This window comes from Streptomyces sp. NPDC005070, from assembly GCF_053600395.1.
Window position 1 is genome coordinate 1 of record NZ_JBSFZS010000031.1, and the last position, 57,671, is coordinate 57,671.

At 72.2% G+C, this 57,671-nt stretch carries 21 protein-coding genes (1 of these 21 running past the window's edge); 16 read left to right on the forward strand and 5 right to left on the reverse strand.

The window, feature by feature from the left end; genetic code table 11:
* From ACWEBX_RS13345 to ACWEBX_RS13370, 6 genes are all read left to right on the forward strand, one after another.
* On the forward strand, positions 1-10,485 hold a 10,485-nt coding region (locus tag ACWEBX_RS13345; protein ID WP_451884985.1), incomplete at its 5' end, for a type I polyketide synthase.
* Between the two features lie 46 nt (positions 10,486-10,531).
* Complete coding sequence (locus ACWEBX_RS13350) at positions 10,532-20,629, forward strand: type I polyketide synthase (RefSeq protein WP_451884986.1); 10,098 nt, start codon at positions 10,532-10,534, stop codon at positions 20,627-20,629.
* 60 nt (positions 20,630-20,689) lie between these two features.
* Entirely contained in the window at positions 20,690-21,946 is a 1,257-nt protein-coding gene (ccrA, locus tag ACWEBX_RS13355) for a crotonyl-CoA carboxylase/reductase (RefSeq protein ID WP_451884987.1), read from the forward strand.
* Positions 21,947-21,991: 45 nt separating this feature from the next.
* Positions 21,992-23,191 carry a cytochrome P450 gene (locus tag ACWEBX_RS13360; protein ID WP_451884988.1) on the forward strand — a complete coding sequence of 400 codons (1,200 nt, stop codon included), beginning with the start codon at positions 21,992-21,994 and terminating at the stop codon, positions 23,189-23,191.
* A 628-nt stretch (positions 23,192-23,819) separates the two neighbouring features.
* Complete coding sequence (locus ACWEBX_RS13365) at positions 23,820-25,034, forward strand: cytochrome P450 (RefSeq protein ID WP_451884989.1); 1,215 nt, start codon at positions 23,820-23,822, stop codon at positions 25,032-25,034.
* A gap of 44 nt (positions 25,035-25,078) precedes the next feature.
* Complete coding sequence (locus ACWEBX_RS13370) at positions 25,079-25,273, forward strand: ferredoxin (RefSeq protein WP_451884990.1); 195 nt, start codon at positions 25,079-25,081, stop codon at positions 25,271-25,273.
* 161 nt (positions 25,274-25,434) lie between these two features.
* On the opposite strand, the gene ACWEBX_RS13375 is transcribed toward ACWEBX_RS13370, so the two are convergent.
* Positions 25,435-28,959 carry a BTAD domain-containing putative transcriptional regulator gene (locus tag ACWEBX_RS13375; protein ID WP_451884991.1) on the reverse strand — a complete coding sequence of 1,175 codons (3,525 nt, stop codon included), beginning with the start codon at positions 28,957-28,959 and terminating at the stop codon, positions 25,435-25,437.
* A gap of 499 nt (positions 28,960-29,458) precedes the next feature.
* On the opposite strand from ACWEBX_RS13375, the gene ACWEBX_RS13380 reads away from it, so the two are divergent.
* From ACWEBX_RS13380 to ACWEBX_RS13395, 4 genes are all read left to right on the forward strand, one after another.
* Complete coding sequence (locus ACWEBX_RS13380; RefSeq protein ID WP_451884992.1) at positions 29,459-30,016, forward strand: LuxR C-terminal-related transcriptional regulator; 558 nt, start codon at positions 29,459-29,461, stop codon at positions 30,014-30,016.
* A 500-nt stretch (positions 30,017-30,516) separates the two neighbouring features.
* Positions 30,517-32,124, forward strand: coding sequence for a GMC oxidoreductase (locus tag ACWEBX_RS13385; protein ID WP_451885013.1), 1,608 nt, complete (start codon positions 30,517-30,519; stop codon positions 32,122-32,124).
* 94 nt (positions 32,125-32,218) lie between these two features.
* Positions 32,219-32,986 carry a thioesterase II family protein gene (locus tag ACWEBX_RS13390; RefSeq protein ID WP_451884993.1) on the forward strand — a complete coding sequence of 256 codons (768 nt, stop codon included), beginning with the start codon at positions 32,219-32,221 and terminating at the stop codon, positions 32,984-32,986.
* A 651-nt stretch (positions 32,987-33,637) separates the two neighbouring features.
* On the forward strand, positions 33,638-34,822 hold the full coding sequence (locus tag ACWEBX_RS13395; protein WP_451884994.1) for a type III polyketide synthase: 1,185 nt from the start codon (positions 33,638-33,640) through the stop codon (positions 34,820-34,822).
* Between the two features lie 165 nt (positions 34,823-34,987).
* On the opposite strand, the gene ACWEBX_RS13400 is transcribed toward ACWEBX_RS13395, so the two are convergent.
* Positions 34,988-37,153 (reverse strand): SpoIIE family protein phosphatase, encoded by a 2,166-nt coding sequence (locus ACWEBX_RS13400; RefSeq protein ID WP_451884995.1) that lies wholly within the window; start codon positions 37,151-37,153, stop codon positions 34,988-34,990.
* 253 nt (positions 37,154-37,406) lie between these two features.
* Between ACWEBX_RS13400 and ACWEBX_RS13405 the strand changes: the two genes are divergently transcribed.
* Both ACWEBX_RS13405 and ACWEBX_RS13410 read left to right on the forward strand, forming a co-directional pair.
* The gene (locus tag ACWEBX_RS13405; protein ID WP_451884996.1) at positions 37,407-37,883 is read left to right on the forward strand and encodes a hypothetical protein; all 477 of its coding nucleotides are present in this window, start codon (positions 37,407-37,409) and stop codon (positions 37,881-37,883) included.
* A gap of 335 nt (positions 37,884-38,218) precedes the next feature.
* Positions 38,219-40,582 carry an FUSC family protein gene (locus ACWEBX_RS13410; protein ID WP_451884997.1) on the forward strand — a complete coding sequence of 788 codons (2,364 nt, stop codon included), beginning with the start codon at positions 38,219-38,221 and terminating at the stop codon, positions 40,580-40,582.
* On the opposite strand, the gene ACWEBX_RS13415 is transcribed toward ACWEBX_RS13410, so the two are convergent.
* Genes ACWEBX_RS13415 through ACWEBX_RS13425 form a run of 3 tightly spaced genes read right to left on the reverse strand, consistent with a single transcriptional unit; the run spans position 40,579 to position 42,114 of the window.
* Complete coding sequence (locus ACWEBX_RS13415; RefSeq protein ID WP_451884998.1) at positions 40,579-41,388, reverse strand: hypothetical protein; 810 nt, start codon at positions 41,386-41,388, stop codon at positions 40,579-40,581. The two genes, ACWEBX_RS13410 and ACWEBX_RS13415, sit on opposite strands and share 4 nt — an antisense overlap.
* On the reverse strand, positions 41,385-41,753 hold the full coding sequence (locus tag ACWEBX_RS13420; RefSeq protein ID WP_451884999.1) for a TraR/DksA family transcriptional regulator: 369 nt from the start codon (positions 41,751-41,753) through the stop codon (positions 41,385-41,387). Before ACWEBX_RS13420 ends, ACWEBX_RS13415 begins: the two co-directional genes overlap by 4 nt.
* A 34-nt stretch (positions 41,754-41,787) precedes the next feature.
* Positions 41,788-42,114, reverse strand: coding sequence for a TraR/DksA family transcriptional regulator (locus tag ACWEBX_RS13425; protein WP_451885000.1), 327 nt, complete (start codon positions 42,112-42,114; stop codon positions 41,788-41,790).
* A gap of 372 nt (positions 42,115-42,486) precedes the next feature.
* Between ACWEBX_RS13425 and ACWEBX_RS13430 the strand changes: the two genes are divergently transcribed.
* The 4 genes from ACWEBX_RS13430 to ACWEBX_RS13445 all read left to right on the forward strand — a co-directional run.
* Positions 42,487-43,440, forward strand: a complete 954-nt coding sequence (locus ACWEBX_RS13430) for a HAMP domain-containing sensor histidine kinase (RefSeq protein ID WP_451885001.1) — start codon at positions 42,487-42,489, stop codon at positions 43,438-43,440.
* Entirely contained in the window at positions 43,437-44,102 is a 666-nt protein-coding gene (locus ACWEBX_RS13435; RefSeq protein WP_451885002.1) for a response regulator, read from the forward strand. Before ACWEBX_RS13430 ends, ACWEBX_RS13435 begins: the two co-directional genes overlap by 4 nt.
* A 614-nt stretch (positions 44,103-44,716) precedes the next feature.
* Positions 44,717-46,987: a protein translocase subunit SecD gene (secD, locus tag ACWEBX_RS13440; RefSeq protein ID WP_451885003.1), complete on the forward strand. Its 2,271-nt coding sequence runs from the start codon at positions 44,717-44,719 to the stop codon at positions 46,985-46,987.
* Positions 46,988-47,324: 337 nt separating this feature from the next.
* Positions 47,325-57,671: the 5' portion of an amino acid adenylation domain-containing protein gene (locus ACWEBX_RS13445; RefSeq protein WP_451885004.1), read on the forward strand. It continues 1,005 nt past the right edge of the window; the window shows 10,347 of its 11,352 coding nt (coding positions 1-10,347); the start codon lies at positions 47,325-47,327; its stop codon lies beyond the right edge, outside the window.

Here is a 57,671-nt window from a genome sequence, read left to right on the forward strand (position 1 = left end):
TTCGTCAGGGCCGCCCGCGCCACCGGCCCCGCCCAGGGGTGGTCGCCGCGTGGCACCGTCCTGATCACCGGTGGTACGGGTGCGCTGGGCGGGCATGTCGCCCGCTGGCTCGCCGGTGCCGGTGCCGAACACCTGGTGCTCACCAGCCGCCGCGGCCCCGCGGCGCCCGGCGCCGCGGAACTGGTCGCGGAGCTGGCGGAGCTCGGCGCGGCCACGACCGTCGTGGCCTGTGACGCGGCCGACCGTGAGGCCCTGCGGGCGCTGCTGGCCGAACACCCCGTCAACGCCGTCGTCCACGCCGCGGGCGTCGGCGACCACGTCATGATCGAGGACTCCGACCCGGCCGGGTTAGCCGGCACGGTGGCGGCCAAGGCCGCAGGTGCCACGCACCTGGACGAACTGCTGGCCGGTCAGGAGCTCGACGCGTTCGTCATGTTCTCCTCGGGCGCCGGCATCTGGGGCGGCGCCGGTCAGGGCGCCTACGCGGCGGCCAACGCCTACCTGGACGCCCTCGCCGAGCACCGGCGGGCACACGGGCGCACCGCGCTCGCCGTGTCCTGGGGCGGCTGGGCCGAGGGCGGCATGGCCGGCATCGACGACGGAGAGGAAATGCTGCGCCGCCGTGGCCTGCCGCCCATGCGGCCCGCCCTCGCGGTCTCCGCGCTCCAGCAGGCGCTGGCCGACGGCGAGACCGCCCGCACCGTCGCGGACTTCGAATGGGAACGGTTCATCGGCCCGTTCACCGTCGTCCGCCCCAGCGCCCTGTTCTCCGATGTGCCCGAGGCGCGCCGCGCCCTGGAGGCGCCGGCCCCCGGCGGCGCCGAAGCCGGCAACGCGCTCGCCGCGAAGCTGACCGGGCTGTCGGCGGGCGAGCAGGACCGCACGCTGGTGGACCTCGTCCGCACGCACGCGGCCGCCGTGCTCGGCCACGACGGCGCCGCGGCGGTGGAGCCCGGCCGGGCGTTCAGCGACCTCGGCTTCGACTCGCTCACCGCCGTCGAACTGCGCAACAAGCTCATGGCCGCCACCGGCCTGAAACTGCCCACCACGCTGGTCTTCGACCACCCCGACACCACGGCCCTGGCCCGGTTCCTGCACGCCGAACTGCTCGGTTCGCAGGTCGCCGTGCCGCAGGAGCGGCGCACGGCCGCCGTCGGCGACGAACCCATCGCGATCGTGGCCATGAGCTGCCGCCTTCCCGGCGGCGTCGGCTCGCCCGAGGACCTGTGGCAGCTCGTGACGTCCGGCGGCGACGCGATCTCCGGCTTCCCCGAGGACCGTGGCTGGGACGTCGAGGACCTCTACGACCCCGACCCGGGCACCCCGGGCAAGACGTACGCGCGCGACGGCGGGTTCCTCTACGACGCGGGCCACTTCGACGCCGCGCTGTTCGGGATCTCGCCGCGCGAGGCGCTCGCGATGGACCCCCAGCAGCGACTGCTGCTGGAGGCCTCGTGGGAGGCGTTCGAGCGGGCCGGCATCGACCCGGCCTCCCTGAAGGGCAGCCGCACCGGCGTGTTCGTCGGCATGTCCTACCAGGGCTACGGCGCGGGCCTTCAGCAGGTCCCGGAAGGCGTCGAAGGCCACCTGCTCACCGGCAGCGCCGCGAGCGTCGTCTCCGGGCGCGTGGCCTACTCGTTCGGACTGGAGGGCCCGGCGGTCACCGTCGACACGGCGTGCTCGTCGTCGCTGGTCGCCCTGCACCTGGCCATCCAGTCGCTGCGGGGCGGCGAGAGCACGATGGCCGTCGCGGGCGGGGTGAACGTCATGGCCGTACCGGCCGCGTTCGTGGAGTTCAGCCGCCAGCGCGGTCTGTCGCCCGACGGCCGTTGCAGGGCGTTCGGTGCGGGTGCCGACGGCACCGGCTGGGCGGAGGGCGTGGGCGTGGTGCTCGTGGAGCGTCTCTCCGACGCCGTGCGCAACGGCCACGAGGTCCTGGCGGTGGTACGGGGCAGCGCCGTGAACCAGGACGGGGCGTCCAACGGGCTGACCGCGCCGAACGGCCCCGCGCAGCAGCGGGTGATCCGGCAGGCCCTGGCCTCCGCCGGGCTCACCGAGGCCGACGTCGACGCGGTGGAGGCGCACGGTACGGGGACGCGGCTGGGTGACCCGATCGAGGCGCAGGCGCTGCTCGCCACGTACGGCCAGGGGCGGGACGGCGAACGGCCCTTGTGGCTGGGCTCGTTGAAGTCCAACATCGGTCACGCCCAGGCGGCGTCCGGCGTGGCCGGTGTGATCAAGATGGTCATGGCGATGCGCCACGGCATGCTGCCGCGGACCCTGCACGCTGATGAGCCGACGCCGCACGTGGACTGGTCGGCCGGTGATGTCCGGCTGCTGACCGAGGCCGTGGACTGGCCTGAGTCGGACCGTCCGCGCCGGGCCGCGATCTCGTCCTTCGGCGTCAGCGGCACCAACGCCCACACCATCATCGAGCAGGCCCCGCCGGCCGAACCGGTCGCCGTCGTACCGGTCGAGGTCTCCTCGGCGACCGTACCGTGGGTCCTGTCCGGCAAGTCCGAGGCCGCGCTGCGCGCCCAGGCCGAGAGCCTGCTGTCCCTCACCGCCGACGGCGCCGAACCGTCCCTCACCGACGTCGGCTTCTCCCTGGCCACCACCCGGACCGCCCTGGAGCACCGCGCCGCCGTGGTCGGTGCCGACCGCGGCCGGATTGCCGAGGGCCTACGGGCCCTGGCCGCGGGGGCGCCCGCTCCCGGCGTCGCCCTCGGCCGCGCCGACGCCGGCCAGGTCGGGTTCCTGTTCTCCGGGCAGGGCTCGCAGCGTATCGGCATGGGGCGGGAACTGTACGAGGCGTTCCCGGTCTTCGCGGAGGCGTACGACGAGGTGTGCGCCCACCTCGACCGGCACCTCGACCGGCCGCTGCGGGACGTGGCCTTCGGCGAGAACGGTCACGAGGACGGCGAGGAGCTGAACCGCACCGTCTTCACCCAGCCCGCGCTGTTCGCGCACGAGGTCGCCGTGCACCGACTGCTCGAATCGTGGGGTGTGCGGCCGGACTTCCTGGCCGGGCACTCCGTGGGCGAGATCGCGGCCGCGCACGTGGCCGGTGCCCTGTCGCTGGAGGACGCGGCCGCACTGGTGACGGCTCGTGCCGCGTTGATGCAGGCCCTGCCCGCCGGCGGGGCGATGATCGCCGTCCAGGCCACCGAGGACGAGGTGCTGCCGCATCTCACCGACGACGTCGGCATCGCGGCGATCAACGGCCCGCGGTCCGTCGTGGTCGCCGGAGCAGAGGACGCCGTAGCCGCCGTCGCGGACCACTTCGCCCGGGACGGCCGCAAGACCTCACGGCTCACCGTGAGCCACGCGTTCCACTCGCCGCTGATGGACCCCGTGCTGGCTGACTTCGCCCGCGTCGTCGGCGAATTGCGTTTCGAGACACCCCGGACACCGGTCGTCTCGAACCTCACCGGTGAGCTCGTCGACGCGTACACGCCCGACTACTGGGTCCGGCACGTCCGCGAGGCCGTGCGCTTCGCCGACGGCATCCGGACCCTGGCCGAGCTGGGTGTGACCACGTTCGTGGAGACCGGCCCCGGTGCGGTGCTGAGCGCCATGGCCCAGGGCTGCCTGGACGGCGCGGTCACCGTTCCCTCCGCACGGTCCGGCAGCCCCGAGCCCGAGGCGATCACCGGCGCCCTCGCGCAACTCCATGTGCACGGCGTCCCCGTCGACTGGCAGGCGTTCTTCGCCGGCCGCGGTGCCCGGCGCGCCGACCTGCCCACCTACGCCTTCCAGCACCAGCGGTACTGGCTGGAGACCACCGCGCCCCCGGCCGCCGCCGTCGCGGGGACCGACGTCGTGGAGGCCGGGTTCTGGGCGACGGTGGAGCGCGAGGACAGCCAGTCTCTCGCCGCCACCCTCGACCTGCCCGCCGAGCAACTGGACGCGGTGCTGCCCCGGCTGTCCGCGTGGCACCGACAGCAGCGTCAGGAGTCCGCGGTGGAAGGCTGGTCCTACCGCACGGGCTGGAAACCGCTCAGCGGCCTCCGGGCGCACGAACTGCCGGGCGACTGGCTGTTCCTGGTCACCGAGGACACCGAGGCTGTCGAGTGGACCGACGCCGTCGCCGACGGGCTCGCCGCCCGCGGGGCCCGGCTGCTCCGGGTGGCGGTCGACCCGGCCGCCGACCGCGGCGCACTGCTGCGGCAGCTCGGCGACGCGGTCCGGGAGACCTCGGTCGACGGAGTGATCTCCCTGCTCGGCACCGACGAGCGGCCCCACACCGGACACACGGCTCTCTCCGTCGGCACCGCGCTGTCCCTCGCGCTCGTCCAGGCCCTGGGCGACGCGGGCATCGACGCCCCGCTGTGGGCGCTGACGAGGTCCGCCATGTCCACCGGTCGCGCGGACACGGTGCCGAGCGCCACGCAGAACGCCGTCTGGGGTCTGGGCCGGGTGGCGGCGCTGGAGCACGCGCGGCGCTGGGGTGGTCTGATCGACCTCCCGGACACGGTCGACGACCGGGTCGCCGACCGCCTCGCAGCGGTGCTCGGCCGGTCGGCAGAGGAACAGTCGGCGGGGGACCAGTCGGCCGAGGACCAGATCGCGATCCGCGCCCGCGGCGTGTTCGGCCGCCGGCTGTCCCACACCGCAGCCCGCGGGAACACCCGGGCCGGGCAGCGGTGGTCGCCGCGCGGCACGGTGCTGATCACCGGTGGTACGGGTGCGCTGGGCGGCCACGTCGCCCGCTGGCTCGCCGGCGCCGGTGCCGAACACCTGGTGCTCGCCGGCCGCCGCGGCCTCGACGCGCCGGGCGCGGCCGGTCTCCTCGCGGAGCTGGAGGCGACCGGTGTCCGTGTCACCGTCGCCGCGTGCGACGTCGCCGACCGTGAGGCGCTCGCCGTGCTGCTCGCCGAGCACCCGGTGGACGCCGTCGTCCACACGGCGGGCGTGGACCGCCTGGAGCCACTGGAGGCCATGACACCGGGCTCCTTCGCCGACGTGCTGTCCGCCAAGACAGCCGGCGCCCTGCACCTCGACGCGCTCCTCGCCGACCGGGAACTCGACGCCTTCGTCCTCTTCTCGTCCATCGCCGGCGTGTGGGGCAGCGGCCACCAAGCCGCCTACGCGGCGGCCAACGCCCTGCTCGACGGACTCGCCGAACGCCGCCGGGCCCAAGGCCTGCCGGCGACCTCCGTGGCCTGGGGCCCGTGGGCCGGCGGCGGCATGGCCGAGGCCGACGGCGCGGACGAACGACTGCGCCGCCGCGGCCTGATTCCGATGCCCGCCACGCTCGCCGTGGCAGGCCTCCGGCAGGCGCTGGACTCCGGCGAGGCGACCGCCACAGTGGCCGACGTCGACTGGGAGCGGTTCCTGCCCCCGTTCACCATGGCCCGCCCGAGTGCCCTGCTCGGCGACCTCCCGGAGGCCGAGCGGATCCTCACCGCGGGCAGCACCGCCGGCGAGCCCGGCCCGGCCGCCGCCTCCCCCCTGGCCGACCGCCTCACCGGGCTGCCCGAGACCGAGCAGCACGCGCTGCTGGTCGACCTCGTCCGCGCACACGCGGCGGCCGTCCTCGGGCACAACAACGCCGGCGAGGTCGAGGCCGACCGGGCCTTCAAGGACCTCGGCTTCGACTCCCTGACCGCCGTCGAACTGCGCAACAAGATCAATGCCGAGAGCGGGCTCGCACTGCCGCCCACGCTGGTCTTCGACCACCCCAACGCCCGGGCACTCGCCCGGCAGTTGCGCACCGAGCTCACCGGCCTCACCATCGCGGCCGCACCAGAACCGGCCGCCGCGGCCGCCGAGGACGACGATCCCATCGCGATCGTCGGTATGGCGTGCCGGTATCCGGGCGGGGTCCGTTCGCCCGAGGACCTGTGGCAGTTGGTGGTCTCCGGTGGTGACGCCGTCGGCGAGTTCCCGGCGGACCGGGGCTGGGACGTGGAGGGCATCTACGACCCGGACCCGGACGTGTCCGGCAAGACGTACACGCGCCGCGGTGGATTCCTGTACGAGGCTGGGGAGTTCGATCCGGGGTTCTTCGGGATCAGCCCGCGTGAGGCCGTGGCGATGGATCCGCAGCAGCGGCTGTTGCTGGAGACCACGTGGGAGACGTTCGAGCGGGCGGGCATCGACGCGGAGTCGGTGCGCGGCAGCCGTACCGGGGTCTTCGTCGGCTCCGGCTACCAGGACTACGCCGCCCAGGCCTTCAACGCGATCGACGATTCCGAGGGCTTCTTCGGCACGGGCAACTCGGCGAGCATCATGTCCGGCCGTATCGCCTACACCCTCGGCCTGGAGGGTCCGGCGGTCACCGTCGACACGGCGTGCTCATCGTCGCTCGTGGCGCTGCACTGGGCGGTCCAGGCGCTGCGCAACGGCGAGTGCTCCATGGCGCTGGCCGGCGGCGTGATGGTCATGTCCACCCCGCGTGCCTTTGTGGAGTTCAGTCGGCAGCGCGGGTTGTCGCCCGACGGACGGTGCAAGGCGTTCGGTGCCGGTGCCGACGGCACGGGCTGGGGCGAGGGCGTCGGCATGCTGCTGGTGGAGCGGCTGACCGACGCGGAGCGCAACGGCCACGAGGTCCTGGCGGTGGTACGGGGCAGCGCCGTGAACCAGGACGGCGCGTCCAACGGTCTGACCGCGCCCAACGGCCCCGCGCAGCAGCGGGTGATCCGGCAGGCACTCACCTCCGCGGGCCTCATCACCGCTGACGTGGACGCGGTGGAGGCGCACGGTACGGGCACGACGCTGGGTGACCCGATCGAGGCGCAGGCGCTCCTTGCGACCTATGGGCAGGAGCGTGAACGGCCGCTCCTGCTGGGCTCGTTGAAGTCCAACATCGGTCACACGCAGGCCGCGGCGGGTGTCGCCGGTGTGATCAAGATGGTCATGGCGATGCGGCACGGAGTGCTCCCGCGGACCCTGCACGTCGACGAACCCACGCCGCATGTGGACTGGTCGGCCGGTGATGTCCGGCTGCTGACCGAGGCCGTCGACTGGCCGGAGACGGACCGCCCGCGCCGGGCCGCGATCTCGTCCTTCGGCGTCAGCGGCACCAACGCCCACACCATCATCGAACAGGCCCCCGCCACGGCGGAGTTGCCTCCCACCCCCGACTCCGGCGCACTCCTGCCGTGGCTGCTCTCCGCCAAGACCCGCGATGCTCTGCGCGACCAGGCACGACGGCTGCTGGACTTCGTGGAGGACGGCACGTCACCGGCCGATGTCGGCTTCTCGCTGGCCACCACCCGGAGCACTCTGCGCCACAGGGCGGCCGTCATCGGTGAGAGCTGTGACGACTTCCGCCGCGGACTGGAACGACTGGCAGCCGGAACGCCGTCGCCCGGAGTCGTCCGGGGGCGGCCGGGAGGCAAGGTCGGCTTTCTGTTCTCGGGTCAGGGTTCGCAACGCCTGGGCATGGGGCGTGAGTTGTACGAGGCTTTCCCTGTCTTCGCCGATGCGTACGACGCGGTGTGCGCGCGTCTGGATGTGCCGGTCGATGTCGAGGCCGAGGCTTTGCATCAGACGGGGTGCGCTCAGCCCGCGCTTTTCGCGGTGGAGGTGGCGCTGTTCCGGCTCCTCGAATCGTGGGGTGTGCGGCCGGATTATGTGGCTGGTCATTCGGTGGGTGAGATCGCGGCGGCGCATGTGGCCGGGGTGCTGTCGTTGGACGATGCCGTGAGGTTGGTGTCGGCGCGGGCCGCGTTGATGCAGGCGCTGCCTGCCGGTGGTGCGATGGTTGCGGTGCAGGCGGCCGAGGACGAGGTGCTGCCGCATTTGAGCGACGGCGTTGGTATCGCGGCGGTCAACGGGCCGGAGTCCGTCGTGGTCTCCGGTGCCGAGTACGGCGTGCTGGAGATCGCCGAGTTTTTCGCCCGACAGGGCCGCAAAACCTCCCGGTTGAAGGTCAGTCACGCGTTCCACTCGCCGTTGATGGACCCGATGCTGGAGGAGTTCGCCGAGGTCGTCAGCGGTCTGACGTTCAGTGAGCCGCGGATCCCTGTGGTCTCGAACCTCACCGGGCGTCTGGCCGAGTCGTACACGCCCGAGTACTGGGTTCGGCACGTGCGCGAGGCGGTGCGTTTCGCTGACGGCATCGAGACCCTCGGCGACCTGGGCGTGACCACGTTCGTGGAGATCGGTCCGGGCGGTGTCCTGAGCGGCATGGCACAGGCCTGTGCGGACGAGATCGTCACGATCCCCGTACTCCGAGCGGACCGCCCCGAGCGGCAGGCCGTCGTCACCGCGCTCGCCGAACTGCACGTGCACGGCGTGTCCGTGGACTGGAGCTCGTTCTTCGCCGGTGCGCGGAAGACCGACCTGCCCACCTACGCCTTCCAGCACGAGCGGTACTGGGTCGACGCCCCGGAAACCACTGCCGCCGCCGCGATGGACCCGGTGGACGCGGAGTTCTGGGAGAGCGTCGAGCGCGAGGACCTGCAGTCCCTCGCCGAGACGCTCGACATCGGGGCAGGGGAGGCGTTCGGCGATGTGTTGCCGAGGCTGTCGTCGTGGCGGCGGCAGCGCAAGGAGCAGTCCATCGTGGACGGCTGGCGCTACGGCGTCACCTGGAAAGCGATACCCGACCCCCCCACGGAGGATTCTGCCCGAAACGGCATATGGCTGGTTCCGGTCAGCGCCGCGCAACTCGGCGACGACTGGGTCGCCGCCTGCCTCCGTGCGCTGGCCGAGCGGGGCCTGGCCCCGCTGCCGGTCCCGGTCGAGCCGGCCGGCGGCCGTGAGGACCTGACCGCGCAGCTCACCCGCGCGGCCGGTGACGAGACGGTGGCGGGCGTCCTGTCACTGCTCGCCGTCGACGGCGAGACCGCCCCGCAGGCCGCGGCGTTGCCCGTCGGCGTCACGCTGTCCGTCCTGCTCGTCCAGGCCCTGGGCGACACGGGCATCGGCGCCCCGCTGTGGTGCGCGACCCGGAACGCGGTGGGCGTGAGCCCCGCCGACGAGGTGGCGGACCCGTACCAGTCCCAGGTCTGGGGTCTGGGCCGGGTGGCGGCGCTGGAGCACGCGCGGCGCTGGGGCGGTCTGATCGACCTCCCGGACACGGTCGACGACCGGGTCGCCGACCGCCTCGCCGCGGTGCTCGGCCAGTCGGCCGAGGACCAGGTCGCGATCCGCGACCGCGGGGTGTTCGCGCGGCGCCTGTCGCGTCTGCCCGCAGCCCGGAGCGACCGTTCGTGGTCGCCGCGCGGCACGGTGCTGGTCACCGGTGGTACGGGTGCGCTGGGCGGGCACGTCGCCCGCTGGCTCGCCGGTGCAGGTGCCGAACACCTGGTGCTCGCCGGCCGCCGCGGCCTCGACGCCCCCGGCGCCGCCGGCCTCAAGGCCGAGCTGGAGGAGGCGGGAGCGCGCGTGACCGTCGCCGCCTGCGACGTCGCCGACCGCGAGGCGCTGGCCGTGCTGCTCGCCGAGCACCCGGTGGACGCCGTCGTCCACACGGCCGGCGCCGCCGAGCCGGGCATGCTCGCCGAGACGAACCTGGGCGACTTCGCGGCGACGGTCGCCGCGAAGGCTCTCGGGGCCGTGCACCTCCACGAACTGCTCGGCGATCAGGTACTGGACGCCTTCGTCCTCTTCTCCTCCATCTCCGGTGTGTGGGGAGGCGGCGGGCAGGCCGCGTACTCGGCCGCGAACGCCTTCCTCGACGGCCTGGCGCAGCACCGGCGGGCCAGGGGCCTCGCCGCGACCGCGATCGCCTGGGGTCCGTGGGGCGAGGGCGGCATGGTCGCCGACGCCGGGGACGAGGAGCGGCTGCGGCAGCGCGGTCTGACCGTGCTGCGGCCGGACCGGGCGATCTCCGCGCTGCACGGTGCGCTGAGCGGCGGAGACGGCATGGTCACGGTGGCCGACGTGGACTGGGAGCGGTTCGTCGTCCCGTTCACCGTCAGCAGGCCGAGCGCGCTGCTGAGCGACCTGCCCGAGGTCAGGGACGCCCTCGCGGAGGAGCATGCCGAGCAGGCCGCCGAGCCGTCCGCGCTCACCGCGAAGCTGTCCACGCTGTCCGAAGGCGAACAGCAACGCCTGCTCGTGGACACGGTGTGCGCGCACGCGGCGGCCGTACTCGGCCACAGCGGCTCCGCGGCGGTGGAACCGGACCTGGCGTTCCGGGACCTCGGCTTCGACTCCCTGACCGCGGTGGAGCTGCGCAACCTGCTCACTGCCGACACCGGCCTGACCCTGCCCGCGACGCTGGTCTTCGACCACCCGACGCCCGAGGCGATCGCCCGCCACCTGCGGAGCGAACTCGGCGGCAAGACGGGCCCCGAGAAGGTGTCGGTCTTCAGCGAGCTCGACCGGTTGGAGTCGGTGATCTCGACGGCCGCCTCGGCCGAGGACACGGTCCGGTCGGGGGTGCGGAGGCGACTGCAGGAACTGCTGTCCCTGGTGAATTCCGCCGGAGAGCAAGGCGCGGAATCAGCCGATGCGCAGCGACAGCTCCAGGACGCGACGATCGACGACATCTTCGATCTGATCGATCAAGATCTAGAAAATTCCTAGTTCTTGCCGCCCTACCTTTAACGACAGCCGAGGACGGATGAGGCGGATGAGCAGCAACGAAGACAGGCTTCTCGATTATCTCAAGCGCGTCACCGGAGACCTTCGTCAGGTCCGGGAGCGTCTTCGCGAGGTCGAGGAGAAGGACGCGGAACCCATCGCCATCGTCGGTATGGCGTGCCGGTATCCGGGCGGGGTGCGTTCGCCGGAGGACCTGTGGCAGTTGGTGGTCTCCGGTGGTGACGCGGTCGGCGAGTTCCCGGCGGATCGGGGCTGGGACGTGGAGGGCATCTACGACCCGGACCCGGAGGCGACGGGGAAGACGTACGCGCGCCGCGGTGGATTCCTGTACGGGGCGGGGGAGTTCGATCCGGGGTTCTTCGGGATCAGCCCGCGTGAGGCCGTGGCGATGGATCCGCAGCAGCGGCTGTTGCTGGAGACCACGTGGGAGACGTTCGAGCGGGCGGGCATCGACGCGGAGTCGGTGCGCGGCAGCCGTACCGGAGTCTTCGTCGGCTCCGGCTACCAGGACTATGTCAACCTTCTGGTCGGGGTGGGCGGCGAGTCCGACGGCCATCTGGGGACCGGCAACTCGGCCAGCGTGATGTCCGGCCGCATCGCCTACACCTTCGGCCTGGAGGGTCCGGCGGTCACGGTAGACACGGCGTGTTCGTCGTCGCTGGTGGCGCTGCACTGGGCGGTCCAGGCGCTGCGCGGCGGCGAGTGCTCCATGGCGCTGGCCGGCGGTGTGCAGGTGATGACCACCCCCACCGCGTTCGTGGAGTTCAGCCGGCAGCGCGGGCTGGCCCCCGACGGACGGTGCAAGGCGTTCGGTGCCGGGGCCGACGGCACCGGCTGGGCGGAGGGCGTCGGCATGCTCCTGGTGGAGCGGCTGTCCGACGCCGTGCGCAACGAGCACCGGGTGCTGGCGGTGGTGCGGGGCAGTGCCGTGAACCAGGACGGTGCGTCCAACGGCCTGACGGCGCCGAACGGTCCGGCGCAGCAGCGGGTGATCCGCCAGGCCCTGGTGTCGGCCGGCCTGTCTCCCGCTCAGATCGACGCGGTGGAGGCGCACGGTACGGGGACGCGGCTGGGTGACCCGATCGAGGCGCAGGCGCTGCTCGCCACGTACGGCCGGGAGCGGCCGGAGGGTCGGCCGCTGTGGCTGGGTTCGCTGAAGTCCAACATCGGTCACGCGCAGGCTGCGGCGGGCGTCGGCGGCATCATCAAGATGGTCATGGCGATGCGCCACGGCATCCTGCCGCGGACCCTGCACGCTGATGAGCCGACGCCGCACGTGGACTGGTCCGCCGGTGACGTCCGGCTGCTGACCGAGGCCGTGGAGTGGCCGGAGACCGATCACCCGCGCCGGGCCGCGATCTCGTCCTTCGGTGTCAGCGGCACCAACGCCCACACCATCATCGAACAGGCCCCGCCGGTCCGGGACGAGGAGCCCGCAGGAGCGCTCGCCGACGGCCCCCTGGCTTGGGTGCTCTCCGCCAGGAGCGATGCGGCGCTGCGGGACCAGGCGGCCCGGCTGCTGCCTTTCGTACGGGGCGAGGTCCGGCCGCGGGACGTCGGGCTGTCGCTGGCCACGACCCGCGCGGCCATGCGCCACCGGGCCGCGGTCGTGGGGGAGAACCGTGAGGAACTGCTTCTCGGGCTGGCGGACCTGGCGGCTGGGACCCCGTCGTCCCATGTGCTGCCGGGGCGCCCGGCCGGCGGCAAGACCGGCTTCCTCTTCTCCGGTCAGGGCTCGCAGCGTCTGGGCATGGGGCGTGAGCTGTACGCGGCGTTCCCCGCCTTCGCCGCGGCCTACGACGAGGTGTGCGCGCACCTGGACGCCCCGGTCGACGTCGATGCCGAGACGCTTCACCGGACCGGGTGCGCCCAGCCCGCCCTCTTCGCGGTCGAGGTGGCCCTGTTCCGGCTCCTTGAATCCTTGGGCGTCCGGCCCGACTTCGTCATGGGCCACTCCGTGGGCGAGATCGCCGCCGCGCACGTGGCCGGTGCGTTGTCCCTCGACGACGCGGCGAAGCTGGTGTCCGCGCGTGCCGCGCTGATGCAGGCCCTGCCCACCGGCGGCGCGATGGTGGCGGTCCAGGCCGGCGAGGAGGAGGTACTGCCGCACCTCACCGGCGGGGTGGGCATCGCCGCGGTCAACGGCCCCTCGTCGGTGGTGGTTTCCGGTGCCGAGGACGCCGTGCTGGAGATTGCCGAGGTGTTCGCCCGGCAGGGCCGCAAGACGTCCCGGTTGAAGGTCAGTCACGCGTTCCACTCGCCGCTGATGGACCCGATGCTGGAAGAGTTCGCGCGGGTCGTTCGTGGCCTGGCCTTCGAGAAGCCCCGACTTCCCGTCGTCTCCAACCTGACGGGCCGGCTCGTCGAGTCGTACAGCCCCGAGTACTGGGTCCGGCACGTCCGTGAGGCCGTCCGCTTCGCCGACGGCGTCGGGACCCTGCACGGCCTGGGGGTGACCACGTTCGTCGAGATCGGCCCCGGCGGAGTCCTCGGCGCCCTGACGCAGGCCTGCGTGGACGAGGCGGTCACCGTGCCCGTGCTGCGCGGTGACCGCTCCGAGCGGCAGGCGCTCGTGACGTCCCTGGCCCACCTGCACACGCACGGCGTGTCCGTGGACTGGAACGCGTTCTTCGCCGGTGCGCGCAGGACCGATCTGCCGACCTACGCCTTCCAGCACGAGCGGTACTGGGTCGACGCCCCGGACAAGGCCGCCTCCGTCGTGGACCCGGTGGACGCGGAGTTCTGGGAGAACGTGGAGCGCGGGGACCTGCCGGCGCTCGCCGAGTCCCTGGGCATCGGGGCGGGGGACGCGTTCGGTGACGTACTGCCGAGGCTGTCGTCCTGGCGGCGGCAGCGCAAGGAGCAGTCCGCCGTCGACGACCGGCGCTACCGCGAGTCGTGGAAGCGCCTGGGCGAGCCCGCTCCGGCCGGCACCGGCGGAACCTGGCTGTTCGCCGTGCCGGAGGAGGAGAACGAGCAGACCGCCGCGGTCCGCACCGCGCTCACCGCCCGCGGCGCCACCATGCAGACGCTGGTCGTCGGCGCGGAGAGCGACCGCGCCGCCCTGGCCGGGGAGCTGGCCGGGATCGGGCCGGTCGACGGCGTGCTGTCCCTGTTCGTCACCGGCGACCCCGTGCTGCCCACCCTGCTGCTCGTCCAGGCCCTGGGCGACGCGGGCGTCGACGCCCCGTTGTGGTGCCTCACCTCGGGAGCGGTGGCCGTGAGCGGCTCCGACGCGTTACGCGACGCCCGGCACGCCCAGGTCTGGGGCCTGGGCCGCACCGTCGCCCTGGAGCTGCCCCGGCGCTGGGGCGGCCTGATCGACCTGCCGGAGTCCGTCGACGACCAGGCCGCCGCACGCCTGGCCGACGTGCTGGGACAGGCGCTGACGGGCCGGTGGGCGGAGGACCAGCTCGCCGTCCGCGCCTCCGGCGTCTTCGCCCGGCGGCTCGCCCACGCACCGGCACGCGCCGCCACCCGTCGCTGGCAGCCCCACGGCACCGTCCTCATCACCGGCGGTACGGGCGCACTGGGCGGCCACGTCGCCCGCTGGCTGGCGCGCGACGGCGCCGAACACCTCGTCCTCGCCGGCCGCCGGGGGGCGAACGCCCCGGGCGCCGCCGCCCTGCGGGACGAGCTGGAAGCCCTCGGCACCCGCGTCACACTCGCCGCCTGCGACATGGCCGACCGCGACGCCGTGGCGGCCCTGCTCGCCGAGCACTCCTTCACCGCCGTCGTACACGCCGCCGGAGTCGCCGACGGCGGCACCGTGGACGCCACCACCCCGGCCGCCTTCGCCGCCGCGCTCGCCGCCAAGACCGGCGGCGCGGCGCACCTGGACGAGCTGCTGGGCGACCAGGAGCTCGACGCCTTCGTCCTCTTTTCCTCCGTCTCCGGCGTCTGGGGCAGCGGCGGCCAGGCCGCCTACGCCGCCGGCAACGCCTTCCTCGACGCTCTCGCCCGGCAGCGCCGTGACCGCGGCCGCACCGCGACCGCCGTCTCCTGGGGCCCCTGGGCCGACGGCGGCATGGTCGAGGACGGCGACGACGAGGAGCGGCTGCGCCGCCGCGGCCTCCGCGCGATGACCCCCGCATCGGCGATCACCGCCCTGCAAAGCGCGCTCGACCGCGACGAGACCCTGCTGACCGTGGCCGACGTGAACTGGCCGCAATTCATCGTGCCGTTCACCCTCGGCCGGCCCAGCCCGCTGCTCGGCGACCTCCCCGAGGTGCGCGCGACGCTCGCGGAGGACGCCCCCCGAGCGGGCCACGGCTCCGGGGCGCTCGCCGAGAGCATGGCCGGGCTGTCGCACGAAGACCGCGCACGCGCCCTCGTGGACCTCGTACGCACGCACGCCGCCGCCGTCCTCGGCCACCGCACAGTGGCCGCCGTCGAGGCCGACCGGCCCTTCCGGGACCTCGGCTTCGACTCCCTGACCGCGGTGGAACTCCGCAACCGCGTCAACGAGGTCACCGGCCTCGCCCTTCCCACGACGCTGGTCTTCGACCACCCCACGGCCGCGGACCTCGCCGCCCGCCTGCTCACCGAACTCACCGGCGGACACGACGTGGCGGCCACGGCCGCGCCGGTAACCGCGGTGCCGGCCGAGCCGATCGCCATCGTCGGGATGGCCTGCCGCTACCCCGGCGGCGTGCGTTCGCCCGAGGACCTGTGGGAGCTGGTCGCCTCCGGCCGCGACGCGATCTCCCGCTTCCCCGGCAACCGCGGCTGGGACGTCGAGGCGCTCTACCACCCGGACCCCGATCACCCAGGTACCACGTACACCACCCAGGGCGGATTCCTGCACGACGCGGACGAGTTCGACCCCGCCGTCTTCGGAATCAGCCCCCGTGAGGCCGTCGCCATGGACCCGCAGCAGCGCCTGTTGCTGGAGACCGCCTGGGAGGCCTTCGAGCGCGCCGGGATCGCCCCCCACACGATGCGCTCAACCGACACGGGTGTCTTCGTCGGCTCCGGCTACCAGGACTACACCGGTCGCCCGCTCAAGGTGCCCGACGGTGTGGAGGGCTACCTTTCCAGTGGCAACGCGGCCAGTGTGATCTCCGGCCGACTCTCCTACACCTTCGGCCTGCGGGGGCCGTCGGTCACCGTCGACACCGCGTGCTCGTCCTCACTGACCGCTCTCCATCTCGCCGTACAGGCGCTGCGGGGCGGCGAGTGCTCCATGGCGCTGGCCGGCGGCGTGATGGTGATGGCCGGACCGTCCGCGTTCACGATGTCGAGCCGGCAGCGCGCGCTGTCCGCCGACGGCCGCTGCAAGGCGTTCTCCTCGTCCGCCGACGGCACCGGCTTCGCCGAGGGCGTGGGCCTGGTCCTGGTCGAGCGGCTGTCCGACGCCCGCCGCAACGGACACGAGGTCCTCGCCGTCGTACGGGGCAGCGCGGTCAACCAGGACGGCGCCTCCAACGGCCTGACCGCGCCCAGCGGCAGGGCCCAGCAACAGGTCATCCGGCAGGCGCTGGCCAATGCCCGGCTCGCCCCGGACGGAGTGGACGTCGTGGAGGCCCACGGCACCGGAACCCGGCTCGGCGACCCGATCGAGGCGCGGGCGCTGCTCGCCACGTACGGCAACGGGCGCAGTGCCGACCGGCCGCTGTGGCTGGGCTCGCTGAAGTCCAACATCGGCCACACGCAGGCGGCCGCGGGCGTCGGCGGCGTCATCAAGATGGTGATGGCCATCCGTAGCGGCATCCTGCCGCGGACGCTGCACGTCGACGAGCCGACCCCGGACGTCGACTGGGCCGACGGGAACGTGCGCCTGCTCACCGAGCAGACCGCCTGGCCCGACCGGGACAGGCCACGGCGTGCGGCCGTCTCCTCGTTCGGGATGAGCGGCACCAACGTGCACACCGTCATCGAGCAGGCACCGACGGCCGATCCCGTCGCCGAGGGGGAGCCGGCCCCGCGGACCGTGCCCGCCACCGACGGTGAGCAGGCCTCCGCGGCGCAGGACGCGACCGCCGCCCGGCCCCTGGACGTGCTCCCGTGGGCGCTGTCCGCGAAGTCCGTCCGGTCCCTGCGCGAGCAGGCCCGCCGGCTCCTGACCCACCTCGACCGCGCCGAAGGGCTCTCGCTGCCCGACGTCGGCCGCGCCCTCGTCACCACGCGGACGCAGCTGGAGCAGCGGGCCGTGGTCGTCGGCCGTGACCGGCACGGGCTGCGGGCCGGACTCGCGGCGCTCGCCGACGGCGAACCCGCGGACACCGTGGTCCAGGGCACCGCCGCGGCCTCCGGCAAGGTCGCCTTCATCTTCCCCGGCCACGGCTCGCAGTGGACCGGGATGGCCCGCGAACTACTGGACACTTCCCCGGTCTTCGCCGAGCAGGCCAAGGCCTGCGCCGAGGCGTTCGCCCCCTACCTCGACTGGCCGCTGCTCGACGTCCTGCGCGCCGAGCCCGACGCACCGGACGTGGCCGAGGTGGAGGTCGCCCAGCCCGCGCTGTTCACCGTCATGGTGTCGCTGGCCGCCCTGTGGCGCTCCCACGGTGTGACGCCCGCCGCCGTCGTCGGCCACTCGCAGGGCGAGGTCGCCGCCGCGTACGTCGCGGGCGCGCTGACCCTGGACGACGCCGCCCGGATCGTGGCCCTGCGCAGCCGCTCGCTGACCAGGCTCATCGGCAAGGGCGCGATGCTCGCGGTCGCCATGCCCGCCGACCGGGTGCGCGCGAGGCTGGAGAAGTACGGGGACCGGCTGTCGGTCGCCGCCGTGAACGGGCCCGCCGCGCTGACCGTCTCCGGAGACCCCGACGCGGTCGACGAACTCCTGGCGGAACTCGAAGCCGAGGGCGTGCGCGTGCGCAAGGTCCGCGGCGCCACCGGCGCCGGGCACTCCGCCCAGGTCGAGAGCCTGCGCCCGGAACTGCTCGACCTGCTGGCCCCGGTCGCGCCGGGCGCGGCGGACATCCCCTTCTACTCCGCGGTGACCGGCACCGTGCTGGACACCACCGCCCTCGACGCCGAGTACTGGTACCGCAACGTCCGGCACACGGTGGAGTTCGAGCGGACCGTACGGACGCTGCTCGCCGACGGGCACGGGGTGTTCGTCGAGTGCAGCCCGCACCCGCTGCTGGCCGACGCGGTGCAGGAGATCGCGGAGGAGGCCGGTGCCGCCGCCGTGACCGGTGCCTCGCTGCGCAGGGGCCAGGGCGGCATGGACCGCTTCCTGCGCTCCGTGTCCGAACTGCACGTGAGCGGCGTGCACGTGGACCTGACGGTCCCCTTCGCCGGGCGTCCGCCACGGCACGTGGACCTGCCGACGTACGCGTTCCAACGGCAGCGGTACTGGCTGGAGAGCGCCGACCCGGTGCCCGAGGGCGCCGATCCGGTCGAGGCCGGGTTCTGGGAGCTGGTGGAGAACTCGGACCTGTCCGGGCTCGCCGAGGAACTCGGGGCGGACGACGCCGCCCTCGTCGGCCCGGCGCTGCCGGTCCTGTCCGCGTGGCGTCGGCGCAGCCGTGAGAAGTCCACGGTGGACGGCTGGCGCTACCGCGTCTCCTTCCGGCGGCTGACCGACCACCCGGCCCCCGGCCTGGACGGCCTGTGGCTCGCCGTCCTGCCCGCCGGGCTGGCGGACGAGCAGTGGGCGCCCTGTGTCGTCGGCGTGCTCGGTGCCCATGGCGCCAAGGTGCGGGTCGTCGAACTCCCCGTCGACTGCGACCGCGACCGGGCCGCGCAGCGGCTCGCCGAGGAACTCGGCGGCGAACAGCCCGCCGGTGTCGTCTCGATGCTCGGCCTCGCCCCCGGCCGCCACCCTGTCCACCCGACGTTGTCCGCGAGCCTCGCCGCGACCGTCACCCTGCTGCAGGCGCTGGGCGACGTGGACGTCCAGGCACCGCTGTGGTGCGCGACCCGCGGAGCCGTGTCCACCGGAGCCACCGACCCGCTGCGCGACGCCGACCAGGCACAGCTCTGGGGCCTGGGTGTCGTCGCCGCACTGGAACTGCCCCGGCGCTGGGGCGGTCTCGTCGACCTGCCCGAGAAGCTGGACGAGCACGCGCTGCGCCGCCTGGCCGGAGTGCTGGCCCGGCACGACGAGGACCAGCTCGCCGTACGGGGCGACGGCGTGTACGGCCGGCGCATGGTCCGGGCGCGGCCCGCCGACGCGGAGCCCGCGACACCGTGGCGGCCTCGCGGCACCGTCCTGGTCACCGGCGGAACCGGCGGCGTGGGCCGGCATCTGGCGCGTTGGCTGGCCGGAGCGGGCGCGCAGCACCTGGTGCTCACCAGCAGGAGCGGGCCCGACGCCCCCGGTGCGCAGGAGCTGCACGCGGAGCTGACCGCCCTGGGCGCCGACGTGACCGTCGCCGCCTGCGACATCGCCGACCGCGACGCGGTCGCGCGGCTGCTCGCCGGTATCGAGTCCCGGCACCCGCTCACCGCGGTGCTGCACGCCGCCGGCACGGCACGGTCGTCCATGCTGGTCGCCGCCGGTCTCGACGAGTTCGCCGAGACCGCGGCCGCCAAGGTCGCCGGCGCCGTCCACCTCGACGAGCTGCTCGACGGCCGTGAGCTGGACGCGTTCGTCCTCTTCTCCTCCGGTGCCGGCGTCTGGGGCAGCGGTGGGCAGGCCTCCTACGCCTGCGCCAACGCCTTCCTCGACGCCCTGGCACTGCGCAGGCGGGCCCGCGGACTGACCGCGACCTCGGTCGCCTGGGGCGGGTGGGCGGGCGGCGGCATGGTCGACGACGCGGTCCAGGAGCGAGGCGAGCGGCGGGGACTGGGCACCATGGCCCCCGAGCTCGCGATCTCCGCCCTGCGCCAGGCCGTCGACCACGACGAGGCGGCCCTCGTCGTCGCCCCGATCGACTGGGAGAAGTTCCTGCCCGCCTTCACCGTGGGACGGCCCAGCCCGCTGCTGGCCGACCTGCCCGACGTACAGCGACTCATGGAGACCGAGCGGTCCGCCGGCGAGGAGACCGGCGCCGGAGCGGAGCTGGCGACCGAGGTCGCCGGACTCGCCCCGGCCGAGCGGGAGGAACGACTGCTGGAGCACATCCGCGCCCAGAGCGCCGTGGTGCTCGGTCACGCGTCGGCCGAGGAGGTACCGCCCACCGCGCACTTCCTGGAGCTCGGCTTCGACTCGCTCACCGCGATCGACCTGCGCCGACGCCTGTCCGCAGCGACCGGTCTGCGGCTGCCCGCCGCACTGGCCTTCGACCATCCCACACCCGCCAGGCTCGCCCGGTACCTGGCGGCACGGTTCCGGGACGCCGGCAGCGGCGCGGCGGAGGAGGAGCGGCCCGCCGACATGCTGGTCCAGCTCTACCGGCACGCCAGCGAGAACGGGACGGCCGCCGAGGCCATGGGGATGCTGATGGAGGCGGCCCGCTTCCGGCCCTCGTTCGCGCGGCTCGAGGAACTGGACCGGCCGCCCGCCCCGGTGCGCCTGTCACAAGGCGACCGTCCCTACGCGCTGATGTGCCTCTCCCCGTACGTCGTACCGGCCGGGGCGCACCAGTACGCGCGGTTCGCCGCCCCCTTCCGCGACCGGCTGGACGTGTGGGCGCTGGTCAACCCCGGCTACGAGAAGGGTGAGCCGGTCCCGTCCGATCCGGACGTCGTGCTCCGCCTGCACGCGCAGACCGTACGGGAGTGCGCCGGCGGAAAGCCGGTCGTCCTGCTCGGCTACTCCTCGGGCGGCTGGATCGCCCACGGAGTGGCGGCACACCTGGAGGCCATGGGCGAACGGCCGGCGGCCGTGGTGATGGTCGACAGCTTCAGCCGGCAGGTCCCCTTCGACCACCAGGTGCTGGGCGCGATGGCCCAGGCACAGTCGCAGCGCCTTGACTTCATGAGGTCCGGCGGCGAACAGCTCACCGCGATGGGCCGCTACATGAGCCTGTTCGACGACTGGGCCGCGCCGCGGATCGCCGCGCCGACCCTGCTCGTACGGGCGAGCGAGCCCGTGCCGGCCGGCGCCGCCGACGGCGACGGGCGCGCGGCACCGCCCGAGCACGTGGACACGACCGTCGAAGTGACCGGAAACCACTACTCGATGCTGGAGGACCACGCCGGCACCACCGCGGCGGCGGTGGATTCCTGGCTGGCGGACGTCGTCACCGATGCTTCCGGCCCCGCCGCACCTCCGGACGCAACGACCGCATGACCGGCCCGCGACCACCGCGAGCACCCCGGACCCGGACAGAGCAGATGTGGGAGTGAGAACATGACGAAGACTCTCTACGAGATGGGCGAGACCCCGCCGCTCGGTGAGGTCCCGCGGCAGATGTACGCCTCGGTGATCCGCCAGAACCGCTTCGGAGAGCCGAAGCAGGCGTTCCGCACCGAGGTCGTCGACACCCCGGCGGTGGACCGGGGCCAGGTGCTGGTCTATGTGATGGCCGCCGGCATCAACTACAACAACGTGTGGTCCGCGCTGGGCAAGCCGGTCGACGTCATCGGGATGCGGCAGCGCCAGGGCCAGCCCGAGGACTTCCACATCGGAGGCTCGGAGGCCTCCGGCGTGGTGTGGGCCGTCGGCGAAGGCGTCCGCAGCGTCGAGGTGGGTGACCACGTGCTGCTCACCAGCGGCCAGTGGGACGAGGCCGCCGCGGACATCCGGATGGGCAGGGACCCGCTGGTCTCGGAGAGCATCAAGGCCTGGGGGTACGAGACCAACTACGGCTCCTTCGCACAGTTCTGCCGCGTCGACGAATACCAGTGCCACCCCAAGCCCGCCCGCCTGTCGTGGGAGGAGTCGGCGGCCTTCCTGCTCACCGGGCCCACCGCCTACCGGCAGCTCTTCGGCTGGCAGGGCAACACGGTCCGCCCCGGCGACCCCGTCCTGATCTGGGGCGGCGCGGGCGGACTCGGCTCGATGGCCATCCAGCTCGTGCGGCTGGCCGGCGGCATCCCGATCGCCGTGGTCTCCAGCGAGGACCGCTCCGCGTACTGCCGCCGCCTCGGCGCGGCGGGCACCGTCAACCGCCGCGACTTCGACCACTGGGGCCGGCTGCCCGATGCCGGGGACGCCGAGGCGTCGGCGCGGTTCCTGCGCGGCGCCCGCGGGGTCGGCAAGAAGGTCTGGGAGATCCTCGGCGAGCGCAGGTCCCCGCGGATCGTGCTGGAGCACAGCGGCCAGGACACCCTGCCGACCTCGATGTACCTGTGCGACAACGCCGGCATGGTGGTGATCTGCGGCGGCACCTCCGGCTACAACGGAGACGTCGACCTGCGCCACCTGTGGATGCGCTCCAAGCGCCTCCAGGGCTCGCACTACGCCGACACCCGCCAGTGCCGCGAGGTCATCGACCTCGTGGGCGCCGGCATGCTCGACCCCTGTCTGTCCGTCTGCGACGGCTTCCAGGACATCGGGCGCATGCACCAGATGATGCACGACAACGTGCACCCTTCCGGGAACATGGCCGTTCTCGTGAACGCGCCCCGGCGCGGCGGTACCACGCTCGAACTCGCCGCCGCCTGACCGTCCCGCCGTACGAACCCCCTTTCCCCAAGCGCAAGGAGAGTCATGCCCGAGCCCACCGCCGCCGCGCCCGCCGTCCCCAAGGCCCGGAGCTGCCCGTTCCTGCCGCCGGACGGCATCGACGGCATCCGGGCGGCCGCCCCGGTGACCCGGGCCACCTTCACCAGCGGCCAGGAGGCATGGCTGGTGACGGGTTACGAGGAGGTGCGCGCCCTGTTACGCGACCCCTCGTTCAGTGTCCGGGTGCCCCACGCACTGCACACCCGGGACGGCGTCGTCACCCAGAAGCCCGGCCGGGGCAGCCTGCTGTGGCAGGACGAACCGGAGCACACCTCGGACCGCAAGCTGCTCGTCAGGGAGTTCACCGTCCGGCGCATGCAGGCGCTCCGGCCGAACATCCAGCGCATCGTCGACGAGCACCTCGACGCCATCGAGGCGCGGGGCGGCCCGGTCGACCTGGTGAAGACCTTCGCCGATCCGGTGCCGTCCATGGTGATCTCCGACCTGTTCGGTGTCCCGGTCGAGCGCCGGGCGGAGTTCCAGGACATCGCCGAGGCGATGATGCGGGTCGACCAGGACGCCGCCGCCACCGAGGCCGCCGGCATGCGCCTGGGCGGGCTGCTCTACCAGCTCGTCCAGGAGCGCCGGGCCGCCCCCGGGGACGACCTGGTCTCGGCGCTGATCGCCACCGAGGATCCCGACGGCGTCGTCGACGACATGTTCCTCATGAACGCGGCCGGCACCCTGCTGATAGCGGCCCACGACACCACCGCCTGCATGATCGGCCTCGGCGCGGCGCTGCTCCTGGACCGCCCCGACCAGCTGGCCCTGCTGCGCGAGGACCCGTCGCTGGTCGGCAACGCGGTCGAGGAACTGCTGCGCTACCTCACCATCGGCCAGTTCGGCGGCGAGCGCGTCGCGACCCGGGACGTGGATCTCGGTGGTGTGCGTATCGCCGAGGGCGAGCAGGTCGTCGCGCACGTCCTCGCCGCCGACTTCGACCCCGCCTTCGTGGAGGAGCCGGAGCGTTTCGACATCACCCGCCGCCCCGCCCCGCATCTGGCCTTCGGCTTCGGCGCACACCAGTGCATAGGCCAGCAACTCGCCCGGATCGAGCTGCAGATCGTCTTCGAGACCCTGTTCCGCCGTTTCCCGACCCTGCGCCTGGCCAAGCCCGTCGAGGAGCTTCGCTTCCGCAGCGACATGGTCTTCTACGGCGTGCACGAGCTGCCCGTCACCTGGTGACCTGCGTACCCACGGTCCGCTCCAGAGGGAGATCGGCGCACGCGGACCGCGTGCGCCGATCACGCCACGCGTCGCCGCCTCGCGTCGCGGGCGACCGAGGCCGCCGGACACGGCGGCCGACCCGCTTCGGGGCGCGCTGCCGCCGGACGGCGGGACTTCGCACGCCGGTCCCCGTGCCGCCGTGACCTTCCTGCCCCCGCCACGGTCCTCGTGCTTGCCTGCCACGGTCCTCGTGCTTGCCTGCCACGGCCCTCGCGCCGACGGCCCCGAAGCCGCCTGCCGCACGGCACGGCCCGCCGCAACGGCGGCCGTGCCCCCGGGCGGCCCGGCGCGCGGTCCCGTTCACCGAGGCCGCCGTCACCGAGCGCGGCGACGGTTCGTCCTCCGTGTCCCGGCATGTGTCCGGCGTCCGGCCGGTCACCGAACACTCCGCCGACCGGCCGGCTGCGACGGTGTGGAGGAGCCCGCGGCAGCGACCCGCGGCCCACTCGCCGACGAAGGGGCCGGAGCCTGTCGGCCGGGTGCCTGCCGGACTGCGCACGGCCTCGCCGACGGACCGAAACCTGTGCCCCACAGCCCATCACGCACCGATGAACGACCGTACTGCCGATTGTTCGAAAGGCACGACATGACCGAGACAGAAATCCGCCGTACCGGTCCGCAGGCCCCGGCCTTCCCACAGGACCGGACCTGCCCGTACCAGCCGCCGACGGCCTACGCGCTGTGCCGGGACGGGAGCCCGCTGACGCGGGTCACGCTGTTCGACGGCCGGCCGGCGTGGCTGATCACCGGGCATGCCGAGGGACGGGCCCTGCTCGTCGATCCCCGGCTGTCCTCCGACTGGGGGCACCCGGAATTCCCCGTCGTCGTCCAGCGCACCGAGGGCCGCGGAGGGCTCGCGTTCCCGCTGATCGGCGTCGACGACCCCCTGCACGCCCGGCAGCGGCGCATGCTGATCCCCAGCTTCGGCGTCAAGCGCATGAACGCCATCCGTCCCAGGCTTCAGAGCCTGGTCGACCGGCTTCTGGACGACATGCTGGCGAAGGGGCCGGTCGCGGACCTGGTGTCGGCCTTCGCGCTCCCCGTGCCCTCGATGGCGATCTGCGAGCTCCTCGGCGTCCCGTACGGTGACCACGACCTCTTCGAGGAGTGCTCCCGCAATTTCGTGGGCGCCGCGACGCCGGCGGAGGCCGACGCGGCGTTCGGCGAGCTCTACACGTACCTGTACGGCCTGGTCGGGAAGAAGCAGGCCGAGCCCGAGGACGGTCTGCTGGACGAGCTGATCGCACGCCAGTTGGAGGAGGGCGACCTCGACCACAACGAGGTGGTCATGATCGCGCTGGTCCTGCTGGTGGCCGGCCACGAGACCACCGTCAACGCGATCGCCCTCGGTGCCCTCACGCTCCTCCAGCACCCCGAGCAGGCCGACGTGCTGCTGCGCGACCCCGGTGCGCTCCCGGGAGTGGTCGAGGAACTGCTGCGGTTCACCTCCGTCTCCGACTACCTGGTCCGGATGGCGAAGCAGGACATCGATGTCGGCGGCGAGACCATCAGGGCCGGGGACGCGGTGCTGGTCTCCATCACGCTGATGAACCGCGACGTCAAGGCGTACGAGGACCCCGACGTCTTCGACGCCCGGCGCACCGCACGTCACCACGTCGGCTTCGGCCACGGCATCCATCAGTGCCTGGGGCAGAACCTCGCCCGCGTCGAGCTCGAGATCGCCCTCGGCACGCTCTTCGCCCGTATCCCGGGCCTGCGGCTGGCCGTACCCCTGGACCAGGTGCCCATCAAGGCCGGCCACGACGCCCAGGGCCCGATCGAGCTCCCCGTCACCTGGTGAGGGCCCGGGCGGAAGGAACAGAAGGAAGCGAGGCGAGCCACACCATGCGCATCACCGTCGACCGTGACCGGTGCATCGGCTCCGGCCAGTGCGTCATGACCGCACCCGGCGTCTTCACCCAGGACGACGACGCGCTGGTCGCCCTGGTCCCGGGACATGAGGACGGGGCGGGGGACCCGCGTGTGCACGACGTCCCCATGGCCTGTCCGGTACAGGCGGTGGCGATCCACGAGGACTGAGCGGCATCGGCCGTGAGGCTCGGGGTCCGCGTCCGCAACCGTGCGCGTGGTGGTTCTCCGGGAGCCGGGTGGCCAGGGCCACGGCTTGCCGAATCCCGCAGGGGTGCGTCACGGGGACATGGAACGGGACGAGTCGACCGACGAGGCAGAGCACGCATCCATCACGCTCGTCGGCCGGAGCCGGGCCCGACCCGTCCCGGGCCCCGTCCCGTGAGCGCGCCGTCGGCACCGTGGCCCAGCAGTTCGTGGAGCAGTGGGGTCGCGGGCAGTGCCGGGTGGAGGTACACGCGCTCGCGGCGTTGTTCGACGGCGGCCAGCAGCTCCCGGAAGGTGTTCCTCGCCTCCTCGATCCGCCCGCCGTGATGTTGCGCCTGGCCCAGCAGGCCCAGATGGAGCGGGTGGCGTAAGTACGTCCTGGACTGGCCCAGTTCGGCCAGTGAGGTGTGCATGAGGGCGAGGCCGTCGTCGTGATGTCCCGCGTGCGCCAGGCCCCACCCTTTGACGACGCCCAGCATGGCCTTCCAGTAGAGCAGTCCGTATTCGCCCGCGACGCGGACGCCCTCGTCGCTGGAGGCGAGTGCGGTGCGGGTGTCACCCTCCCAAGCCGCCACGACCCCGTCCACGTACAGCGCGAAGGAGCGGTCGGACGGCCTGCTTTCGTACTGGGTGAGGCTCAACAGCTCACGTCGGCGCGTGCCGGCGGTCTGCCGGTGTCCAAGGAGCCAGTGGGTGAAGGTGTCGTAGGAGCGGCAGGAGACGCGCGGGTCGTGCTGGAAGGTTCGCGCCAGCGCGTGATCCTCGTTGGCGAAACGATCCGCTATGCCGACGCCGCGCTCCAGTTCGGCGAGTGCCTGGGGGAGCATTCCGCGCACATGCAGCACGATGCCTTCGCCGTACGCCGCACCGAGCGCCGCCAGGGGCTCCCAGGTCTGCCGCGAGATCTCCCGCAGCAGGCCGGAGAACTGCCGCGAGGCGTCGTAGCGGCCGGTGACCAGGTACGCCGTGCACAGCGCCCAGAGCACCGACGGGTCCTCGGGGGCATGAGCGGCCGTGCTGAGGCCGCGACCGCGCGTCAGTGCCGTCTCGGCCTCGGGGTGGCCGTAGCCGCGAGTGGTGGCGAGTACCTGGCCGAGTTGGATGTGCAGGTCCTGTTCCAGCCTCCTGGTGGCGGGATCGTCCGGCGGCAGGAAGCCGACCAGGTGCACGGCGCGGCGCAGCCAGATCTCCACCTGCTCGTACGCCATGGACTGCTCGGCGTGTTCCGCGGCGAGCAGCAGCCGAGGCAGCACCTCGGCTGCGGGCAGCGCACTCTTGGCGTGCCAGCTGTGATGCGCCACCCGCTCGATCTCCTCGTCCCCCACCTGCCCGCGCCTGCGCGCGCACAGCGCGTCGGCGACCCTGGCGTGCAGACGGTGGCGGTCCTCACGGGGGAGCTCGTCGACGAGCGTCTCCTGGACCAGGGCATGGGCGAAGTGCAGCCGCCCCGGATGGTGCGGGTCCTCCCCGAGCAGGCCGGCACGGATGGCCGACTCAAGACCCGCGACGACCGGCTCGTCGTGCGTGGCGGTCCGGTGCAACAGGTCGGTGTCCACCTCGGCGCCGATGACGGCACACAGGTGAAGCACCCGCAGGACCGGCTCGGGCAGCGCGGCGAACCGCTGGTGCAGGGCCTCGCGTACTCCGGTGGGTATGTGAGCCAGGAGCGTGTCGACGGCGTCCGGGCGACGGAGCTTACGCGCATCGTCCACGAGGGAGAGAAGCTGGATCACCGAGTACGGGTTGCCTTCGCTGCGCCGGTGCAGCACCTCGACGACCTTCGGGTCCACGCCAGGTCCTGCGTGTGCCTCGACGAGGGCCCCGACCGCCTGCAGGGACAGCCCGCCGAGCCGCAGCGTCTCCGTCCTGGGGCCGCGCAGCACCTCGGAGACCATCCGGCGCAGCGTCGCGTCCGACTCGGCCTCGAACGCCCGCGCCGTGAGCACGATGCTGATCGGATGACCCTGGCAGCGGGTGCTCAGCAGCCTGAGCAGGTCGAGGGAGGCGGTGTCCGCCCATTGCAGATCTTCGAGGAGCAGGACGAGCGGGTGTTGCCCGGCGAGGGCGAGCAGCACCTCGCAGACCGCATCGTGGGCGAGGAAGCGGGCCTGGCACCAGTCGGAGGCCCAACCCGGGCCTTCGGGCCGGGCCGCCGACCGCTCGGGCATCAGTGGGGCGAGCAGGGCGCCGAACGGTTCCGTCGCCTCGCGAAAGGCATCCGGCCGGGTCGCGGACAGCCGTCGCAGGATCTGCGTCCACAGCCAGTAGGCGGGCACGCCCTCGCCCGGGAAGCAGTGGCTCCAGAGCACCTCCAGCCTGGAGCCCCCCTCGTGCGCGTCCATGCTCTCCAGACGTGCCGCGAGTTCGAGCAGTAAGCGGGTCTTCCCGACTCCTGGGGGCCCGAGGACACCGGCCACATGACCGTGGCCCACGACCGCGCTCGCGGCGGCGGTCGTCAGGCGGTCGAGCTCCTGGCTACGGCCGGTGAACGGCGAGGGGGCAGGTGCCCACCCCGACTCGAACTCCGGGGATTCCACGGCTTCCCGGGCGGCAGCCGGCTCGTGTTCCGGTCCGGGTACGGGCGGCAACCGGGACGACCCGGTCCGCGGGCCGGCGGCATCCGCCCGCGAGCCCGGCGGCACATCGGTTCGCGCCCTCGGGCGCGCGTCGGTTCCCGCGATCCCCTCGCGTTCGACGGCCGTGCCGGACTCGTCCGTTCCGTCGGCGCCGCCGGGTGCCACCGCCGGGTCGTACCCCCCGACCGTGACGGCCGTCCCGCCGTTCCAGGAGCCCCCGAAGCCCTGCGAGCCCTCGGAGTTCCGTACTCCGACGTCACCGGTCTCGTTCGTCACCGGCGGGACGTACGACGCTCCCGTGGACCCGAGCGGTGGGGGAGACAGCTTCTTCGAGGGGGTGCTCGCTCCCGGCTCCTGGCGCAGGATCGCGCTTCTGACCCGGCGCAGTTCGGCCGCGGTGTCCACGCCGAACTCCTCGACCAGGTGACTGCGCGTTCGCTCGTACACCTCAAGCGCCTCGGCCTGCCGCCCGAGCCGGGACAGTGCCGTCATGAGGTGGCCGACCAGCCGCTCCCGCGTGGGATGACGGCGCGCCTCCCCGTCCAGATCGGCGGCCACCTCCTCGGCCGCGCCGAGAGCCAGCCGTGCCTCGGCGCGGGACTCGACGGCGGTGAGCCGGATCTGTTCGAGTCGGGTGCACTCGTCGCTGAGCGGCGGATGGCCGTCGAACTCCGCGTACGGCGAGCCGTGCCACAGCCCCAGGGCCTCGGTGAGCCGTGCGTGCGCGGCGCTCGGATCGCGCTGCTCCAGCAGCCGCCGTCCGTCGGTGACCAGACGCTCGAAGCGGCAGGCATCGACCTGTTCGGGATCGAGATCGAGGACGTAGCCCGGTGTCCGATGACGCAGCACCGAAGTTTGGCCTGTTCCCGTCTTTGTGCGCAGGGACCGCCGCAGATGGGAGACGTGGCTCTGGAGGGTGGCGACGGCGTGTCGGGGTGCTCGGTCACCCCACAGTTCCTCGACGAGCAGCTCGGTGGGCACCACGCGGCCGAGGCGGATGAGCAGCAGGGCGAGCAGGGTTCGCCGACGTGGCGGGCCGAGCGGCAGGTCATGCCCGTCGTATCGCGCCGACATGGGCCCCAGAACGCTCAGGAGGAGCTCAGCCCGGCCGGTCGTCCCGGGTGACACGTCTGCGGGCGGAGGTAAAGGCATGAACGGTCCTCATCGTGCTTGCGGATATAGCTGCCGGACGGTTCGAGCTGGCTGGTCTCACACCTTCTTCCGTGGATCCTGACATGGCGAACGATGCCCTCCAAGCCGGAGCTCCGTCGATTGGCAAGAAAGCGTCAGGTGTCCGGCAAGGATTTCGACATGGGGGCCGGAAAACGACGGCGGGCGGCGGCAAGGTGCCGTCAGCGGCTCGACCAGAACCCCGCAAGGGTCGTGACGCACGATGTTCGACATCTGGTGTTACCGCTGGTCCCAGGGCCGATGACGCCCCTGCCGACAGCCTTCACGGCCGTTCGCCAGCGTCCGAGTTCATTTCGCCCATGTTTCCTGACGGGGGAGGCATCTCTTGCTGAGTCCAGCACCTGCAACTCCGGGCCTGTGCATGGCGAGCCTCGATAAAAATTTGACCATCCAGCAGGCGAACCAGGAGTTCTTCAGGCAGTTCAACGGATCGTCCGAGGACATATGCGGTCGCAATTTCCGTGACGTCGTGCACCCGAGCGTGCAGCAGCCGTTGATACGTCAATTATTCAATTTATTGGAAGGGAAACACCAGCGATTCGTCACGCCCGTCATCGCCGTGGGACCCGGCGCGGAGTCCGCCTTCACCGTTCCCCTCACCGCGGTCGCGGTGCGCGGCGTCCTGCCCGACACGACCGCGATCCTGGTCATGATGCCCACGGCCGGGGACGCCGAGCAGACACCTGTGGTGACCAGACGCAAGAAGATCCTCTCCGCGATGGACGCGCGCATCCTCGAAGGCATCGCTGCCGGCGTCTCCACCGTCCCCTTGGCGGCAAGCCTCTACCTCAGCAGGCAGGGCGTCGAGTACCACGTGACCTGCCTGCTGCGGAAGCTGAAGGTGCCCAACCGCGCCGCGCTGGTCTCCCGCGCCTACTCACTGGGCGTACTCAAGGTCGGCACCTGGCCGCCCCAGGTCGTGGACGACTTCGTGAAGTGAGCGGGCACGGGGCACGCGCCGGGCACCCGTGCGCGGGTGGCCGTGGCAGCCTTCACCCGGGCCGGACGCGGGGTCGCCGGACTCGCCGCTCACCCGGTTCCGGCAAGCACATGGCGGAGCGGCTCGCGTGCGTGCACGCACGGTGGACGAGCACCTCACCGGCGCCTACCACAGGCTCCGGGGCGCCGGGACGGCCCGAACCGGCCGCGTCCTGCCCTCTCCTGCCCGGCCCGGCGGACGCCTGACGACATGCGTGAGCACGGCCCGCGCCCAGGAGCGGGCCGTACCGAAACGCCCTCTTCCGGGCGCGGGCAACCGAGCCCCCGGGCGCGGCCTCCACAGGGTCTGCCCACCCGATCCGGATTTCGTGGCCTTCGCGCGGTCTCCGCACGGTTCGTTGCATCCCAGGCCGCCCCGGCCGGCCTTCCGATTCGTCTTTCCTCTTTCCGAAGCTCAGGAGACACAGCGTGATTGCACACCAGCCTCTGTCGCGTCGCCGCATGCTCGGAGTGGCGGCCTTGGGCGCCGCCGCGCTCGCGGGGCAGACCACGATCACCGCCGCCCGGGCGGCCGCTGCCACCGCAACCAGTGGTTCCGGCGGCACGTTCGTCCCCGCCGTCGTGGTCGGCACCGGTTACGGCGCGGCCGTCTCCGCCCTGCGTCTCGGCGAAGCGGGGGTCCCCACCCTGATGCTGGAGATGGGCCGGCTGTGGAACCAGCCCGGTCCGGACGGCAACGTGTTCTCCGGAATGCTCAAGCCCGACAAGCGCTCCAGCTGGTTCAAGACCCGCACCGAGGCGCCGCTCGGCTCCTTCCTGTGGCTCGACCTCGCCAACCGGGACATCGAGCCCTACGCGGGTGTACTGGACCGGGTCAACTTCGACCAGATGTCCGTGTACGTGGGACGCGGCGTCGGCGGCGGCTCGCTCGTCAACGGCGGCATGGCGGTCACGCCCCGGCGCTCGTACTTCGAGGAGGTGCTGCCCCAGGTCGACGCCGACGAGATGTACACCAAGTACTTCCCCCGCGCGAACTCCACCCTCCGGGTCAACAGCATCGACAGGAGCTGGTTCGAGCAGACCGACTGGTACTCGTTCGCGCGTGTCTCGCGCCGGCAGGCCTCGAACGCGGGCCTGAGCACCACCTTCGTGCCCAACGTCTACGACTGGGACTACATGCGCCGTGAGGCGGACGGTGCGGTGCCCAAGTCCGCGCTGGCCGCCGAGGTCATCTACGGCAACAACCACGGCAAGGTCTCACTCGACAAGAGCTACCTGGCGGCCGCCCTGGGCACCGGCAAGGTCACCATCGAGACCTTGCACGAGGTCAAGACGATCCGTCAGCAGAACGACGGCACGTACCTGCTGACGGTCGAACAGAGGGACACCGACGGCAAGCTGCTCGCGACCAAGGAGGTCGCCTGCCGCCACCTCTTCCTCGGTGCCGGCAGCCTCGGCTCGACCGAACTGCTGCTGCGTGCCCGGGAGACCGGCACTCTTCCGAACCTCAGCTCCGAGATCGGCGGAGGCTGGGGCCCCAACGGCAACATCATGACCGCCCGCGCCAACCACATGTGGAACCCCACGGGCACCAAGCAGTCGTCGATCCCCGCCCTCGGCATCGACGACTGGGACAACCCGGACGCCCCCGTCTTCGCCGAGATCGCCCCCCTGCCGGCGGGTGTCGAGACCTGGGCCAGCCTCTACCTGGCCATCACCAAGAACCCGGAGCGCGGCACCTTCGTCTACGACGCCGCCAAGGGCCGGGCGGACCTGCGCTGGACCCGGGACCAGAACGCGCCCGCGGTCGCCGCCGCGAAGTCGCTGTTCGATCGCGTCAACAGGGCCAACGCCACCATCTACCGGTACGACCTCTTCGGCAAGCAGATCAAGGCCTTCGCCGACGACTTCTGCTACCACCCGCTCGGCGGCTGCGTCCTCGGCAAGGCCACCGACGACTACGGCCGCGTCGCCGGATACAAGAACCTCTACGTGACCGACGGCTCGCTCATCCCCGGCAGCATCGGCGTCAACCCGTTCGTGACCATCACGGCGCTGGCGGAGCGGAACGTCGAGCGCATCCTCAAGGAGGACGTCGCGGATTCCTGACCAGGAGAGGGGCGGAGCCCGACCCCGCCCCTCTCCCTCCGGTGAACGCCCGCCGCGGTGGGCGGCCGAACCCGAACCGCAAAGGAACGATTCCGTGAACTCCCCGCTCACCGAGGACAACCACCTCTGGATCCGCAGGTTCCACCCGCGCCCCGACAGTCGCGTCCGGCTGGTCTGCCTGCCCCACGCGGGCGGCTCCGCCAGCTTCTACTTCCCCCTGTCCCGGTCCATGCCCGACAGTGTCGACGTGCTGTGCGTGCAGTACCCCGGCCGCCAGGACCGCCGCGGCGAACCGCTCCTGGACTCCGTACCGGCGCTCGCCGACAAGGTCTACGAGGCACTCCGGCCCTGGACCGACCGCCCCATCGCCCTGTTCGGCCACAGCATGGGCGCCTCCCTCGCCTACGAGATCACCCGACGGCTGGAGCAGGAGCGGGGCGTCATACCCGCCGCCCTCATCGCTTCCGGCCGCCGTGCCCCGTCCACGCACCGCGACGAGACCGTCCACCTGCGCGACGACGACGGTCTCGTCGCCGAGATGCGCGGCCTCAGTGGCACCGACCACCAGTTGCTGGGCGACGAGGAAGTCCTGCGCATGATCCTCCCGGCCATCCGGGCGGACTACCGCGCAGCCGAAACCTACGTCTGGGAACCCGGGCCGCCCCTGCGCTGCCCCGTGACCTGCCTCGTCGGCGACGACGACCCGAAGGTCACCGTGGAGGAGGCCGCCGCCTGGTCCGGGCACACCGACGGCCCCTTCATGCTGAAGGTCTTCCCCGGCGGCCACTTCTTCCTGGCCCAGCACCAGACGGAAATCGTCCGCCTCATGGCCACCCAGCTGGAGGTGTCCGACCGGGCATGAGGACCGGCCTGCCGGCGCGCCGTGAGACCTCCGCACAGCGCGGCGGTCCGGCCGCCGCGCGTTGCCATGGCCTGCCGGCAGCAGGCCGTCCTGCGGAGCCCCGACGGGCGCCCCCTCGCCGACTCCGCCGCTCGGGCGGTCTTCATGTTCTCCGGCGCGGCTGATCGAGGACCACCGGACCCGCGCGTGGCAGCGAAGGACAACCTGTTCGCCGGTGAGGCGTCGGCTCCCGTGCCGACTTGGTGCTGACCACGCTCCCGTGAACTTGCTGGAAGAGGCTGCCCACCGGGATACCGCAGCGGGTGGCGATCTCGGTGAGACCTGCGTCGATGCAACCGCGCTCGGCGAACACCTCCAGCCCGGCGGCGGTGCGCGCCCGGACCAGGCACCCCCCGACTGACGGTAAGTCAGGTAAGACCTGTGGAACCGCTCCGAGGGCCCCTCTGCTTCAGCGGTGTGTGTGCCGTATCACGCCCTCCAAAGGCCGCCCAAGTTGGCTTGGTCACAGCGGAAATGTCCGTTTCGCGTCCATGCTCGACCTGGACAGCGACTCCCGAAGTGGAGCCCGTCGGCATGGGCGCGAAGTTCCGAAGCGGCCCATGACGCAACCCTCGTGACGTTCCTCCTTGTTCCCCCGGAAAGGTGCTCATCATGGCCGCTTACCTCTGTCCTCCTGCCGTGATACACGGCGAGCACGCCGTGGAGACCAGTCAGATCGTGGCGGAGGTACGCGACCGGCACCCGCATGCGGCGTGGGCGTCGCGGATCGACGGCATCGCGGCCAGTACGGGCATCGAGACCCGCGGGTGGATGCTGCCGCTGGAGACCGCCGTCGCGCCCGGCGCCGGCAGCGGCCTGCAGGCGGTCGGCGTCGGGACCGCCCAAGAGGCGCTGGCACGCGACGGGTTCACCCCGCAGGACGTGGACCGCGCGATCGCCGCCCTCGAGGCGATACCCGCGCCGCAGACCGTCCAGGAGCGCACCGCGCCCGCCTGGGAGGCCGTGCAGTCCTACGGGGAGCGTGCGGCGCGCGGGGCCCTGCAGATCGCCGGGCTGGACGCCGCGGACGTCGACTGCCTGATCACCAGTCACTCCACCACCCCGGCGCTGCCCGGTCTGGACATCGCCCTGGCCAACAAGCTTGCGCTCCGCAACGACGTGATGCTGCTGCCGGCCACGCAGTGGGCCTGTGTCGCGGGGACCCGCTCCCTGGCCCTGGCTGCTGATCTCGTGGCCGCGGACCCCGATCGGGTGGTCCTGGTCGTGATCGCGGAGGCGCTGAGCACGACCTACCAGCCCGCGGACGACACCCTCGAGTCCCTGATCGTCCGGTTGCTGTTCGCGGACACCGCGGTCGCGACGGTGGTCACGGGCCGCCCGAGGCGCGAGTCGGTGCTGCGGCTGGACGCGGCCTGGCACCACACCGTGCCCGACACCCAGGACCTGCACTGCCTGGAAACGCGGGCGGACGGCACCCACTTCGTGATGGACCGGCGCGGGCCGCGGGCCGTACAGGAGACGGTCACCGCGATGTGGGAGTGGCTGCGCCTCCGTTACCAGGACGACCCCGACTCCTGGCACCCCGACGTGCTGCTCGCGCACCCCGGCGGGACCCGGGTGCTGGAGTACATGGAGCAGACGATGCCCGACGCGTGGCCGTCCGGGCTGCTGGACTACAGCCGGGACAGCTACACCAGCGGCAACCGCGGAGGCGCCGCCGTGTTCGACATCCTGAGGCGGGCGCACGACGCCGGACAGAAGTCGGGCAGTCGCGCCGTCCTGTACGCGGCGGCACCGGGCCTCACCGCAACCGCCCTGGAAGGGGAGTGGCTGTAGTGCGAGCCCGCGCCACCCGTGGCAGCGAACGGGCCACCCGCATCGCCGGTCACGCCACCGGTACCGCTGGGGGCGCCGTCCGTACCGTCGGTGGCCTCGGCTGACGCGCGCGCCGCCCCTGCCCTCGCCGCGTTCGCGTATGCCCGGCCGCGCCCCGCAGCCGCGTCATCTTGCGACGTCCGCCCAGACCACCTTGCCGGTGTCCGTCCACCGCACCCCCCACCGGGTGGTGAGCCGGTGCACGATGCGCAGGCCACGCCCGCCGTCGTCGAGGAGGCCGCCCCGGCCCAGACGCGGCCTGCCGTTGCCGGTGTCGCCCACCTCGCACAGCAGGCCGTGACCACCGGCCCGGATCAGTCGTACCGTGATGGGACCGGCGGCAAAGCGCACCGCGTTCGTGACCAGCTCGCTGACCAGCAGCGACACGTCGTCCTGGGTGTCGCTCCTGGTATGCCATTGCCGCAGCAGCGCCGAGACGTGCGCGCGGGCACGGGCGGGCGCGTCGTCGCGAGCGGGCAGCCGCCAGGTCGCGGTGTCTTCCTTGTGGTAGCCGATCATGCGCGCGAGCAGCAGGGTCACGTCGTCGCGCCGGCGCACGGGCGCCAGCGCCGAGACGACGTGCCGTGCGGCCTGCTGCAGGGCATCCCAGGGGTGCACCGTGGACACGGCATCCGCCAGCCTGCTGATGCCCTCGTCGATCGGCAGGGCCGGATCCTCCACCAGGCCGTCGGTGTAGAGGGCGAGCAGGGAGCCCGGGGGTGCGTCGAACGTATGCACGGCGAACGGCTCCCGCAGCGCGAACTCGGCGCCCAGGCCGGGATGAGGGCGGACCGCGAGCGGGCCTGCGTGCCCGTTCGGAAGCACCAGGACCGGCGGGAGGTGGCCCGCGCTGGAGAGCGCCACGCGGTGGCTGACCGGGTCGTAGAGGACGATGCAGCAGGTAGAGCCGAGCGCGCTGTAGCCGGCCGCCAGCCCGGACTCCGCGTCGTCCAGCAGCGTCACGGTCTCGTCCAGGTGCTCCAGCACCTCGTCGGGTGCCAGTCCCGCGGACAGCAGCGCGCGGGCCTCCATGCTCAGCTGGCCCATGGTTGCCGCGGCTCCCAGGCCGTGCCCGACGACGTCACCGACCACCAGCGCGGTACGGCCGTCCGGCAGCGGAAAGCTGTTCACCCAGTCGCCGCCGACGCCCGCGCTGTCGGGGGTGGCGGGCTGGTAGACGCTGGCGATCTCCATGGTGTGGCCGCCGGTCCGGGGCAGCAGCCGGCGCTGCAACGCCAGCACCTGGGTGTGCTCGCGCTGGTGTTGACGGGCCAGGTCGACGTGATGGGCGGTCCTGGCCACCAGTTCCTGCAGGTCGAACAACTCGCTGTCGCGGAAGGGGCGGTCCGCCCGCCGCCAGACCTCTGCCAGGCCCAGCACGACGGGTGGCGTACCGTCCAGGACCAGCGGTACGCAGGCCACACTCGCCGACCGGTCAACGGGCACCAGGGCACGGATCACTCGCTGACTGCCGAGCAGCCGCTCGACCGCTTCCCGGTCGGGGATGACGATGGGCTGCGGGGCATCGTCCCGCCGTACCGCCTGGGCCAGCAGGCGACTCGCGTCGCTCGGAAGATCGCCGCCCGGAGTCACGTAACCCTCGGGCCACGCACGGTCCGGCACCAGGGCTGCCCGCCGTAGCCGGATGCGCCCCTGCGCCTGCTCGGTGACTCCCTCTCCCGTCCACACGGCGAAGTCGAGGTCGACGGCGGCCACGTCTCCCCAGGCCAGCAGGGACTCCGCCAGCGACTGCGCGGTCTCGCCGATGTCCAGCGAGGTGCCGATCGCGGTCTCGGCCGCGTACAGGTGCAGCCTCCTGGCCATGGCGATCACGGAGACGGTCAAGCCCTCCTGAGGCGACGCGGCGGGCAGGATGCTCAGCGAGACCACCAGCTCCGACCCGTCGCCGCGCCGCAGGCGCTGGATCCGGGCGACGTGCGCCTCACCGATCTCGAGGACCTGCCGCAACCGCCGTGTGACCGTCGGTACGTCCCCGGCGGGCAGGAGATCGGCGAAAGGACTCCCGGCCACGGCGTTCAGACCCGCGAATACGGGGGCGTCCAGATTGCTGCGGGTGATGGTCAGATCCCTGTCCAGACTGACCACGCCGAGAATCTGATCCTGACGGTCGGCTGCCGGGTCGTCGGGTACGCGTCGGCGGGTGGCGCGGTCGCCCCGCGCGTTCGCGGAACCGGCCGCCGCTGCCGCTCCGCCGTGCGGGATGTAGCGCCCCAGGGCGCTGCTGACCAGGTCGAACGGCGAAGAGGGTGAGGGGGAGGGTGTGGAGTCCATGAGGCTCTCTCAGCAATCCCCGGCACAGCGCCGGGGCTGTACTCGGACCCGTGCGTCGGGGCACCGAGATCCCTGACCGCACACCTCATTGAATAACACCGGGGGTCGCTTCGCCCACACCAGCGGATCGCGCGGTGACCACTGACGGCGTGCGGCACCATGTCGGCTCACGGAAGGGCGGCTGGCGTCTTCGCGCGGGAACCGAATGCTCGTTCATCGCGTCACGTGCAACTGGTACTGGAGAAAGGCGTATATGAAAAGACTGGTCCTTTCAGTCGGCAGCGGCCTGCTGGTCGTCGGGATCACCGCAGCCGTGTGGTTGCACGGGTTCTCCGAGCCCTATGCCATGGCCGACGCTCCCAGGGTCGACGTGACGGTGCGAGCGGAGAAGTCCACGTACGCCGACGTACAGGAGACGGCCGAGGACGTCGACACTGTCGTACGGGTCTATGTCCAGCGGCTCAAGGACGGCGACGCGAAGGGAATCGCGGAGCTCGCCGGGCCCGCCTACAAGCGGCCCGGGCCTGCCGCGGCCGAGTACGTGCGCGAGTACGGTCAGGCGGCGGGCGGCCACGTCGAAGTCACCGTACGGGAGGGAGTCGTCAGCTACTTCAACACGGTGACAGTGACGTACCAGGAAACCGGTCAGCGGCAGGAACTGCTCCTGGTGAAGGATGACGGGCACTGGTGGATAGGCCTCGGCGACGGCGATCCCGCGGCGGGCATGTGACAACGACCGCAGGCAACGGCGCTCGAGGCGCGTTCTCCTCTCCGTGAGGGCCGCGCCGGCTTCACGGCGGAACCGGTCCGGAGGACCGGCTGCCGGGCTGACCGGAACGTCACGCGTGAGCGGATGCTCGACGAGCTCAGCCAAGGCCGGGTACGCCTGCTGACCTGACCTGACCTGACCTGACCTGACCTGACCTGACCTGACCTGACCTGACCTGACCTGACCTGAGTGTCGCGCGACCCTCCAGGAGCCGGAGCCTGACGTGTTGTCAAAGGCCGAGCTGTCAGAGTGACCTGACGTGTGAGAGACCGGATGTTGTCTGGGAGGCGTCTGCTGTGAACGTCCTGCGGTCCCTGCTTCGGCGCGACGCGGGTCTGACCGCGCTCCGCAGGTCTGTCAGAGCCGCGATCGTCGCTCCCGCGCTCTTCGCCGTCGCGATCGCGATCACGGACAGTCCGGTCGTCCCGCTCTTCGCGGCGTTCGGGTCGATCGCGATGCTGTTGTTCGTGGAGTTCGCGGGGCCCATGCGCGACCGGCTCATCGAACAGGCCGCACTCGTCGTGACGGGAGCCGTGCTGATCTCCCTCGGCACGCTGGTCTCCCGCGAGGTATGGCTGTGTACCCTTGCCACGGCGGTCGTCAGCTTCCTCGTGCTGTTCTCCGGTGTGGTCAGCTCGGCCCTGGCGGGTGCCTCCACCTCCTTGCTCGTGAGTTTCGTGCTGGCCGCGACCCTCCCCGGGACGGCGCAGGCGATCCCGGACCGGCTCGCCGGCTGGGGTCTGGCCGGTGCGACCTCGCTCCTCGCCGTCCGGCTGCTGTGGCCCGCTCCGGTGCGCGAGCCGCTGCGCAACGCCACCGCGAACGCGTGCCGAGCGCTGGCCGTGCAGCTCAGGGCCGAGGCGGACTGCGTTCTGGGCGGCTTCGGCACGGCGGACCGCACGGCGCTCGGCGCGATCGCGAGCGAGGCGAAGGACGCGGTGACGGCGCTGCGCGAGGCGTACTTCGCCACCCCTTACCGGCCGACCGGTCTCTCCACGTCCACCCGCGTCCTGATCCGTCTGGTCGACGAGGTGCTGCTGCTCGCCACGATCCTGGACCGCGTGTCCGTGGGCGAGAAGGCGACCCCCTCGGACGCGGTCGTCTGCGGGGTGAAGACGGCCGCCGCGGATCTGCTGCGAGCGAGCGCGGAGGCGTTGTCCGCGACGGACGACCAGGAGCCCGGACACCTGACCCCGTTGCAGGATCGCCTCGCCCTGACCCGGTCGGCCATGGAGAACACCGTCACCTCGTTCCGGCCGGTCACCACCGATGGCCGCCAGGCCGGGCAGCCCCACGCCGACATCCGGCCCGGTACGACCACGACACGCTTCGTGAGCTCGCTGGAACCGAGCTTCCGCGCTCAGGAGATGAGCTTCGCCGTCTCCGCCATCGCCAGGAACGTCGAGCTGATCCTCGCGGCGCGCGGGCGCACCCTGTGGCAGCGGCTCATCGGGCAACGCCCCGAAGGCGCCACCGCGACCCTGGCCTCGGCCCAGGAACGCGCCGGTGCGCACACCGAGCGGCATTCGGCGTGGCTGCGCAACAGTGTCCGCGGCGCGATCGCCCTGGCTCTCGCCGTGCTGGTCGCGGAGCAGTCGGGTGTGCAGCACAGCTTCTGGGTGGCCTTCGGAACCCTGGCCGTTCTGCGCTCCAGCGCCGTGCTGACCGGGCAGAACTCGCTGCGGGCGATCGCCGGCACCGCGGTCGGCATCATCATCGGCGGTGGCCTGATCTACCTGATCGGATCGAACACCACGTTCCTGTGGATCCTGCTCCCCATCGCCGTGCTCTTCACCGGCCTCGCACCGGCCACCATCTCCTTCGCCGCGGGTCAGGCCGGCTTCACCGTCTCGATCCTGATCCTGTTCAACCTCCTCGAACCCGTCGGCTGGACCGTGGGCATCGTGCGGATCGAGGACGTCGCGATCGGATGCGCCGTGAGTGTCGTCGTGGGAACGCTGTTCTGGCCCCGCGGCGCCGCGCCCCTCCTCGGCCACGCCCTCGCGGAGGGGTTCTCGGAGAGCACCCGGTATCTGCGCGGCGCGATCGCCTACGGCGTGACCCGCTGCGACAGCCTCGTACGGACCGCTCCGCTCCCGGACGAGGAGCGCTACCGTGCCGCGGCGGCGGCCAGGCGGCTGGACGACGCCTTCCGCGGGTTCCTCGCGGAACGCGGCACCAAGCACCTTCCGCTGACCGACGTCACCACTCTGGTGACCGCCGTCGCCGTGCTCCGGCTCACCGCCGACGCCGTACTCGACCTGTGGGAGCGGGACCAGGGGCAGTCGGGTGCCGACCGTACCGCCGCACGCTCGGAGATCGATCGCTCGGGGGACGCGCTGCTCTCCTGGTACGAGGCGGCGGCGAACGCCATGACGGGGTTCGGCGACGTTCCCGAGGCGCAGCCCAGGGACGTCGGGGCCGACGAACGGCTGATCCAAGCGGTCGAGCGTGACCTCGGCGACGAGAAGAGCGAGCAGTCACCGACCGCCATCCGGGTCGTGTGGACCGCCGACCACCTCGAGGCCGCGCGGCGGCTGCAGCGGCTCGTCCTGAAGCCGGCCCGTGCCGTGGCCGAGCGGCAACGCGAGCACAACGCCCGCCTGGGCCTGTTCCGGCCCTCCGCACGCCCCCACGGGAGGAGGACGCGGGTGGGCTAGTGGAGGTGTGCGGGGTCTGCGGAGGGGTGGGCCCGGGCGGCCTGCAGGAGTTTCGCGGCGCCGCGGACCGCCGCGGTGTGCGGCGCGGGGACGGGCTGGACCGGCGCGTGCAGTCGGTCGGCGAGGCGATAGGTGATGTCGGGCCGCAGCGCGCCGCCCCCGGCGAGGAGGGCGCCCCGGTGCAGGGCCTCGAACGTCTCCGAGGTGTGGTCCTGCTCCAGCATGGTGGTCACCATGGCGACGACCGCCTCGGTGATCCTCGCGGGCGGGGTGCGGCTGTCCAGGTCGCTGGTGCCCAGGGCGGTGTGGCGCGCGTCGGTCACCGCGCCGTCGGCGAGCAGCGTGACCTCGGTGAGGTGCGCGCCGATGTCCACGACGAGCAGGGGACAGGTCGGGTCGGCGTCGGCGGCGATGGCCACGGCGCGCGCGGTCGGGACGGTCAGGACCGAACGCGGGCGCAGGATGTCGACCGCGGTGCGGGCTTGGGCCCGGTAGGCGATTCCCCCCAGTACGGGCGTGGTCAGGACGACCAGCGGACGGCCGAAGCGGGGCAGGCGATGGCCGAGCAGCCGGTTCAGCATCCGGGCGGTTCCGGGTGCGTCGACGATGGTGCCGCGCCGGATGGGGTAGGTGGCGCCGGTGCCGGGGAAGGTCACCGTGGGCACGTCGAGGATCATGCGCCGCCCCGACATCCAGGCACGCGTGCGGGCGCTGCCCAGGTCGAGGGCGATACCGGCATACGGCCGGCCCCGGGACCACGTGCGGTGCCGGACGGGCGCGGGGCCGGGCCCCTGTGGAATCGTCACCGTCTGGCCTCCCGGACGTGTTGGCACCGGCCGCAGTAGCGCGCTTGCGGCACGATCATCAGTTGTTCGCGGGCCATGGGCCTGCGGCACAGGTGGCAGATTCCGTACTGGCCCCGGTCCATCCGTGCGAGGGCGGCTTCGACGTCGGTCAGGACCATGGCCGCGGAGGCCGCGAGCTTGACGCGGACCTCCATCTGGGCGCCGGTCCGCCGGTCGAGAAACGCGTCGGCACGGGTCGCGGCGTCCGAGAGCTGCTGCAGTTGCTCCCGGCGGAACAGGAGCTGCTCGCGCAGGTTCTCGCGCAGTGCGGCGAAGTCCTCGGGGGACAGAGCCGTATCGCGGTCGTCGATGATCTGGTGGTTCACCCATTCACCCCCGGGCAGTGCGGGCGGGCGGTTGTCAGCCGGCGTTACGCTGGCAGGGGACGCAGAACGGCGTGTGGGGCAGGATTTCCAGACGCTCGACCGGGATCGTTTCGGAACAGTTCCGGCAGACGCCGTAGCTGCCGTCCCGGACCCGGGCGAAGGCGGCCTCGACCTCGGTGAGTACGCGCTTGACGGTCTCTTTCTGCGCGACCATCGCCTGCTCCTGCCCGCCCGCCGCGACCTCGCCCATGGCACGTAGCTGCAACAGGCGGGAGGAACGTTCGTGTTCGAGGCGCTGGACGGCCTCGTGCGCCGTCAGCCGCTCACGGCGGGTTCCGGCCTGGGGCGTATCGAGTGACATGGTGGTTCCTTCCTTCGACGGGGAGGCGGGTCGCGCCGGGAGGCGCATCGGCGGGGGAGCGAGGGCCGGGGGAGCGGGGACCGGGGGAGGGCGGCTGTGGTTCATGCCTTCACCGTCGTCGCAAGGCCACGCGGAAACCATCGGGAGCGATACCCATCTCCTGCCTGTCCTGGACCCCATCGCGGCCTGGGCGCCACAGGTCCAGGAAATGGGCATTGATGCCCATCGACGCTGGTCCAGGAAGCGGGCAGCCTGGCAGTGGGCCGGTCAGGACCGGTGGCCGCGGCTCATCTTCGGAATGTGCGGTGACCGACCGCAGAGACAGGGCCCTGTCGCACACAGCCGTGTCACACAGAGAAAGGCGTCATCGGGGTGTCCCTGTTCTGGCGGGTCTTCGCGCTGAACGCGGTCGTGCTGGGAAGCGCCACCGCGCTGCTGCTGTGGGCTCCCGTGACCGTCTCCGTGCCCGTGGTGCTGACCGAGGCGGTCATCCTCGTGGCCGGCCTGGTCGTCATGCTGGTCGCCAACGCGGCCATGCTGCGGATCGGCCTGGCCCCGCTCGACCGGCTCACCCGTCTGATGGCCACCGTCGATCTGCTGCGCCCCGGGCAGCGGCTGCCGGAAAGGGGCCGCGGCGAGACCGCCGAACTGATCCGCACCTTCAACGCGATGCTCGACCGCCTCGAGCACGAACGTGCCTCCAGCAGCGCCCGCGTCCTGCTCGCACAGGAAGCGGAGCGGCGCCGCATCGCACAGGAACTGCACGACGAGGTGGGTCAGAGCATGACCGCGATCCTGCTCGCGCTGGAGCGGGCCGCCGACGACGCGGACGAGCCCCTGCGCGGTGAGCTGCGGCAAGTGCAGGAGATCACCCGGGGGAGCCTGGACGAGGTGCGCCGTCTGGCGCGTCGTCTGCGGCCGGGCGTGCTGGAGGACCTCGGTCTGATCAGTGCCCTGACCTCGCTGACCGAAGAGTTCTCCACACACGTCGGGCTGCGCGTGGTGCGCCGCTTCGACACCGGCCTGCCGGTGCTGGACCCGCAGACGGAGCTGGTGCTGTACCGCGTCGCCCAGGAAGCCCTGACGAACGCGGCCCGCCATGCCGAGGCGAGCCAGGTCGAGGTGAGCCTCCGCCACACCGAAGAGGCCGTCGTGCTCGCCGTCGTCGACGACGGCCGCGGAAACGGAGTCGCCCGCGAAGGGGCGGGAATCCGCGGCATGCGCGAGCGGGCCCTGCTGATCGGGGCCACGCTGGACGTCACCTCTCCACCGCGGGCCGGCACACAGGTCCGGCTGACCGTGCCCCTCGTCAGGAAGCAGCCATGAGCACGCCCCACACCTCCGTGATCCGCATCCTCCTCGCCGACGACCACGCGCTGGTACGTCGCGGTGTCCGGCTCATCCTCGACCGGGAGCCGGACCTCGAGGTCGTCGCCGAGGCCGGGGACGGTGCGGAGGCCATCGACCTGGCCCGCACCCACGACGTCGACTTGGCCGTGATGGACATCGCCATGCCCCGGATGACCGGCCTGCAGGCCACCCGGGAACTCCTCGCGCTCAAGCCGCACGTGCGGGTGCTGATGCTGACCATGCATGACAACGAGCAGTACTTCTTCCAGGCACTGAAGGCCGGAGCCAGCGGATATGTGCTGAAGTCCGTGGCCGATCGCGACCTGGTGGCGGCCTGCCGGGCCGCCATGCGGGACGAGCCCTTCCTGTATCCCGGCGCGGTCACCGCGCTCGTCCGCAACTACCTGGACCGTGTCCGCCAGGGCGAGGAGCCCCCGGAGCGGGTGCTGACGGCGCGCGAGGAGGAGGTGCTCAAGCTCGTGGCCGAGGGCCATTCCTCCAAGGAGATCGCCGAGATGCTCTTCATCAGCATCAAGACCGTTCATCGGCATCGGGAGAACCTGCTGCACAAACTCGGCCTGCGGGACCGGCTGGAACTCACCCGCTACGCGATTCGCGTCGGCCTCATCGAGGCCTGAACCCCCCTGACCGCCTCAGGGCCCCGGCCCCCTACCCCCGAACCGGGGCCCTGAGGCTCGACACCGCGGCCGTCAGATCACCATCGAGACCGAAGGGGCGGGGATGGCCCGGTACGTGCCTGTCCTTCCGCGCCGCCCCCATGGTCCGGCGGTGGTGCCGGCGATTCTGCTCGCCGCTCTCATCATCGTGCTCAGCCTGTCCGCTCCGGGCGGCGAGAACTCTCGGGCGTCCGTCGGCCCGGTCTCCGCCGGTACGGCGTTCATCGGTACGGCGTCCATCAGTACTGCGCGCGGCGCCGAGGTCGTGTCGGTGCACAGCGACACGCACACGAACCATGGGGATCCCGCCCTCACCGCCGCTTCCGTTCGAAACCTTCGGGATGCCGCCGGCGAGCGTCCGGCTCCACCGCTCTGCGTCCCGGGCGCGTCACGCGGCGGCCCGGCCGTCAACCCGCTCCAGCCCGCGCGGCCCCCGCTCTCGGCGCTGGGCCCCTGCGCATCCGGGCAACCCCCGCACCGTCACGGGGTACGGGCACCTCCCTCCCCCTCCGGCATCTGAACCTCCTTCCCTGCTTCCTCACTTTCTTGGCCGCGGCCGGTGTCCTGGCCGCGGCATGCCTGCCGGAGGCCCCCCTGTGAACCGATCCGCGCACATCAGAGGCCTGATCGCCCTCGCCGCTGTCGCACTTTCCCTGTACGTCGCCCTCACCGTGCCCGTCACCCTCGGACTCGATCTGCGGGGCGGCACCCAGATCGTGCTGGAGACCCGCCCCACCGTCCCCACCGACACCGACACCGACACCGATGCCGACTCCGACGCCACGGATCGCACTGTGGAGGTGCTGCGCGGCCGCATCGACGCGCTCGGTGTCGCCGAACCCACCGTCACCCGCTCCGGCAGCGACCGGATCGTCGTCGAACTGCCCGGCCTGCAGGATCCACGGAAGGCGGCCGACGTGCTCGGCCGCACCGCCCAGCTCACCTTCCACCAGGTACTGGGTACGGGGGTCAGCTCCGGCGGCGAATCGGATCCCCTGCCCAAGCGGCCCCGCGAGCAGGTGATGCCCGACGAGTCGGGCGCCCTGCTGCGCCTGCGGGACGCCTCCCTGACCGGCAACGACGTGGACAAGGCGGCCGCCCGCTTCGACCCGCAGGGCGGTGCCGGATGGCACGTGACCGTCGACTTCACAGGAGCCGGTGAAGGGCGCTGGGCCCGCCTGACCGGCGAGGCCGCGTGTCACGCGACCGGGGATCCCACCCGCCGGGTCGCCATCGTCCTGGACAACAAGATCATTTCTTCGCCGCAGGTCGATCCGTCGGTGGCGTGCCGGTCCGGCATCAACGGTGGCTCCACCCGGATCACCGGGTCCTTCGACGACACTGAGGCCAAGGAACTGGCCCTGCTCATCAACGGCGGCGCCCTGCCGGTACCGGTCGAGACCATCGAACAGCGCACCGTCGGCGCGACCCTGGGGGCAGAGGCCATCGCGGCCGGCGCCTGGGCCGCCGTGATCGGTACCGCTCTGACCGCACTGTTCATCATCGCCGTCTACCGGATCATGGGCGCCTTGGCCACCGTGGCCCTGGCCTGCTACGGACTGATCTCCTACGCCGCGCTCGCCGCTCTCGGCGCCACCCTGACACTGCCGGGCCTCGCCGGGTTCGTCCTCGCCATCGGCATGGCGGTCGACGCCAACGTGCTGGTCTTCGAACGCGCCCGCGAGGAGTACGCCTCTCGCCGTCGGCCCACTCCACGGTCGTCGCTGACCGCCGGCTTCCGCCAGGCCTTCAGCGCGATCGCCGACTCCAACATCACCACATTGATCGCTGCCGGCCTGCTGTTCCTCCTCGCCTCCGGGCCCGTGCGCGGGTTCGGAGTCACTCTGGGGATCGGCGTACTCGCCTCCATGGTCAGCGCCCTGGTCATCACGCGTGCCCTGGCCGACTACGCGGTCGCCCGTCCCCGCCTGCACCGCCGCCCGAGGCTGACGGGCATCGCCCACACCGGCATCGTCCGCGATCGTCTCGGCCGCACCGCCCCGAACCTGATGGGCCACCCGCGCCGGTGGCTGGCCGCCTCCGCCGCCGTCCTTGTCGTCGCCGCTTCCGGGATCGCCGTACGCGGCCTCGACTTCGGCGTCGAATTCACCGGTGGCCGTCTCGTCGAATACACCACCGCCACTCCCGTCGATCCTGACCGGGCCCGCAGCGCGCTCGCCGACGCCGGATTCCCCCGGGCCGTCGTCCAGAGTTCCGGCGAGAACCAGCTCACCGTCCGCACCCGGCAGTTGAGCGACGCCCAGGCGGCGGCCGTCACCGAAACCGTCAACGGACTGGCAGGCCGGACCGACACGATCCGGGACGAAGCCATCGGGCCCAGTCTCGGCAAGGAACTTCGTCAAGGTGCCCTCATCGCCCTGCTGGTCGCCCTGGGCGCCCAACTCGTCTATCTCGCGGCACGTTTCCGTTGGCTGCTGGGATCCTCCGCGGTCGCCGCACTCGCCCACGACGTCGTGATCCTCATCGGCGTCTTCGCCTGGCTCGGCAAGCCCGTCGACGGCGTCTTCCTGGCCGCGCTGCTGACCGTCATCGGCTACTCCGTCAACGACTCCGTCGTCGTCTTCGACCGGATCAGGGAAATCGGCCGCCGTGAGGGCGAGGGGCCCTTCGCCCGCATCGCCAACCAGGCTCTCCTGCAGACGCTGCCCCGCACCGTCAACACCGGCATGGGGGCCGCCTTCATTCTCACCGCACTGGCCGTTCTCGGCGGAGACACCCTGACCGACTTCGCCCTCGCCCTGCTCATCGGCCTCGCGGTGGGCACCTATTCCTCGATGTTCACCGCCACACCGCTGGCCATCGAACTGCACAGGATCCGCAGGTGAGTTCCGCTTCGGAAGCGCCCGGCGGCGCCGTGGCGTGTCCCGTCGGCGGGACACGCCACGGCACCGCGGGACCGCCCCGCGGCGCATCCGCGCTGCACGCGTCGCAGCGCATCGACCGGTAAGTCAACTCATCTGCCGCCAAGGACAGTTCGCCGGGACGACCGACAGGTAAAGGGCCGTACGGACTTCGTTCTCCCTCCCGCGCTGGGCATTCTCTGTTGGTCACCCTGCCGGGCACCCCGCTGGTCGGCCGCGGACGCGACGAGCCCGACGGATCGATGAATCGGCCAGGTCGAACCGAATCCAGCCGCGACAGATGAACGTTGAGGAGTAGCCGATGATCCCGTTGTCCTTCGCTCAGCGCCGGCTGTGGTTCCTGCACCGGCTGGAGGGGCCGTCCGCGACCTACAACATCCCCTTCGCGCTGCGCCTGGAGGGGGAGCTGGACACGGCGGTCCTGGCGGCGGCGGTGGCGGATGTCGTCTCCCGGCACGAGAGTCTGCGCACCCTGCTCGTGGAGAACGGGCACGGCGTTCCCGAGCAGCGGATCCTGCCGGCCGAGGAGGCGGTGGCGCCGTTCCGGGTGGTCGACGTGGCCGCCGACGCGGTGGGCGACGCGATGCTCGACGTCGTGCGTACGGGGTTCGAGCTGGACAGGGACCTGCCCCTGCGGACCGCCGTGTTCCGTGTCTCGCCACGCGACCACACGGTGGTGTTCGTGTTCCACCATGTCGCGGCGGACGGGGCGTCGATGGCGCCGTTCGTCAGGGATCTGCTGTCGGCGTACGAGGCGCGCGGGCGCGGTGCCGCGCCCAACTGGGCTCCGCTGCCGGTCCAGTACAAGGACTACACCGTGTGGCAGCGGCAGATGCTCGGCGACGAGGACGACCCCGACAGCGTCGCCGCGGAGCAGCTGGAGCACTGGCGCCGCGAACTCGCCGGGGTGCCGCAGCCGGTCCAACTGCCCCTGGACCGGCCGCGGCCCGGCTCGGCCGGCCACGGCGGCGCCGAGGTCATGTTCGAGCTGGAACCCGAGTTGCTGTCCGGGGTGCGGAAGCTGGCGGCGGAGCACGGTGCCACGGCGCCGATGGTCGCGCAGGCTGCCCTGGCGGTGCTGCTGCACCACCTCGGCGCCGGCGACGATCTGACGATCGGCAGTCCGATCGAGGGCCGCGCCGACGAACAACTCGAGGACCTGATCGGGTTCTTCGCCAACACCTGGGTGCTGCGCGTCGACCTGTCGCGCAATCCGGCGTTCGGCGACCTGCTGGACCAGGTGCGGGAGCGGGCGCTCGCCGCCTACGACCACCAGGACGTCCCCTTCGAGCACTTGGTGGAACTCCTCAACCCCGACCGCACCACCGCCTACCAGCCGCTGTTCCAGGTGATGCTGGCCTGGCAGTTCGTCTGGCCGGAGATCGAGGTGCCCGGCCTGCGCGGCACGCTTGTCTGGCCGGGCACCGAGACGGCGAAGTTCGACTTGTTCCTCAACATCGTCCCCGACGCCTCCGGGCGGGCGTACGGACGCCTGGAGTACGCGACGGAACTGTTCGACCACGCGACGGCCGAGACCCTCGTCGACCGCTATGTGCGGGTGCTGCGGCAGGTGGTCGCCGATCCCCGGACCGGGCTCGGCGCGGTGGACGTGCTCACCGAGACCGAGCGGGCCGGGCTGGCCCGGTCGAACGAGACGGCGGCACCCGTGCCGGCGGCGACGGTCCCGGAGCTGGTCACCGCCCAGGCGGTACGCACCCCGCAGGCGACCGCCGTGGTGTGCGGGCGGACCTCGTTGTCGTACGGGGAGCTGGAGGTCAGGGCGGGCCGGCTGGCCGCGGTGCTGCGCGAACAGGGGGTGGGGCCGGACGTCCTGGTGGCCGTGGCGCTGCCGCGTTCGGCGGACCTGGTCGTCGCCCTGCTGGCCGTCCTCAAGGCCGGCGGCGCCTACCTGCCGATCGACCCCGCCTTCCCTTCCGCACGCGTCGGTCTCCTGCTCGACACCGGACGCCCGGCCCTGGTGCTCACCGACCACGACACCGCGCACACCGTGGCCGGCTGCCGGCCCCCGCTCCTGCACCTCGACGACCTGGACCTCGACCTGAGCCTGGACGGCCCCGTCGTCGACGCCTCGACGGCCGGCATCGGGCCCGACCACCTCGCGTACGTGATGTTCACGTCCGGATCGACCGGGACCCCCAAGGGCGTCGCCGTCACCCACGCCGGTGTCGTCAACGGCGTGCAGGACCTGGCCCGGCGCACCCGGGTCGAGGCCGGTTCGCGGGTACTCGCGGCGACCTCGGTGAACTTCGACGTCAGCGTCTTCGAGATCTTCACCGCGCTGACCGCCGGAGCGAGCGTCGAGATCGTCCGCGACATCCTCGAACTCGCCGAGCGCGGCGCCTGGTCGGGCACCACCATCAGCGCCGTACCGGGGCTGGTGTCCGCGCTCCTCGACCAGCTCACCGCCGACGGCTCCAGCGCCCTCAGCCTCGACGTCGAGACCGTCATGTTCGCCGGTGAGGAGCTCTCCGGCGACCTGGTCCGCAGGGTGCGTCAAGCGCTGCCGGGCACCCGCGTCGTCAACGCCTACGGACAGACCGAGAGCTTCTACGCCTCCACGTTCACCGTTCCGCGGGAGTGGACCGGGACCGGTGCGGTACCCGTCGGCGCTCCGCTGGCCAACATGCGGGCCCACGTCCTGGGACCGGAACTGGCCCCGGTCGCGCCGGGCGTCATCGGTGAGCTGTACGTGGCGGGCCCGGTCGCCCGCGGGTACCACCGGAACGGCGCCGCCACCGCGGAGGGCTTCGTCGCCTGCCCGTTCGGCCCGCCGGGTACCCGGATGTACCGCACAGGCGACCTGGCCCGGTGGGACGCCGAGGGCCGGCTGACGTACGCCGGGCGCGCCGACGACCAGGTCAAGGTCAACGGCATCCGTGTCGAACCCACCGAGATCGAGACCGTCCTGGCCCAGCACCCCGCCGTCATCCGGGCCGCCGTCACGGTGTGCGAGGACCCCTCCGGCAGCAGGCGGCTCGTCGGCTACGTGGTGGCGGTGGACGGCGGTGCCGGGGACGGCGACTTCGCCCTGGACGCCGGTGTCTCGGTGGCCGACTTGCGGCGGTTCGCGGCCAGGCGGCTGCCCGACTACATGGTGCCCGCCCACCTGCTGGTCCTCGACCGGCTGCCGCTGACCCCGAACGGGAAGCTGGACCGGGCCGCTCTGCCCGAGCCGCAGTTCGCGGGCGCCGAGTACCGGGCGCCGCGCGGCGCGGCGGAGCGGGTGCTGGCCGAGGTGTACGCCGATGTGCTGGGCGCCGGGCCCGAACAGATCGGTGCCGACGACGACTTCTTCGCCGGTGGTGGGGACAGTATCCGTTCCATCCAGGTGGTGGCGCGGGCCAAGGCGCGCGGTGTCGTCGTCAGTACGCGGGAGATCTTCGAGTACCGTACGGTCGCCCGGCTCGCGGAACTGGTCGAAGATCGCACCGAAGAGGAGCGGGTGACGCTGGCCGAGCTGGACGGCCGGGGTGTCGGCTGGGCGCCGCTGCCGCCGACGGCGGCACACGTGCTCGCGCTGGGCGGTGGCATCGGCCGGTTCTGCATGTCCGCGCTGCTGACTCTGCCCGAGGACATCGACCGCGCGGGACTGGTGGCCACCCTGCAGGCCGTACTGGACCGGCATGACGTCCTGCGCTCCCGGCTCGACCGCCGGCGGCCGGGCCTGTGGATGGAGGCGGCCGGCCACGTGGACGCAGCCGTGCTGCTGCGCGAGGTCCCCTGTCGCGCGGCCGACGCGCGGACCGAACTGGACGCGGCCGCCGGCCGCCTCGACCCGGACACCGGCGTGATGGCGCAGTTCGTGCGGCTGACCTGCGACACCGGCCCGGACCGGCTGCTGATCGTGCTGCACCACCTGGTCGTCGACGGGGTGTCGTGGCGGATCCTGCTCCCGGATCTGGTGGCCACCTGGAAGCAGGTCCGATCCGGCACCGCCCCGCGACCGGCGGACAGCGGCACTTCGCTGCGCCGATGGACCCACGCCCTGGCCGAGGAAGCCGTCCGCCCCGAGCGGATCGCCGAACTGCCCCTGTGGCAACGGATCCTGGACGGCGACGAACCGGTCCTGGGGGCAAGGGAGTTGGACGGCGTACGTGATGTCGCCGCCACCGTGGAAACGGTGCGCGTCAGCGTCCCGGCCGACGTCACCAGGACCCTGCTCGACACCCTGCCCACGGTCTTCCGCGGCGGCGTCGACGACGGCCTGCTGGCCGGGCTCGCCCTGGCCCTGGCGCGCTGGCGGCGGACACGCGGGGTGTCCGGAGCCCCGGCGTCATCGGCACTGGTCCGGCTGGAGGGCCACGGCCGGGAGGAACACCTGGTGCCCGGGGCGGACCTGTCCGGCACGCTCGGCTGGTTCACCGCCATGTACCCGGTCCGCCTGGACGTCACCGGTATCGACCTGGCGGACGCGTTCGCGGGCGGCGCGGCGGCCGGCCAGGCGGTCAAGGCCGTCAAGGAACAGCTGCGCGCGGTACCGGACGCCGGTCTCGGCTACGGTCTGCTCGCCCACCTCAACCCCGAGACCGCCACCGTGCTGGCCGGGGCGCGCCGCCCGCAGATCGGCTTCAACTACCTCGGCAAGGCCTCCGGTACGGACATCCCCGAGGAACTCCGCGGCCTGGGCTGGGCGCCGGACACCACACACGCCGACCTGATCGCCGCACCCGACGCGGACATGAGGGTGCTGTCCGCGCTGGAGATCAACGCGGTCGCCACCGACACCGGGAACGGCGAGGAACTCACCGCCCACTTCGGTTTTCCCACCGGCGTTCTGTCCCGCGAGGAGGTCGGCGAACTGGCCGGTCTGTGGGTCCGGGCGCTCACCGCCCTGGCCCTGCACACCACCACTGCCGACGCCGGCGGACTGACCCCCAGCGACGCGCCTCTGGTCACGGTGGCCCAGCAGGAGATCGACACCTGGGAGACCCGCTTCGGCCGGCTCGCCCAGGTATGGCCGGCCACCCCCGCACAGTCCGGGCTGCTGTTCCACGCGATGCTCGCCGGATCCTCCTTCGACGCCTACCACATGCAACTCGTGTTCCACCTGTCCGGCGAGGTCGACGCAGAACGGATGCGCCGCGCCGGACAGGCGCTCCTGGACCGCCACCCCGCCCTGCGCGCGGCGTTCGTCGACCGGGCGGACGGCGATCTCGTCCAGGTGATACCGGAATCGGTGACGCTGCCGTGGCAGCGCCTCGATCTGACGGCGGCCGAAGAGCCGGAGCGCACCGAGGAGTTCGAGCGGTTCCTCGACCGGGACCGGACCACCTACTTCGACGCGGACATCCCACCGCTGATCCGGCTGGCCCTGGCCGTCCTCGAACCCGACCGGGCCGAACTCGTACTGACCGCCCATCACGTGCTGTTCGACGGCTGGTCCACTCCGCTGCTCATGCGTGACCTGCTCCTGCTCTACGCCGCCGACGGCGACCCGGCCGCTCTCGCCCCGACGCGCGACTACGCCGACTTCCTCACCTGGCTCACGCACCACGACCACGAGGAATCCGGGCGCGTCTGGGCGGCCGAACTCGACGGTGTGCAGGAACCCACTCTGCTCGTGCCGCACGCGGGAACCCGTCACGATTCCGCGGGCATCGGCGCCATCGAAGTGGTGTTCGAGGGCAAGCAGGGCCTGTCCCGCCGGGCCGCCGAGCTCGGCGTCACCCTCAACACACTCGTGCAAGGTGCCTGGGCCGTTCTCCTCGCCCATCTCACCGGGCACTCCGACATCGTCTTCGGAGCCACCGTGTCCGGGCGCCCGCCCGCGGTGAAGGACGTCGACGACATGGTCGGGCTGTTCATCAACACCATCCCCGTCAGGGTGCGTTGTGACCGGCGGACCACCTTCGCCGACCTGCTCACAGAGTTGCAGAACCGGCAGGCGGCCCTGCTCGACCATCACCAGCACAGCCTCGCGGAGATCCAGCAAGCCACCGGGCTGACCACACTGTTCGACACGATGGTCGTGTTCGAGTCGTATCCCATCGACCGGGAAGCCATCGGCGAGGCCAACTCCGCCGCCGGTGTCGCCATCACCGGGCTGCGCCCGTTCGCGGGCTCGCACTACCCGGTCATCCTGGCCGCTGCGGCCGATCCGCAGCTTCAACTGGTCCTGCAATACCAGAAGGACCTGCTGGACCAGGAGTCCGCGGCCGACATCGTCGCGCGGTTCGTGCGGGTGCTGGAGCAGGTGGCCGCCGCGCCCGAGGCCCCGCTCAGCTCCATCGAGGTGCTCGGCGAGGACGAACGCGACCGCCTGGTACGGCAGATCAACGACACCGCCCGCCCGGTCGCCGCGACCACCCTGCCCGACGCCTTCGAGGAACAGGTTGCCCGCACCCCCGACGCGGTCGCGGTCATCGGCGAGCACGAGAGCCTCACCTACGCCGAGTTCAACGCCCGCGCCAACCGCCTCGCGCACTGGCTCATCGAACAGGGCGCCGGCCCCGAACAGCTCGTCGCCGTCAGGATCCCCCGCTCGGTGGACCTGCTGGTCGCCGTGTACGGCGTGGTCAAGGCCGGCGCCGCCTACGTACCGCTGGACACCGAGCTGCCCGCCGAACGCGTACGCCACATCCTGGCGAGCGCGAACCCGCTGCTGCTCCTCGAAGACACCCTGCCGGACACGGCGGGCCACCCGGAGTCCGACCCCGAGCGCACCCTGTCGCCGGACAACGCCGCCTACGTCATCTTCACCTCCGGCTCCACCGGCGGCCCCAAGGGCGTCCCCGTGGCCCACCGCTCGATCACCAACCGGATCGAATGGGGCCTGGAACACTTCCAGGTCACGGTCGAGGACCGGATGCTGATGAGCACCTCGGCGAGCTTCGACGCCTCCGTGCCGGAGATGTTCTCCAACCTGCAGATGGGCGCCGGTGTCGTGGTGGCCAGCGCCGAGGGCCGCCGCGACCCCGCCTACCTGGCGGACCTGATCCGGCGGGAGCAGGTGACCGCCGCGTTCTTCGTGCCCTCCCTGCTCTCCGCCTTCGTCACCGAACCCGCCGCCCAGGACTGCACCAGCCTGCGCTGGATCGAGGTCGCCGCCGAAGCCTTCCCCGCAGCCCTGGCCAACCGCTTCACCGACCTGCTCCCCACCTGCTCCGCCCACAACCTCTACGGCCCCACCGAGGCCACCGTCGAGGTCACCGGCTGGCAGCATGTGCCCGGTGCCGACCGCGTCCCGATCGGCACCCCGATCTGGAACAACCAGGTCTACATCCTCGACGCGGCGCTGCGCCCGGTCGCCCCCGGCGTCGCCGGCGAGCTCCACCTCGCCGGGACCTGCCTGGCCCGCGGCTACCTCGGCCAGAGCGCACTGACCTCCGAGCGGTTCGTGGCCTGCCCCTTCGGCCCCGCCGGCGCCCGCATGTACCGGACCGGCGACCTGGTGAGGTGGAACAAGGACGGCCAGGTCGAGTACATCGGCCGCACCGACTCCCAGGTCAAGGTCCGCGGCTTCCGCATCGAACTCGGCGAGATCGAGCACGTCCTGTCCGGACATCCCTCGGTCGCACAGGCGGCGGTCGTGGTCCGTGAGGACCAGAAGGGCGAGCAGCGCCTGGTCGCCTACGTCGAACCCGACCCCGACGCCGCCGTCGCCGATGCCGCCGCCCAGGTGGAGGAGTGGCGTCACGTCTATGACGACACGTATACCGCCTCGGCCGAAGGGACGTTGGGCGAGGACTTCCAGGGCTGGAACTCCAGCTACACCGGTGAGCGGATTCCGCTCGAACAGATGCGGGAGTGGCGGGACGCGGCGGTGGCCCAGGTACTGCGGTTCGCGCCGCGCCGGGTGCTGGAGATCGGGGTGGGCTCCGGCCTGCTGATGGCGAAGATCATCGGCGAGGTCGAGGAGTATTGGGGCACCGACATCTCACCCACGGTCGTCGACCGGGTCCGGGCCCAGGCCGAGGAGGCCGGTCACGGCGACCGGGCCCGGCTCGGCGCCCAGGCGGCCGACGACCTCTCCGGGCTGCCCAGGGGCTCCTTCGACACCGTGATCATCAACTCGGTGGCGCAGTACTTCCCGAGCGCCGAGTACCTGGACCGGGTGCTGCTCCAGGCCCTGCATCTCCTCACCGACGGCGGCCGGATCATCGTCGGCGACGTCCGCAACGCCGCCACCCAGCGGATGCTGACCACCGCGGTGCAGTGCGCTGCGCACCCGCACGCCTCCTTGAGCGAGGTGCGGACGCTGGTGGAGCAGGCGTTGCTCGCCGAGCGCGAGCTGGTGGTCGCTCCGGAGTGGTTCGCCGCGTGGGCGCGTGAGCATGCCGGCGGTGTGGACATCCGGCTGAAGGCCGGGCAGGCGCACAACGAGCTGACCCGGCACCGCTACGAGGTCGTGCTGCACAAGGCGCCGACCGACGTCCTCGACCTTTCGGGTGTGCCGGCAGTGGCGTGGGGTGGGGAAGTGACCGGCCTGGCCGGTCTCGCCGGCTGCGTCGAGCGGGCGGCCGGTGGCCCGGTACGGGTGACCGGAATCCCCAACGCACGGCTGACCGAGGAGGCCGCCGCGGCGACCGGCACCCGTGGCCGAGGTAACGCCGCCGCGCCGGCCTCCACCGGTGGCCGAGGCACGCTCGCCCCCTTCGGCACGCCACTCGATCCGGAGGAAGTCGGCGTGTGGGCGCGGCGGCAGGGCCTCGACGCCGTCCTCACCTGGTCGGGCGAGACCGTCCACGCCTTCGACGCGATCCTCCTGCCCGAACGGAAGGACGAGCGGCGGACCCTCACCGGAGGGTTCGTCCCCCGTGCTGCCGCCGACCGGATCCGGGTGAACACCCCCGCGCTCGCCAAGGCGATCGGCCCGCTGCTGGCCGAACTACCCGACTACCTGCGTGGACGCCTTCCCGACTACATGGTCCCGGCCGCCGTCGTACCGCTCTCGCGGCTCCCGCTCAACCCGGCCGGAAAGATCGACCGACGAGCACTGCCCGCGCAGCACACGACCGCTGTGAGCAGCCGTCGGCCGCGCACCTCCCACGAGGAGAAACTGTGCGCCCTCTTCAGCGAACTGCTCGGCCTGGAGAGGGTCGGCATCGACGACGACTTCTTCGCGCTCGGCGGGCACTCGCTGCTGGCCACCAGGCTGATCAACCGCGCCCGTGCCGACATGGGGATCGAGATCCCGATCCGCACGATCTTCGACCTGCCGACGGTTGCCGCGTTCGCCGAATGGTCCAGGAAGGCGGCCGCTCCCCGCCGCCTCCGGTTCGAGCCGCGCGATCACACAGGGGAGAACGCCGCGATGCCGCTGTCCTTCGCACAGCGCCGCATGTGGATCCTGCACCAACTGGACCGCGGCGCGGCGACGTACACCATCTCCCCGACGTTCCGGCTGACCGGGCCACTGGACGAGGCCGCCCTGGCCGCGGCGATCGGTGACGTGGTCGCCCGGCACGAGATTCTGCGGACCACGTATGTGACGGACGCCGACGGTGAGCCTCAGCCGGGCATCCTGTCGGCGGCACAGGCGCCGGTGCGGGTGCCGGTGGTCGAGGTGGCGCCCGAGGACGAGTCCCGGGCGATCGACGAGGCCGCCGCGCACCGGTTCGACCTGACGACCGAAATACCTTTGCGGGCAACTCTGTTGCGCCGCTCTGCCCAGGAACACGTCCTTGTCCTGGTCATCCACCACATCGCCACGGACGGCAGCTCGGGAGCGCCGCTCGCTCGCGACCTGGCCGAGGCCTACACCGCGCGCCTGGACGGCCGGGCACCGCAGTGGGAGCCGTTGGCCGCGCAGTACAAGGACTACGCGCTATGGCAGCGCGAGTTGCTCGGCGACATCGCGGACCCGGACAGCCTGGCCGCGGCGCAGAGCGAGTACTGGCGCAAGGAACTGGACGGCGTGCCACAGCCGTTGAACCTGCCGCTGGACCGCCCGAGGCCCGCGGTGAGGAGCTCCGAGGGCGACCTGGTCGACGTCACGGTGGGACCGGAGTCCGCGGCCCGCCTGCGGAAACTGGCCGACGAACGCGGGACGACCCTGTCGATGGTCCTCCAGTCCGCGCTGGGCGTGCTGCTCGGCAAGCTGGGCGGCGGCGAGGACGTGCCGATCGGCAACCCGATCGCCGGCCGTACCGATGAAGGGCTGGCCGACATGGTCGGGTTCTTCGTCAACACCCAGGTGCTGCGGGTGGACCTCTCCGGCAACCCGTCGTTCGTGGATCTGCTCACACGGGTGCGGGACAAGGCACTGGCGGCCTACGAGCATCAGGACCTGCCGTTCGACATGCTGGTCGAGGGCCTCGACCTCGAGCGCTCCGCTGCGTACCAGCCGCTGTTCCAGGTGATGTTCGCCTGGCAGAACTTCGACAAGCGGGAACTCGAACTCCATGGACTCAAGGTGGAGTTCGAGCAGCACCTCACGTACACCGCCCAGACCGACCTGATGGTCAGCATGGCCGAGGACGGTTCCGGGGCCCTGCGCGGCGACCTCATCTACGCGACCGAGCTGTTCGACAGAGAAACGGCCGAGGCGTTCGCTGCCGGGTTCGTGTCGGTGCTGGACGCGTTGGCCGCCGCCCCCCGGTCGCCGGTCGGTGCGATCGAGCTGCCGGAGGCCGGACCGGCGCGGCCCACGCGGCACACGAGCGACCGTGGCCCACGCGACGCCCGC

Bases quoted from the DNA above. Each gene is read 5' to 3' on its own strand.
- ACWEBX_RS13350 (WP_451884986.1), top strand. From the start codon at position 10,532: ATGAGCAGCAACGAAGACAGGCTTCTCGATTATCTCAAGCGCGTCACC.
- ccrA (WP_451884987.1), top strand. From the start codon at position 20,690: ATGACGAAGACTCTCTACGAGATGGGCGAGACCCCGCCGCTCGGTGAG.
- ACWEBX_RS13360 (WP_451884988.1), top strand. From the start codon at position 21,992: ATGCCCGAGCCCACCGCCGCCGCGCCCGCCGTCCCCAAGGCCCGGAGC.
- ACWEBX_RS13365 (WP_451884989.1), top strand. From the start codon at position 23,820: ATGACCGAGACAGAAATCCGCCGTACCGGTCCGCAGGCCCCGGCCTTC.
- ACWEBX_RS13370 (WP_451884990.1), top strand. From the start codon at position 25,079: ATGCGCATCACCGTCGACCGTGACCGGTGCATCGGCTCCGGCCAGTGC.
- ACWEBX_RS13375 (WP_451884991.1), bottom strand. From the start codon at position 28,959: ATGTCGGCGCGATACGACGGGCATGACCTGCCGCTCGGCCCGCCACGT.
- ACWEBX_RS13385 (WP_451885013.1), top strand. From the start codon at position 30,517: ATGCTCGGAGTGGCGGCCTTGGGCGCCGCCGCGCTCGCGGGGCAGACC.
- ACWEBX_RS13395 (WP_451884994.1), top strand. From the start codon at position 33,638: ATGGCCGCTTACCTCTGTCCTCCTGCCGTGATACACGGCGAGCACGCC.
- ACWEBX_RS13400 (WP_451884995.1), bottom strand. From the start codon at position 37,153: ATGGACTCCACACCCTCCCCCTCACCCTCTTCGCCGTTCGACCTGGTC.
- ACWEBX_RS13405 (WP_451884996.1), top strand. From the start codon at position 37,407: ATGAAAAGACTGGTCCTTTCAGTCGGCAGCGGCCTGCTGGTCGTCGGG.
- ACWEBX_RS13425 (WP_451885000.1), bottom strand. From the start codon at position 42,114: ATGTCACTCGATACGCCCCAGGCCGGAACCCGCCGTGAGCGGCTGACG.
- ACWEBX_RS13435 (WP_451885002.1), top strand. From the start codon at position 43,437: ATGAGCACGCCCCACACCTCCGTGATCCGCATCCTCCTCGCCGACGAC.
- secD (WP_451885003.1), top strand. From the start codon at position 44,717: ATGCCTGCCGGAGGCCCCCCTGTGAACCGATCCGCGCACATCAGAGGC.